The organism is Streptomyces sp. NPDC059477 (genome assembly GCF_042749375.1).
GTDB lineage: Bacteria > Actinomycetota > Actinomycetes > Streptomycetales > Streptomycetaceae > Streptomyces.
The window spans coordinates 76989-133466 of sequence record NZ_JBHYUG010000008.1 but is presented as its reverse complement, the minus strand read 5'-3'; the positions used below and the strand labels follow the sequence as shown (position 1 = coordinate 133466).

General features: G+C 70.6%; 49 protein-coding genes and 2 pseudogenes (1 of these 51 cut by a window edge). 24 read left to right on the top strand and 27 right to left on the bottom strand.

All coding sequences use genetic code 11. From position 1 onward, the window contains the following. The 7 genes from ACFXAZ_RS06665 to ACFXAZ_RS06635 form a co-directional block, all read right to left on the bottom strand. A protein-coding gene (locus ACFXAZ_RS06665) for an NADPH:quinone reductase (RefSeq protein ID WP_384586040.1) crosses the window boundary here: on the bottom strand, nt 1-811 show its 5' portion. 170 nt of this gene lie to the left of the window's left edge; only the first 811 of its 981 coding nucleotides appear in the window; the start codon lies at nt 809-811; its stop codon lies beyond the left edge, outside the window. A 317-nt stretch (nt 812-1128) separates the two neighbouring features. Continuing rightward, the gene (locus tag ACFXAZ_RS06660) at nt 1129-3300 is read right to left on the bottom strand and encodes a hypothetical protein (RefSeq protein ID WP_384585988.1); all 2172 of its coding nucleotides are present in this window, start codon (nt 3298-3300) and stop codon (nt 1129-1131) included. Between the two features lie 57 nt (nt 3301-3357). Beyond that, a complete protein-coding gene (locus ACFXAZ_RS06655; RefSeq protein ID WP_384585986.1) occupies nt 3358-4074 on the bottom strand; it encodes an SDR family NAD(P)-dependent oxidoreductase in 717 nt (238 codons plus the stop codon). A 62-nt stretch (nt 4075-4136) separates the two neighbouring features. Continuing rightward, nucleotides 4137-4637: a DoxX family protein gene (locus tag ACFXAZ_RS06650; RefSeq protein ID WP_384585984.1), complete on the bottom strand. Its 501-nt coding sequence runs from the start codon at nt 4635-4637 to the stop codon at nt 4137-4139. Between the two features lie 81 nt (nt 4638-4718). Beyond that, nucleotides 4719-6464 carry an FAD-dependent monooxygenase gene (locus tag ACFXAZ_RS06645; RefSeq protein WP_384585982.1) on the bottom strand — a complete coding sequence of 582 codons (1746 nt, stop codon included), beginning with the start codon at nt 6462-6464 and terminating at the stop codon, nt 4719-4721. 50 nt (nt 6465-6514) lie between these two features. Further along, entirely contained in the window at nt 6515-7438 is a 924-nt protein-coding gene (locus ACFXAZ_RS06640) for a dioxygenase (protein ID WP_384585980.1), read from the bottom strand. 238 nt (nt 7439-7676) lie between these two features. Further along, nucleotides 7677-8531, bottom strand: a complete 855-nt coding sequence (locus ACFXAZ_RS06635; RefSeq protein WP_384585978.1) for a fumarylacetoacetate hydrolase family protein — start codon at nt 8529-8531, stop codon at nt 7677-7679. 136 nt (nt 8532-8667) lie between these two features. On the opposite strand from ACFXAZ_RS06635, the gene ACFXAZ_RS06630 reads away from it, so the two are divergent. The 12 genes from ACFXAZ_RS06630 (at nt 8668) to ACFXAZ_RS06575 (ending at nt 20402) form a co-directional block, all read left to right on the top strand. After that, the gene (locus ACFXAZ_RS06630; protein WP_384585976.1) at nt 8668-9378 is read left to right on the top strand and encodes a GntR family transcriptional regulator; all 711 of its coding nucleotides are present in this window, start codon (nt 8668-8670) and stop codon (nt 9376-9378) included. Between the two features lie 304 nt (nt 9379-9682). Continuing rightward, nucleotides 9683-10216 carry an EF-hand domain-containing protein gene (locus ACFXAZ_RS06625; RefSeq protein WP_384585974.1) on the top strand — a complete coding sequence of 178 codons (534 nt, stop codon included), beginning with the start codon at nt 9683-9685 and terminating at the stop codon, nt 10214-10216. 96 nt (nt 10217-10312) lie between these two features. Continuing rightward, complete coding sequence (locus ACFXAZ_RS06620) at nt 10313-11956, top strand: histidine kinase (protein ID WP_384585972.1); 1644 nt, start codon at nt 10313-10315, stop codon at nt 11954-11956. Then, a complete protein-coding gene (locus ACFXAZ_RS06615) occupies nt 11943-12620 on the top strand; it encodes a response regulator (protein ID WP_384585970.1) in 678 nt (225 codons plus the stop codon). The genes ACFXAZ_RS06620 and ACFXAZ_RS06615 overlap by 14 nt, the downstream gene beginning before the upstream one ends. A gap of 304 nt (nt 12621-12924) precedes the next feature. Further along, a complete protein-coding gene (locus tag ACFXAZ_RS06610) occupies nt 12925-14331 on the top strand; it encodes an amidohydrolase family protein (protein ID WP_384585968.1) in 1407 nt (468 codons plus the stop codon). A 70-nt stretch (nt 14332-14401) separates the two neighbouring features. Then, the gene (locus ACFXAZ_RS06605) at nt 14402-15277 is read left to right on the top strand and encodes a fumarylacetoacetate hydrolase family protein (RefSeq protein ID WP_384585966.1); all 876 of its coding nucleotides are present in this window, start codon (nt 14402-14404) and stop codon (nt 15275-15277) included. Nucleotides 15278-15327: 50 nt separating this feature from the next. After that, nucleotides 15328-16413, top strand: coding sequence for a cupin domain-containing protein (locus ACFXAZ_RS06600; RefSeq protein WP_384585964.1), 1086 nt, complete (start codon nt 15328-15330; stop codon nt 16411-16413). Between the two features lie 47 nt (nt 16414-16460). Beyond that, the gene (locus ACFXAZ_RS06595) at nt 16461-16979 is read left to right on the top strand and encodes a nuclear transport factor 2 family protein (protein WP_384585962.1); all 519 of its coding nucleotides are present in this window, start codon (nt 16461-16463) and stop codon (nt 16977-16979) included. Beyond that, nucleotides 16976-17359, top strand: a complete 384-nt coding sequence (locus ACFXAZ_RS06590) for a YciI family protein (RefSeq protein ID WP_384585960.1) — start codon at nt 16976-16978, stop codon at nt 17357-17359. The genes ACFXAZ_RS06595 and ACFXAZ_RS06590 overlap by 4 nt, the downstream gene beginning before the upstream one ends. 31 nt (nt 17360-17390) lie before the next feature. After that, on the top strand, nt 17391-18284 hold the full coding sequence (locus ACFXAZ_RS06585) for an NAD(P)-dependent oxidoreductase (protein ID WP_384585958.1): 894 nt from the start codon (nt 17391-17393) through the stop codon (nt 18282-18284). A gap of 53 nt (nt 18285-18337) precedes the next feature. After that, the gene (locus ACFXAZ_RS06580; protein ID WP_384585956.1) at nt 18338-19294 is read left to right on the top strand and encodes a VOC family protein; all 957 of its coding nucleotides are present in this window, start codon (nt 18338-18340) and stop codon (nt 19292-19294) included. A gap of 166 nt (nt 19295-19460) precedes the next feature. Continuing rightward, nucleotides 19461-20402 (top strand): fumarylacetoacetate hydrolase family protein, encoded by a 942-nt coding sequence (locus tag ACFXAZ_RS06575; RefSeq protein WP_384585954.1) that lies wholly within the window; start codon nt 19461-19463, stop codon nt 20400-20402. 104 nt (nt 20403-20506) lie between these two features. Here the strand turns inward: ACFXAZ_RS06575 and ACFXAZ_RS06570 are convergent, their stop codons facing one another. Beyond that, complete coding sequence (locus ACFXAZ_RS06570; RefSeq protein WP_384585952.1) at nt 20507-22861, bottom strand: transketolase C-terminal domain-containing protein; 2355 nt, start codon at nt 22859-22861, stop codon at nt 20507-20509. A gap of 162 nt (nt 22862-23023) precedes the next feature. Here ACFXAZ_RS06570 and ACFXAZ_RS06565 point away from each other — a divergent pair, with 162 nt between their 5' ends. Both ACFXAZ_RS06565 and ACFXAZ_RS06560 read left to right on the top strand, forming a co-directional pair. Further along, nucleotides 23024-23551 carry an Lrp/AsnC family transcriptional regulator gene (locus ACFXAZ_RS06565; protein ID WP_384586038.1) on the top strand — a complete coding sequence of 176 codons (528 nt, stop codon included), beginning with the start codon at nt 23024-23026 and terminating at the stop codon, nt 23549-23551. Between the two features lie 534 nt (nt 23552-24085). Continuing rightward, a complete protein-coding gene (locus ACFXAZ_RS06560; RefSeq protein WP_384585950.1) occupies nt 24086-25390 on the top strand; it encodes a cytochrome P450 in 1305 nt (434 codons plus the stop codon). Here ACFXAZ_RS06560 and ACFXAZ_RS06555 read toward each other — a convergent pair. The 4 genes from ACFXAZ_RS06555 to speB all read right to left on the bottom strand — a co-directional run bounded on the left by ACFXAZ_RS06555 (nt 25380) and on the right by speB (nt 30104). Further along, the gene (locus tag ACFXAZ_RS06555; RefSeq protein ID WP_384585948.1) at nt 25380-26339 is read right to left on the bottom strand and encodes a carbon-nitrogen hydrolase family protein; all 960 of its coding nucleotides are present in this window, start codon (nt 26337-26339) and stop codon (nt 25380-25382) included. The genes ACFXAZ_RS06560 and ACFXAZ_RS06555 overlap by 11 nt on opposite strands. A gap of 442 nt (nt 26340-26781) precedes the next feature. Next, entirely contained in the window at nt 26782-27657 is an 876-nt protein-coding gene (locus ACFXAZ_RS06550; protein WP_384585946.1) for a nitrilase family protein, read from the bottom strand. Continuing rightward, complete coding sequence (locus tag ACFXAZ_RS06545) at nt 27654-29102, bottom strand: purine-cytosine permease family protein (protein ID WP_384585944.1); 1449 nt, start codon at nt 29100-29102, stop codon at nt 27654-27656. The genes ACFXAZ_RS06550 and ACFXAZ_RS06545 overlap by 4 nt, the downstream gene beginning before the upstream one ends. Nucleotides 29103-29111: 9 nt before the next feature. Next, nucleotides 29112-30104, bottom strand: a complete 993-nt coding sequence (gene speB / locus ACFXAZ_RS06540) for an agmatinase (RefSeq protein WP_384585942.1) — start codon at nt 30102-30104, stop codon at nt 29112-29114. Nucleotides 30105-30266: 162 nt separating this feature from the next. Here speB and ACFXAZ_RS06535 point away from each other — a divergent pair, with 162 nt between their 5' ends. Both ACFXAZ_RS06535 and ACFXAZ_RS06530 read left to right on the top strand, forming a co-directional pair. Next, entirely contained in the window at nt 30267-30851 is a 585-nt protein-coding gene (locus ACFXAZ_RS06535) for a helix-turn-helix domain-containing protein (protein ID WP_384585940.1), read from the top strand. A 180-nt stretch (nt 30852-31031) separates the two neighbouring features. Further along, nucleotides 31032-31955, top strand: coding sequence for a class I SAM-dependent methyltransferase (locus ACFXAZ_RS06530; protein WP_384585938.1), 924 nt, complete (start codon nt 31032-31034; stop codon nt 31953-31955). A 96-nt stretch (nt 31956-32051) separates the two neighbouring features. Here the strand turns inward: ACFXAZ_RS06530 and ACFXAZ_RS06525 are convergent, their stop codons facing one another. The 3 genes and pseudogenes from ACFXAZ_RS06525 to ACFXAZ_RS06515 form a co-directional block, all read right to left on the bottom strand. Beyond that, entirely contained in the window at nt 32052-33155 is a 1104-nt protein-coding gene (locus ACFXAZ_RS06525) for an NAD(P)-dependent alcohol dehydrogenase (protein WP_384586036.1), read from the bottom strand. A 2-nt stretch (nt 33156-33157) separates the two neighbouring features. Beyond that, complete coding sequence (locus ACFXAZ_RS06520) at nt 33158-34561, bottom strand: aldehyde dehydrogenase family protein (RefSeq protein ID WP_384585936.1); 1404 nt, start codon at nt 34559-34561, stop codon at nt 33158-33160. Between the two features lie 181 nt (nt 34562-34742). Beyond that, a pseudogene (locus ACFXAZ_RS06515) lies at nt 34743-35492 on the bottom strand ((5-formylfuran-3-yl)methyl phosphate synthase); the annotation flags it as partial. Between the two features lie 373 nt (nt 35493-35865). Here ACFXAZ_RS06515 and ACFXAZ_RS06510 point away from each other — a divergent pair. Further along, on the top strand, nt 35866-36081 hold the full coding sequence (locus ACFXAZ_RS06510; RefSeq protein WP_384585934.1) for a heavy-metal-associated domain-containing protein: 216 nt from the start codon (nt 35866-35868) through the stop codon (nt 36079-36081). Between the two features lie 180 nt (nt 36082-36261). Here the strand turns inward: ACFXAZ_RS06510 and ACFXAZ_RS06505 are convergent, their stop codons facing one another. The 4 genes from ACFXAZ_RS06505 to ACFXAZ_RS06490 are packed head-to-tail and all read right to left on the bottom strand — an operon-like array spanning nt 36262 to nt 40349. Beyond that, the gene (locus tag ACFXAZ_RS06505) at nt 36262-37158 is read right to left on the bottom strand and encodes a nucleoside hydrolase (RefSeq protein ID WP_384585932.1); all 897 of its coding nucleotides are present in this window, start codon (nt 37156-37158) and stop codon (nt 36262-36264) included. 58 nt (nt 37159-37216) lie between these two features. Next, nucleotides 37217-38095 (bottom strand): carbohydrate ABC transporter permease, encoded by an 879-nt coding sequence (locus ACFXAZ_RS06500; protein WP_384585930.1) that lies wholly within the window; start codon nt 38093-38095, stop codon nt 37217-37219. Next, a complete protein-coding gene (locus ACFXAZ_RS06495; RefSeq protein ID WP_384585928.1) occupies nt 38095-39057 on the bottom strand; it encodes a carbohydrate ABC transporter permease in 963 nt (320 codons plus the stop codon). Before ACFXAZ_RS06495 ends, ACFXAZ_RS06500 begins: the two co-directional genes overlap by 1 nt. Continuing rightward, a complete protein-coding gene (locus tag ACFXAZ_RS06490; RefSeq protein WP_384585926.1) occupies nt 39054-40349 on the bottom strand; it encodes an extracellular solute-binding protein in 1296 nt (431 codons plus the stop codon). The genes ACFXAZ_RS06495 and ACFXAZ_RS06490 overlap by 4 nt, the downstream gene beginning before the upstream one ends. A gap of 200 nt (nt 40350-40549) precedes the next feature. Here ACFXAZ_RS06490 and ACFXAZ_RS06485 point away from each other — a divergent pair, with 200 nt between their 5' ends. After that, nucleotides 40550-41560, top strand: coding sequence for a LacI family DNA-binding transcriptional regulator (locus ACFXAZ_RS06485; RefSeq protein WP_384585924.1), 1011 nt, complete (start codon nt 40550-40552; stop codon nt 41558-41560). Between the two features lie 46 nt (nt 41561-41606). Here the strand turns inward: ACFXAZ_RS06485 and ACFXAZ_RS06480 are convergent, their stop codons facing one another. Next, nucleotides 41607-42314 (bottom strand): hypothetical protein, encoded by a 708-nt coding sequence (locus tag ACFXAZ_RS06480; RefSeq protein WP_384585922.1) that lies wholly within the window; start codon nt 42312-42314, stop codon nt 41607-41609. 115 nt (nt 42315-42429) lie between these two features. Here ACFXAZ_RS06480 and ACFXAZ_RS06475 point away from each other — a divergent pair, with 115 nt between their 5' ends. After that, nucleotides 42430-43248 (top strand): SAM-dependent methyltransferase, encoded by an 819-nt coding sequence (locus ACFXAZ_RS06475; protein ID WP_384585920.1) that lies wholly within the window; start codon nt 42430-42432, stop codon nt 43246-43248. Between the two features lie 92 nt (nt 43249-43340). On the opposite strand, the gene ACFXAZ_RS06470 is transcribed toward ACFXAZ_RS06475, so the two are convergent. From ACFXAZ_RS06470 to ACFXAZ_RS06460, 3 genes and pseudogenes are all read right to left on the bottom strand, one after another. Beyond that, nucleotides 43341-45884, bottom strand: coding sequence for an ABC transporter permease (locus tag ACFXAZ_RS06470; RefSeq protein ID WP_384585918.1), 2544 nt, complete (start codon nt 45882-45884; stop codon nt 43341-43343). Continuing rightward, nucleotides 45881-46696, bottom strand: coding sequence for an ABC transporter ATP-binding protein (locus ACFXAZ_RS06465; RefSeq protein WP_384585916.1), 816 nt, complete (start codon nt 46694-46696; stop codon nt 45881-45883). Before ACFXAZ_RS06465 ends, ACFXAZ_RS06470 begins: the two co-directional genes overlap by 4 nt. A 61-nt stretch (nt 46697-46757) precedes the next feature. Beyond that, nucleotides 46758-46802: pseudogene (locus ACFXAZ_RS06460) on the bottom strand (hypothetical protein); the annotation flags it as partial. Nucleotides 46803-47005: 203 nt separating this feature from the next. Between ACFXAZ_RS06460 and ACFXAZ_RS06455 the strand changes: the two are divergent. The 4 genes from ACFXAZ_RS06455 (at nt 47006) to ACFXAZ_RS06440 (ending at nt 51753) form a co-directional block, all read left to right on the top strand. Beyond that, nucleotides 47006-47434 (top strand): hypothetical protein, encoded by a 429-nt coding sequence (locus ACFXAZ_RS06455; protein WP_384585914.1) that lies wholly within the window; start codon nt 47006-47008, stop codon nt 47432-47434. 63 nt (nt 47435-47497) lie between these two features. Next, nucleotides 47498-49846, top strand: a complete 2349-nt coding sequence (locus tag ACFXAZ_RS06450; protein ID WP_384585912.1) for a hypothetical protein — start codon at nt 47498-47500, stop codon at nt 49844-49846. Nucleotides 49847-49900: 54 nt separating this feature from the next. Beyond that, nucleotides 49901-50584, top strand: a complete 684-nt coding sequence (locus ACFXAZ_RS06445; RefSeq protein ID WP_384585910.1) for a hypothetical protein — start codon at nt 49901-49903, stop codon at nt 50582-50584. A gap of 464 nt (nt 50585-51048) precedes the next feature. Continuing rightward, on the top strand, nt 51049-51753 hold the full coding sequence (locus tag ACFXAZ_RS06440; protein WP_384585908.1) for a DUF1707 domain-containing protein: 705 nt from the start codon (nt 51049-51051) through the stop codon (nt 51751-51753). A 132-nt stretch (nt 51754-51885) separates the two neighbouring features. On the opposite strand, the gene ACFXAZ_RS06435 is transcribed toward ACFXAZ_RS06440, so the two are convergent. The 4 genes from ACFXAZ_RS06435 to ACFXAZ_RS06420 form a co-directional block, all read right to left on the bottom strand. After that, complete coding sequence (locus tag ACFXAZ_RS06435) at nt 51886-53082, bottom strand: alpha/beta hydrolase family protein (protein ID WP_384585906.1); 1197 nt, start codon at nt 53080-53082, stop codon at nt 51886-51888. A 155-nt stretch (nt 53083-53237) separates the two neighbouring features. Beyond that, nucleotides 53238-54158: a transporter substrate-binding domain-containing protein gene (locus ACFXAZ_RS06430; protein WP_384585905.1), complete on the bottom strand. Its 921-nt coding sequence runs from the start codon at nt 54156-54158 to the stop codon at nt 53238-53240. A gap of 19 nt (nt 54159-54177) precedes the next feature. Further along, a complete protein-coding gene (locus ACFXAZ_RS06425) occupies nt 54178-54894 on the bottom strand; it encodes a hypothetical protein (protein WP_384585903.1) in 717 nt (238 codons plus the stop codon). Further along, entirely contained in the window at nt 54891-55400 is a 510-nt protein-coding gene (locus tag ACFXAZ_RS06420) for a hypothetical protein (RefSeq protein WP_384585901.1), read from the bottom strand. Before ACFXAZ_RS06420 ends, ACFXAZ_RS06425 begins: the two co-directional genes overlap by 4 nt. Before the next feature lie 342 nt (nt 55401-55742). On the opposite strand from ACFXAZ_RS06420, the gene ACFXAZ_RS06415 reads away from it, so the two are divergent. Next, nucleotides 55743-56306 carry a snapalysin family zinc-dependent metalloprotease gene (locus ACFXAZ_RS06415; protein WP_384585899.1) on the top strand — a complete coding sequence of 188 codons (564 nt, stop codon included), beginning with the start codon at nt 55743-55745 and terminating at the stop codon, nt 56304-56306. Nucleotides 56307-56478: the final 172 nt, after the last annotated feature.

The following is a 56478-nucleotide window of genomic DNA, read 5'->3' as shown; positions in this document are numbered from 1 at the left end:
AGTCGTCGCTGCCCAGCAGCCGGAGGGTGACATTGGCGAAGAGCAGCTCCCAGAAGGGGAGCCGAGGGCGGCCGTCACGGGTGGCGTAGCAGGCGATGACCCCGTTGCCGGCGATGACGGCGGCGTCGAGGTCGGCGTTGTCGGAGAAGGCCACCTCGATGATGCGATCGACTCCGTCCGGGACGTGGGCGCGGAGGGACCCCGCGGGGTCGTCCTGATCGAGGGCGACGGTGTGGGAGACGACGGCGGGGTCCACGCGGTCGAGGTCGGCGGAGCGGGTGACGGTACCGATGACGGTGGCACCGCCCCAGCGGGCGAGCTGGGCGGCGAGGGATCCGACCGATCCGAGGACTCCCTGGACGAGGACGGTGGCGCCGTCGACCGGGCCGTCGGCGAACACCGCGCGGTGGGCGGTGATGCCGGGGATCCCCAGGCTCGCCCCGAGGTCGTCGGAGAGGTGTCCGGGCAGAGGTACGGCCAGGTCCTGGGGGACGACGGTGTACTGGGCGGCGGTGCCGAACGGCCGGTAGGACTGCGCGCCGTGCACCCACACCCGCTGCCCGATCCGGCTGCTGTCGACGCCGTCGCCGACCGCGTCCAGCACTCCGGCGGCGTCGCTGTGCGGGATCACCCGGGGAAACGGCATGGAGGTGCTCATCCAGCCGCTGCGCTTCTTGGTGTCCCCCGGGTTGACCCCGGACACCCGCACCCGGACCCGTACCTCGCCGGGGCCGGGCTCGGGGTCGGGAAGCTCCCCGACGGTGAGCACCTCGGCGGCCGGTCCCCACTGGTCGTACCACGACGCCAGCATGAAGACCTCCAGTTCACCGGCAGTGTGCATCGAGCCTATGCGCACTGCCTGCGGCGGGCTCCCCACGACGGCCGTCCGGGGGGCGGGGCGCCCGGAAGCAGGTCGCAGCGCTAGGGGTCGGTGACCTCCTCGGCGAACGGCACCGCCGGCTCGGCCGCCCCGCACCAGCCCCCGACATCAACTCGGGCGACGCTCGCGCGTGAGCGCGGGCGCCGCCCGGAGCCGCTTCGAAGGCGAGGAAAGCGAAGGAGCTTGGATTCTGAGAGTGAATGGAGAAGGAAGCCCCTTCATGGCCTCACCGCGGGCAACGCTAGCACTCAGCCAGGTATCAGGTCGCGCAGATTTCCGAGGATGATGACCTGGGAGTCCGGGTGCAGGCCCTCGGGGCGTTCGAGCCCGATGTACGTCACCGGCTCCTCGGGAATCGGGTCTCCGGCCCGCCACTGCTCGGCCGTGGTGTCGCCGGACATCAGGTCGGTCAGGTACCGCACCGTCAGAGACTCGCGCTCCACGACGGCGCGCACCACCTTCGACACCGACAGCCGGTTGTCCTCGACGCGGTTGGCCGACGAGATGCCCTTCAGGTACAGGTGCAGCCACTTCGCGCGCCACCGGCCGTCGTTCTCGCGCCGGAACACCAGGGGCAGGGCCACCCGGCCCGCTCCGCGCAGCTCCGATTTCGCCCGCACGGTGCGCGGCTCGAAGGGTCGGCCCTTCTGCTCGGCGTCGCGCAGCATGAAACCGAAGAACGACTCCTCGACCTTCTCGAAGCCCTCGCCGTGGTAGATGTTGACCTGCGGGACGATGAACGCGCCGGTCACCCGGCGCAGGGACAGGTCGATGAACTCCGTGGCCCCGTCGGGCGCCTCGGTGACATCGCCCGAGTGCACCCCTCCGATCCCTTCGAGCCTGGTGTAGGAGAGCCAGGAGTCGGTGCTGTAGTCGGCGTGGAGGAGCAGCGCGGAGAGGTCGTAGTCGGTCCGGGCCTCGGTCTCCTTCCAGTACACGAAGAAGCGCAGGTGTTCGCCGCCGACCGCCGAGAGTGAGCCCCGGGGCAGTACGCCGAGCCCGCCCGTGGTCGCCCGGCCGCTGAGCGGCAGCGCCACGTCGAGGATGTCGGCGTCGAGCAGCAGCCGGGCCGGTGCGGGGAGCCTGGCGCGTATCTCGGCGTCGAGGGCGGCGATCAGGCGGTCGCGGTCGGCGGCGGGGACGGGCGGCCGGACATCGGGGGTGACCCAGCCCCGGCCGCTGCGGTTGACGAAGACCCGGGGCCGGCCGGTGTCCCGCCGCCGGTTGCCGAGGTGCTCGCGGAGCGACAGCACGACCCGGCCGGAGACCTGGGGAGCGACCCGTACCGCGGCGGCCAGCACCGCGTCCCGCTCCCCCTGGTCCGCGGCGATGCGCAGCAGATGGTCCAGGGCGCGGAACAGCTTGCCGGGTGCGGAGGCGAGCAGCCGCACCGCGCCGGGGACGTCGGACTCGTCCAGCAGCATCGCGACCCGGCTGTCGAAGGACCGTGCCTCCTTCTCGCCCCGCGCCACCGCGAACACATCGGCGGCGTGCGGCCAGCGCGGGTACTCGTGCGGGTGGAGACGCTCACCGAGCCGCTTGAATGCCTCGCGGTGCGCGTGCACATCGGCCAGCTTGGCGGGGTTCGCCGCGACCACGGCGTCGAGACCCGCGAGCAGCGCGCGGCGGGCCGGTCGCGGCAGCGCCCTGAACCGGGTCGGCTCCCGCAGCGTCACATCACCGCCCGACAGCGCGCAGGCCAGCCGGAGCACATCGGTGACGGTGTCCAGCAGGAGGTCCGCGCCGAGGGCGAGGCGGGCCTCGTTGACGACCGCCCGGTTCTCCCGGACCGGGATCGGCTCCGGGTGAGGGCCGAGCACACACCGTCCGGCGAGGGTCCTGAGGTCGAGCAGGTGATCCCCGCCCAGCGGTGTCGTGCTGCCCGCCAGGGACAGGTACAGCTCCGTCAGTTCGGTGTCCAGGTCGCGCCCCAGGTGCAGGACCGTCACCCGGTCGCCCGCCGAGGCGATCAGCTCGTCCTGCGCCGCGAGCAGTTCCTCGTAGGTGTGCTGGTAGCGGCCGTACGCGGGCAGGCTGAGCAGGTCCAGCACGCCGTGGGCCAGCTGGGTCAGCACGTTCTCGCGCGAGGTGTCGTCACGGAGCGCCTTCGTCACACACCGCGTCCAGAACTCCTCGGTGTCCGGCACATTCGCCGGGAAGTCGATGAAGTACGCGTTGTGCCGGACATGGTCGCCCACCATCTCCCGCACCGTGCGCAGCGTCCGTGCGGCGGTGTGCACGACCGCGGCCCGCGACAGTCCCGACAGCCGCTCCAGCAACTCCGCCGACAGCTTGAACCCCACGGACGTCAGCGCCACGTCGAACTGCCGCGCGGCGGCGGCTCCGTCCCCGGCCGACCCTTTGGGAGAAGGAAGGCGGTGGGTGTGCCGGAGGACGAGCGATTCCAGAGTGTGCGCCATTCCGGGATGATGGCAGAGGTGGACGAGCGGACACACAGGGGTTTCCCGTGCGGAACCTCAGACGAGGTGCATCCCCGCGTCGACCACCACGTTCGTCGCGTTCACGCCCGGACACTCCAGCAGGAACATGACCGCCGCGGAGATGTCATCGGCGGTCGGCAGCCGCTTCGCGGGGGTGCGTTGCCGCATCGCCTCGTACCACTCGGCGCGTACACCGTCGGCGGCGTCGACCGCGGCGGTCCCGGTGACGATCCCGGGGGTGACGGCGTTCACGCGGACCGGCGGGACCTCCACCGCGAGTGAGTTGACCAGTCCGATGATGCCCGCGTTCGCCATCGAGATGGTGGTCGAGCCGGGCACCGGCCGCCACATGGACAGGCCGCTGAACATCACGACCGAGCCGTCGGGGGAGAACTTCGGCAGCGCTTCGTGTACGGCGGTGGCGTAGCCGACCGTCTTCATCAGCAGGGTGCGGGCACAGTCATCGGGCCTGAAGTCGGTGATGGTGTTGTGGTCGCGGTCCAGTGCCGCGAGCACCAGGTGATCGACGACGTCGATACCGGCGAAGAGGTCGCGGATCGAGTCCCGGTCCGCGAGTTCGCACGCGGCACCCGTGGCGAGGTCGCCGAGTTCCTGTGCGCGGGCCTTGGCCGCGGTGCCGTCCCGGCCCGTGATGGTGACGCGGGCGCCGCGTTTCACCACGGTGCGGGCGAATTCGTATCCCAGTCCTTTGGTGCCGCCGATGACGACGACATGACTGCCTGCTGAAACCATGATGGTCCTTCTGCTTTCTCCGGCGTCGGATGTGTTGGGCCTGTGAGCGGTGTTGCGGACGGTCACTGGGGTCGTGGGCGGTTGTGTCGGGCGTGGGCGACGGCGAGGAGGCCGGTGACCAGGCCCAGGGCGAGGGCCGCGGAGCCCCAGCCGGTGCCCGCCAGTTCGTCCCGGCCGAGGGCGTGGTCCAGCGACCACTGGCCCGGTCCGGTGAAGGCGAGCGCCGCCGCCATGACGCCGTAGACCAGGGGGATCTCGAAACCTCCGGCCTGTGCCCACAGGCCGTGGGAGGCGTTGACCGAGCCCGCGGCGAGCATGGTGCCCAGGGCGATGGCCGTGCCCAGCGGGAACAGCAGTCCCAGGAACAGGGACAGTGCCGCGGTCATCTCGCAGGCCGCGGCGAGAAGGACGAGGGGCTTGCCCGGGCAAAAGCCCCAGGTCTCGAAGACGGGGGCGGTTCCCTGGGGGCCGTGGCCCCCGAACCACCCGAACATCTTCTGCGCGCCATGGCCGAGGAGCAGGCCGCCGAGCAGCAGACGCAGGAGGAGCAGGCCGGTGTCCATGGTGGGTTCTCCTTGTGAGCGGTCGGCCCCGGGCGGTCGGTCCAGGGCAGAGCGGCCCGGGGCGGACAGTCGGGGGGGCGGTCAGTCCCATGCCAGTACGCGGCGCATGGCGTGGTGGACGGCGTGTACGGGGTCGTCGGTGAGGTGGTCGGATCGCCAGGCGATGTGCCGGTCCGGGCGGATCAACAGGCAGCCGTCGTCGGCCACTTCGCGCAGGCGGGCCCAGTCGCCGTAGACGTCGTCGTAGAGCTGGCCGCGGCCCACCGAGTGGGCGACGATCTCCACTCCCAGTTCCGCGGCGGCCTTTTCGGCGGCGGGCAGCCAGGGTGCTCCGCCGATGCCCGTGAGCAGGGTGAAGCGGTCGCGGCCGACGAGATCGAGGGTGGACAGCCGGGTGCCGTCGTGTTCGAGCCAGGCGTGCGGCAGACTCGCGCCGGGGTGGGTGGTGGGGCGGTGGAAGAGCTGGGGGTCCCGGGTGTGCGGCGGATGCTCGGTGCCGTCGGGGACGACCGCGCCGGAGCGGTAGTGCTGGCCCAGTTCCACACCATGGGCGTTGAAGTGGTAGTCGTTCTCCGCCAGGGCGGCGGCGACCTCGCGGCGCCGGGCCCGGCCCTCCCGTGTGGGGGCGAAGTACTCCGCGAGGGCGTCCGCGCCCTCCTCGTCGCTCTGGCCCGCGCGGACACCGAGCGCGGCGGGGATCTTCCCGGCGAGGGCGACGCTCTCCATCGCCCGGTCCACGACCTGTCTGCCGACCGGGTGCCGTTCGTCGTGGTAGGTGTCCAGCAGTCCGTCGCCGGCCCGGCCGTGTACGGCCAGGGCGATCTTCCAGGCCAGATTGTACGAATCCTGCACGGACGTATTGCTGCCCAGGCCATTGGCCGGAGGGTGGCGGTGAGCGGCGTCACCGACGAGGAACACCCGCCCGGTGCGGTACCGGGTGGCGAGGACGTGGTTCATCTGCCACTGGCTGATGTCCTTGATGCGTACCTGGATGCCGGGGTCGCCTATGGTGGCGCGGGCGCGCTCCAGCATGGCCGCCTCGCTCAGGTCGATCTGTTCCACCGCGGGGTCGTACATCACGATCAGCACCCATTCGGTCCAGGGTTTGACACAGATGTACGTGCCGGCTCCGAGCCAGAACTCCTTGCCGGGCTGAACGGTGAAGAAGAGTGTGCCGGGGCGGTGCGCCCGGTACTTGGTGAGGTCGGCCTCCAGCCAGACATTGACGGCGTGGCCCAGGCCGGTCTCGCCCTCCATGGGGACGCCGAGCCGCTCGGCGACCGTACTGCGTCCGCCGTCCGCGCCGATCGCGTACCGCGCCCTGACGCGGTACTCCTCGCCGGTGGCGCGGTCGCGGACCGTGCCGTGGACGGCGTCCGCGTCCTGGGTGATGTCCAGCAGCTCGGTGGAGAACCGGATGTCGGCGCCCTGCTCCCGTGCGGCGTCCAGGAGGATCGGCTCCAGCAGGTGCTGACCGACGTTGCCCATGGCGCAGGGACTGGCCGCTTCGTAGTCGGCCTTGCGGGCGATGCCGTCGCCCCATGCCTTCATGCGGGCGAGTTCCTGTCCGGCGAAGCTGGTGGCCCAGACGTTGTCACCCATCAGGTCGGCGGGAGTGGCGACCGCCCGGACGCGTTCCTCGACACCCAGGTCGCGGAAGACCTCCATGGCGCGCTGGTTGGTGATGTGGGCGCGGGGGGTGTGCGCGGTGCCGGGGTGGCGGGACACGGTGACGGCGTCGACGCCGGACCGGGCCAGGAGCGCGGCGGCGGTCAGACCGGCGGGTCCGGCGCCGACGACGAGTACGTCGGTCTCAAGGGTGCGCATGGGCGGTTCGGCCTCTCCTCGGGCGGCGGGCGGGGTGGGTCTCGTGGCGGTCACGGGGAGTGGTGCGCGCCGGTCATCAGCTCGGCCAGGTCGTCGGGGCGCAGGAAGGACGGGGGCGGTGGCGGGCCCCAGTTGAAGAGGCCCTTGGCTCCTTCGAGGTCCTCGGGCGTCCAGAGCTGGTCGTCGAGGATGGTGTCCATGTCGGAGTAGTACTCGGAGAAATTGCCGGCCGGGTCCTTGAGGTACCAGAAGAAGTTCGACCCGGCGTGGTGCCGGCCCAGGCCCCACACATGCCGCTCCGGATGCTCCGCCAGCATGGCGAAGGCTCCCCTGCCCACCTCGTCGATGTCCTCGACCTGCCAGGAGGTGTGGTGCAGGAAGTTCACGGGGGCGTCGAGGACCAGGTCGTTGTGTTGGTGGGTGTCGCTGCCCATGACGGCGCCGGGCCCTTTTTTTTCGTCGCTGGTCGGTACCCCGTTGCGTTCGTTGAACAACCGCTTGGTGGTTTGGTGGTGGGTCGCGCCGCCCACGACATGTCCGAGCTTGCGCGGCCGGACCTGGTGCTGCCGCAGCAGGCCGGGAGCCCGGCCCGGGCCGCGCTCGACGCGTCCGGGACCGTTGTACGGCGTCGGCGGCTCCGGGGCCTGCGCGATCCGGTCGGCGACGCGGATCACCGCGCGGAAACCGGCGATGGGTTCCTCGGCGGTCAGGGTGTCCCCCTCACGGTGCGCCGGGAGGTCGAGCCGGGTGAGGCTGCGGGCGATGCGGTCGAGGTCGTCGGAGTCGTCGACGCCGATGCTGACCTCGATCAGACGGCGGGTGGGCGCGGGCACGATCTTCAGCTGCCGGCCGCCGTCCCGGGTGGCGAACCACCCCTCGGTGTCCTGGGTCAGGCCGAAGTCGGAGTAGTAGGCCGTCGTCGCGGCGACGTCGGGAACTCCGATGACCAGTGAGTTGAGCCGGTGGAGCGGCATCGTTCCACACTCCTTGTGGATGGCTGAAGGGGGCTCGGAACATGCGCCGCGACGCTCCGGAACGGGGTGCGCGGTGTCCTGGGGGTGGGGGACCGGGTGGGGGCAGTGGGACCGGGTGGGGTGGAAAACCGGGTGGAGGCAGTGGGACCGGGTGGGGTGGGGGACCGGGTGGGGCGACTCGCCCGATCTTGTTGAATGCGCATGAATGTAACAGGTCAGACGTCCGCGGCATTCCCGGTCAACGGGCGTTCCCGGTGTCCCGCACCAGGCGGTGCCGCATCTCGCCGATGCCCTCGACATAGCTGACCAGCTCATCACCGTCGGCGAGGAAGCGCTGGGGACGGCGGCCGAGGCCCACCCCGGCCGGGGTGCCGGTGAAGATCACGTCTCCGGGCAGCAGCGGCAGCACGGCCGAGAGGCGGGCGATCAGCGCCGAGACGGGGAAGAGCAGGTCGGCGGTGCGGCCCTTCTGCATCTCCTCGCCACCGATGGCACAGCCCAGCTCCAGGTCGTCGGGGTCGTCCAGCTCATCGGGGGTGACCAGCCAAGGGCCCATGGGGCCGAACCCAGGATGCGACTTACCGAGGCTGAACTGCGGCGCCGGCCCCGAGAGCTGGAGGTCGCGCTCGGACAGATCCTGTCCGACGGTCAGTCCGGCGACGTACTCCCAGGCCCGCTCCTCGCTCACCCGCCAGGCGTGCCGTCCGACGACGACGACCAGTTCCACCTCCCAGTCGACGTTTCCGTCGGGCAGGGTGATGTCGCCGTACGGGCCGGTGATCGAGGAGGTGAACTTGGTGAACACCGGGGGGTGTTCGGGCAGGGCGAAGCCCGACTCCTGTGCGTGGTCGCGGTAGTTCAGGCCGATCGCGAGCAGCTGGCGCGGGTGGGGCGCGGGAGAGCCCAGGGTGGACTCGGTGGGCACCACATCGGCGTCCGGCCGGGCCTGCGCCGACCAGCGGCGGAATTCGTCCCAGCGCTCGTAGAGCCGTTGCGGGTCGGCGGGGAACAGTCCGCGGCTGGCCCGTTCGATGTCGGCCCAGCCGCCGTCGGTCAGCAGCGCCGACCGGCCGGACACATTGGCGATACGCATGCACACGCTCCGTGGGCGGTTCGTCCTCGGCTCGGTCGCCGGGGAACATGTTCACCGTTGTAACCCCGGAGATTCGAGAGGTCAATACACTTTCGAAAGTTTGCCGGTCATTCGATCCTCGGTTACCCTGCCGGGCATGGCGGCCACGGGCGGAAAACAGACTCTGAGCGACGACGTACGGGCCCGGCTGCGGGCGGACATCCTCAGCGGACGGCTGCTGCCGGGTACCCGGCTGAAGTTCCCGGTGCTCAGCGCGCGCTACGACGTCAGCGTGAGCGTGCTGCGGGAGGCCCTCGTACGCCTCGCCGAACAGGGCCTCGTCCGGTCCGAGCCCCACCAGGGCTTCATGGTGACCCCGCTCTCCCGGGGCACCCTCACAGAGCTGACCGAGGCGCGCGCGGAACTGGAGGTGCTCGTGCTGCGGCGCTCCGTGACCGAGGGGGATCTCGCCTGGGAGTCCGCGCTCGTCGCCGCCCACCACACACTGGAGCGCACGCCCTACACCGCCGCCGACGACGACAGCCGCGTCGACGACGACTGGTCCGCCGCCCACGCCGCCTTCCACGAGGCCCTGCTGAGCGGCTGCGGCAACCGGCGCCTCCTCCAGCTCGCCCTCGGGCTCCGCGACGAGGCCGAACTGTACCGCCGCTGGTCCCAGCCGCTGGGTGACGAGCCCGGCCGGGATCTCGGGGCCGAGCACCGCGCCCTGCTGGACGCCGCGCTCGCCCGGGATCCCCAGGCTGCTGCCGCGGCGCTGTGCGACCACATCCGGCACACGGCTCAGTTGCTGCTCGCCGTCGCGGACCGGCTCGACTCCGCGCAGGAGTCGTCGGCGCTTGCGTCGTAGGCGGGGGTCCTCGGCAGGTCGTCGGGGGCTGTCTCGACACGTCGCGGGGGTTTTCTCGACAGTCGTGGGGGGGGGCTTCTCGACACGTCGTATGGGGCTTCTCGACACGTCGGCGGGCGGGCTTCTCGCCGTCTGCGTGTCCCGCACGGGCTGCCGCACATCCGGCGCTGCCCCGCCGCGAGATGGCCATGTTTCCCACGATCGGGCTAGTTGTGACTTGTGCGCGTGTGCGTGCGGGCCGCGGGGGCAGTCACTGACGGGCCGTGAAGCGGTTGCGGCCATGAGGGAGAAAGGTGGCAGAGTCATGCGCACGGAGGCCATTCAGAGGGTCACGCTCGTCTTCTCGCTGTTCGACGCGAACGGCAACGGGGTTCTGGACGCCGAGGACTTCACGCTGATGAGCGATCGTGTCGCCGTCGCGGCGCCCCTGGCCGAGCAGGCCGCCAAGGACACGATGCGAGCGGCCTTCGAGGGGTACTGGACGGCCCTGCTCACCGGCCTCGACACCAATGGTGACGGGGTGATCAGCTTCGACGAGTTCACCGCGTGCGTGCTGTCACCCGAGCGTTTCGACGCGGCGATCACCGGATTCGCCGAGGCCCTTGTCGCACTCGGTGACGCCGACGGCGACGGACTCGTCGAACGCGGCGACTTCACCGCCCTCATGATCGCGATCGGTTTCCGGCCCTCCAACATCGACGTCCTCTTCGACGCCTTCGAACCCACCGCCGAGGACCGCATCGCGGCGGTCACCTGGCTTGAGGGGATCAAGGACTACTACGCCCCCGACAAGGCGGGCATCCCCGGTGACCTCCTGGTCACCGCGATCGGCGTCTGACACGCGGGGCCCACCCCCGCGAGCGCCGCCGGACCCGGCTCCGGACCATCGGACCTGTAGCTTTGACATGTCGCACTGCTCGTGGAGGTGCCTGCGATGGTCGATGCTCAGAGCACGGGATCCGTTCCTCCGTGCCGGGACGAAGGCGCGCCACGGGAATCCCCGGACCTGGACACCGCCGTCCTGACGACCCTGCTCGACACATCCCGCGACGGCATCGTGGTGCTGGACGGTCATCAGCGGTGCGTGTACGTCAACGACGCCGGATGCCGGATTCTCGGCGAGCCGCGTGCGGCGCTCCTGTCACGCCCCTTGCGGTTCGGCGAGCCGGACCCGGGCCCTGGGGCCGAGCCGGCCCAGGGACGTGGGCGGGTCACCACCCTTTCCGTCGCCGACGGGACTCAGCGCGAGGTGGAGTACGCGCGGGTCCCGGTCGACTCCGGGGGCCGCGCCCTGACGGCGGTGACGTTCCGGGACGTGACCGGGACCCGATGGCAGGAGCGTCGGCTCGCGGCCTTCGCGCGGACGGCGTCCAGCCTGGCCGGGGCGGGGTCGGTCCAGACCGTCCTGGACAAGGTGGCCGCCGAGGTGGTGGAGGCGAGCAGCATCGGGGCCTGCTCGATCATCCTGATCGACCCGGACACGAACCTGCTGCGCATGGTGGGAGCGGCCGGCCATGGCGACGCCTATGTGCAGCAGCTGGCCGCGACGCTCGATCTCGGCGCTCCGCTGGTCACGTTGCGGGCGTTCACCTCCCGGCGCCCCGTGGTGCAGCGAGATCTGGCGCGGATCATCGACGAGGACAGCCGGTTCGGGCCGATGACCGATCTGCGGCGGGACGCCCGCTGGGTGGCTCTGGCGGCAGCACCTCTGGTCGTGCGCGACCGGCAGTTGGGCGTGCTCACCGCGTTCTACACCGAGGGCCTGGATCCGAGCGACGCGGACGTGGAGTTCCTGACCGCGATGGCCGACCAGGCGGCGGTGGCGGTCGACAACGCGCGGCTGTTCGCCGAGCAGGAGGGCAGGGCGGCCCTGGAGGAACGGCACCGGCTGGCCCGTGAGCTGCATGACTCGGTGTCGCAGGCACTGTTCTCGATGACCCTGCACACCCGTGCCGTGCAGTTGGCGGCCGAGCGGGCGGGCCATGATCCGGGGCAGCAGGTCGCGCGCGGACTCAGCACCCTGCGCGCGCTGACCGAACAGATACTGGTCGACATGAGGGCGCTGATCTTCCAGCTCCGGCCGGGCACCCTGCACGAGGGCGGCCTGGTGGACGCGGTCAGTGAGCATGCCCGGTCGGTGGCCGCCATGGAGGAGCTGGACATCCGTGTCGAGGGTCCCGAGCGCCGTCTGCCGTTGAGTCAGGAGACGGAGACCGAGATCTTCCGGGTGATCCAGGAGGCGCTCAACAACAGCGTCCGGCATGCCCGCCCGAAGCGTGTGGAGATCCGGATCGCCGTACCTCCGCAGGACAAGGGTGCCCTGGTGGTGGAGGTGTGCGACGATGGCGCCGGGTTCGACCCCGGCACTCCGCATCCCGGACATCTGGGTCTGGAGAGCATGCGTGAACGGACCGAGCGGCTCGGAGGCCGGTTGCGCATCCGGAGTTCGCCCGCGGGGTCGGTGGTCCGGGCCTATCTGCCCGGCCTTCTCTCTCCGGCGAGGAGGCTGTGGAAGGTGGACCTCCAGGCCGGTCATCGCAGTGGTGCGGAGCAGGACGGTGGGAATGCGCGAGAGTGACCCGACGGCACCGGTCCGAGTCTTCCTCGCCGACGACCACGCGGTGGTGCGCAGCGGGATACACGCCTTCTTCGACATGCTCGACGACATCGAGGTCGTCGGAGAAGCGGCGGACGGCCAGGCCGTGCTCGACGCGTTCGAGCACCGGGCGGCACGGAGCGACCTGCCCCATGTGGTGCTGATGGATCTCGTGATGCCCGGACTCGACGGGGTGAGCGCCACACGTGAGCTGAAGCGGCTCTATCCGGCCGTCGAGGTCGTCGCGATGACCAGTTTCAGCGAGGCCGAGCGGGTGCGTGCCGCGCTGGAAGCGGGGGCGTCCGGCTATGTCCTCAAGGACGCCGTGGCGGACGAGGTGGCCGCCGCCGTGCGCACGGCGTATCGAGGCGGGTCGTATCTCGCCCCCGCGGTCGCCCGCAAGCTGACCCAGTCCATGAGCACCGCTCAGCGCAGCGTCACCGCGCTCACGGCCAGAGAGCGCGAGGTTCTCGCCCTGGTCGCGCAGGGCAAGTCCAATCGGGGCATCGCGGAGACCCTGGTGATCAGTGAGCGCACCGCCCGGACACATGTCAGCAAGGTGCTGAACAAGCTGGGTTTCGCCTCGCGCACCCAGGCGGCCCTGTGGGCGATCGAGGAAGGGCTGAGCCCCCGCGCCAGTCACTGACTGTGCTCGGCGCACGGCTCGGGAGCGCTGGGCGTTCATGTCCGGGAGCGCTGGGCGGTCATGTCCGCGGAGACCTACGTGCCCATGTCCGATGAGACCTGGGCCCTCAGGTCGGGCAGTGGGGGACCTACGTCGAATGTCGCGTTCCGAGCGGGTCGAAGAGCCGTAGCAGAGGCACATGACAAGCGGGTTAAATCTGTGACCCGGGCCACTTCGCCCACCGACCGGCTCTGTCCGGCCGAAGCGCGTCGCGCACCGGGGTGTTTCCCGCAGGCAATCCCTTGTCCACAGAATCGAGGTTGCTGTGCCGGACCGTCTCCTTCTCCGTGGCGGCCAGATCGTGTCGATGGATCCGACCGTGGGTGACCTGGTCGGTGATGTGCTCGTCGAGGACGGCAGGATCGTCGCCATCGGTCCCCGCCTGGACATCGCCGAGGGCGCCGCCGTGATCGACGCCTCGCATCACCTGGTGATTCCCGGCTTCATCGACTCCCATCGGCATCTCTTCCAGGCACTCATGCGAGGACTGGGCACCGACTGGTCGCTGTTCCAGTACTTCACGGCGATGTTCGGCATGCTGGGGCCGCGCATGACGCCGGAGCACATGGCCCTGGGCACGACGCTGGGTGCCTACGACGCCCTGGATTCCGGGGTCACCACTGTCTTCGACTACTCGCACAATCAGTCCTCGCCCGACCACACGGATGAGGCCGTGCGTGCGCTGCGGGACAGCGGTATCCGGGCGATGTTCGGCTATGGCGGGTCCATGGCCGAGCAACTGGAGATCCTTTCGCCGCCGTTCAAGAGCACCACCCTGAGCGACGAAAGGGAGATCCGGCGGGTCCGCGACCAGTACTTCGCGTCGGACTCCGGGCTGGTCACCATGGGTTTCGCGGTGCGCGGGCCGGACTCGTCGACGATGGACGTCGTACGGTCCGATTTCCGGCTGGCCCGCGAACTGGGCCTGCGGATCAACACCCATATCGGCATGGCCGTCCTCGCCCAGGACATGCGGCCCACCGTGGTCCGGCTGCACAAGGAGGGCCTGCTCGGTGACGACCTGATCTTCGGCCACTGCAACCTGCTCACCGAGGAGGAGTTCCGGCTGATGGCCGACGCGGGCGTGTCCGTCTCGGTCACGCCCGAGGACGAGTCCGCGATGGGGCACGGCTGGCCGCCCATCGGCGCGCTGCTTCGCGCGGGCATCAGACCGAACATCGGCATCGACACCTGTATGGCCGTCGGCGGCGACCCGTTCACGGCGATGCGTTTCGCGCTGGCCGTACCTCGGGGCATGGCCAACCAGCGTTCGCTGGAGAACGGGGTCAACCCCTGGCGGCTGGATCTCTCCGCCCGTGACGTCCTCGAATTCGCGACCATCGAAGGTGCCCGCGCGCTCGGGATGGACGATGTCATCGGCAGCCTGGCACCGGGCAAGCAGGCCGACATCGTCATGATCCGCACCGATCACATCTCCATGGCCCCCGTGCTCGACCCGGTCGCCTCCCTCGTGCACCACGCGGGCCGGGGAACCGTCGACACCGTCTTCGTCGCGGGCAGGGCCGTCAAGCGCGACGGCGCACTCGTCGGCGTGGATGCGCGCGACCTCGGCCGACGGGCCGCGTCCGCCGCCACCGGGCTGCTGGAGGCGGCCGGTGTCACCCCTGGCTGGGCGCCGCCCCCTCCGCCGGGAGCCGGCGGCGACCACTGACCGCCCCGCGTGTCACGCGCCGGACCGGCGCCTCGGGCCTCACCACGACACACGAAGGATCACCCTCCCCATGCGTATCGCACTCTTCGACCACTACCGCATCGGCATAGTCGACGGCACCTCGGTGGCCGACATCACCGATGTCGTGGACAGCCGGTGGCACGGTACCCCGTATGTGATCAATGAACTGATCGAGCACTTCGACGAACTGCGCGAGCCACTGCGTGCGGCGCTGGCGTCGGCGCCGACCCAGGCACTGGCCGATGTCACGCTGCTGCCGCCGCTCCCGCGTCCGGGCCAGTTGCTGGCGGCGCCGGCGAACTACCACGCCCACGTCGCCGAGATGACCACGTCGCGCTATCGGCCGACCAGCGAGCAGGCGCTCCGGTCGCCGCGTGAGGTCGGGTTCTTCGTCAAGGCCGCCGGCTCGATCTCCGGCCCGGCCGACCCGATCGAGCTGCCCGCGCTACCGGGCCGGGCCTTTCACCACGAGGTGGAACTGGGGGTGGTCATCGGCAGGACCGCTCGTGGTATCCCGGCCGAGCAGGTGGCCGACCACATCTTCGGCTACGTCATCCTGCTCGACCTGACCCTGCGCACGGAAGGCGTACGGCAGGAGGAACGGACCCTGCGCAAGTCGTTCGAGACCTTCACGCCGATCGGCCCGTTCCTCGTCACCGCTGATGAGGTGGCCGATCCAGGGAACCTCGGCCTGCGGCTGTGGGTCAATGACGAACTCCGGCAGCAGGCCAACACCCGTGACCTGATCGTGGGAATCGGCGAGCTGATCGAGCAGGCGAGCAACGTCGTGACACTGCGCCCCGGTGACCTCTACGCGACCGGAACTCCCGAAGGGGTCGGACCGATCGAGGTCGGCGATGTGGTGCGGGCCGAGATCGACGGGCTGGGCGAACTGAGCCTGCCGGTCGTCGAGCGCGGCTGGTGACCGCCGTGGCACCGGCATCGAAGACAGGGCAAGTACCCGTAGGAGAACGCATGACGCAGATCAGTGAAGCGCCGAGCGCGTCCGGCGAAGCGGTCGGGACGCGTGCCGAGCAGTACTACGCCGGCCTCGATTCGCTGCATGTCGTCCCGCTGTGGCGCAACACCGACCCGAGGCTGCTGCCGGCCGAGCCGCAGAGCAGGGCGGTGCCGTACGTCTGGCGCTACCCGGACGTCCGCGGGCAACTGATGACCGCGGGTGAGCTGATCAGCGCCGAGGACGCCGAGAGGCGTGTCCTGATGCTGATCAACCCGGGACTGGCACCCGAGGTGGAGACCGCCGACAACATCTACGCGGGCATCCAGTTGGTGCTGCCGGGCGAGATCGCGCCGATGCACAAGCACGCGGCTGCGGCGTTCCGGTTCATCATCGAGGGTTCGGGCGCCTACACGGCGGTGGACGGCGAGCGGGCACACATGCATCCGGGTGATGTCGTCCTCACCCCGTCGTGGGCCTGGCACGATCACGGCAACTTCACCGAAGAGCCGGTGGTGTGGATGGACGGGCTCGACCTGCCGCTGGTGAACAAGCTGGGGGCGAACTTCTTCGTCAACGGACCCGACCGTGTGCAGGACGAGCTGCGCCCGGCCGACTCGACGCAGCGGCTCTACGGCACCAGCAGGCTGAACCCGGCCTGGCAGACGTGGAACAAGCCGTATTCGCCGGTCGTCAACTATCCATGGAGCCAGACCGAGCAGGTGCTCAGGTCCGCGCTCGACGACTGGACCGGTTCGCCGACCGACGGGGTCATCTTCGAGTTCACCAACCCGCACACCGGTGGTTCCGTCATGCCGACGCTGGGCGCCTATGTCCAGGCGCTGCCGGCCAAGGCACACACCGAGGCGCACCGGCACACCAGTAGTGCGATCTACCACGTGGTACGGGGCCGGGGCCGGACCGTCGTCGATGGCACGGTGCTCGACTGGTCCGAGCACGACACCTTCGCGGTGCCGGGGTGGGCGGTGCACGAGCACATCAACACCGAGAACGAGCCGGCGATCCTCTTCTCCCACACCGACATCCCGGTGCTGAAGTCGCTGGGTCTGTATCAGGAGCGGACGTGTCCGCGGCAGATGTGACCGCGGCGGACGTGACCGCCATCGACGGTCATTTGAGGAGTGGTGCCATGAACCGTCAACCGCACGCCGATGATGTGCTGGACCGGGCCCGCGTGGAGGACACGGTCGCGGCCTTCGCCCTCGCGCTGGACGCCCGGAACGTGGACGCGGCGGTCGGTCTGCTGGCCGACCGCGTCGTCTGGAACTACGAGTCGGTGACCGGCCGTCCGGCCGCCGAACTCAACCGCGAGGACCTGGCCGCCCGATGGCGGGCCACCCTCCTGCACACCGATGCCTCACAGCATTTCCTGTCGCTGGCGCACATCCGTGTCGACGGTGAGCGGGCGAGCTGCGAGGTGCACGCCCGGGTGGAGGTGCGGCTGGCCAATGCCGGTGGGAGCCACTCCGGCGTCACCCATGGGACGTACACCTTCGGCCTGGCACGGTCCGGGGCTGGGTCTGAGCCCGGTTCCGGGTCGGGGGCCGGGTCCGGGTGGCGGATCGATTCGGTGACGATGGGGTTGCTGTGGAACGACGGCAATCCGCGCATCATGGAGCTGGCCGCCGAGAAGGGCGCGCGGCGATGACCGCGCCGGGTGGGGCGACGGCGTCGAGTCACACCGCCGGCTCGCTCAACAAGCAGCTTTTTGTGATCTTCTCCGAGGCCGGCCCACGGCCGGGTGAGCTGGCGGGGCACATCCCGGCGCATCTCGACTACCTCACCGGGCTGGAGAAGGGCGGCGCGCTCTTCATGTCGGGGCCGTTCCTGGACGCGTCGGGCAGCCCCGGCGACAGCGGCATGCTGATCGTTCGCGCCACGAGCACCGGCGAGGCCGCCGCTCTCGCCGCCGCCGATCCGTTCCACAGCAGCGGGGCCCGGTCGTTCCGTGTGGCGGAGTGGCAGGTTCACCAGGGACGCATTGACCTCGCCGTCGACCTCTCGGATCGCAGCTTCCTGCTGCGCTGACGGCACTCTCCAACCGTAAGAGGGCATCTCCGTGACAGCACAAGGCTCCGAACTCACCGTGGGTCTCATAGCCCCGGGCAAGATCGGTTTGCCGTTCGCGGCAAATCTCATCGCGGACGGTCACACCGTCTGGGGCTACCGCCGTGGCTCCATGGCAGATTTCGAGGCGCTCGGCGGCAAGGCGGCCGGTTCGGCCCAGGAGGTGGCCGAACGCGCTGACGTGATCTACACCTGTGTGACCTCCGCCGACGCGCTCGACGAGGTGATCGGCGGTGACCGGGGGATCCTCGCCTCCGGGCGGTCCGACCTGCTCGTGGTCGACATCGGCGCCATGGCGCTCAGCCGGAAGGAGGCCGCGCGCAGGACGCTGGAGCGGCATGGCATCACCATGCTGGACTCCCCCGTCAGCGGCACGCCGCCCATGGTGGCGGAGCGCCGGGGCGTGGTCTTCTCCAGCGGCGACGAGGCGGCGTGCGAGCGGGTGCGTCCCGCACTCGGCGCCATGGGCGAGGCTGTCTACACGGGCGCGTTCGGCTCGGGTTCCAAGACCAAGTTCATCGCCAACACGCTGGTCGCCGTGCACACCGCGGTCGCCGCCGAGGCCATCGCGCTGGCCAAGGCCGTGGGTCTGGACACCCGGCAGGTCATCGACATGATCAAGCCGTCCGCGGCGACATCGACGATGTTCAACGTACGGGCGCCCCAGATGGCCGAGGGACGGTTCCGGCCGGTGAAGGGGACCGTGGCCGGGATGGTCGAGGTGATGGACGCGATCCTGGCCACCGCGGGCGAGGCGGGCGCGACGATGCCGCTGCTGGGAGTGGCCCGCGAGATCTGCGAGGAAGCCTGCGCGCGGGGCTATGGCGAGGAGGATCTCGCCTCCATCGTCTCGGTCCTGGAGTCCGGCTCGGTCACCACCGCCTGAGCGGCCCGCCACACCCCCACCACGCACCTGGCACCCATGATTGGAGAACCACGATGTCTGTTGACACCCATGCCGCGTCGTCGCCGATCCCGCAGGCGGGCGAGCCCGTCGCGAAGCCGAAGGGCCTGGGCATTCACCGCACAGGTCACGTCGCCCTGTTCAGCCCGGACCCGGCCGCCTCCGCCGAGTTCGCGGTCAGGCACCTCGGTTTCCGGCACGCCGGTCACGACGACCACGGACGCCACTACCTCGCGGGCCACGGCCCGGACGCGTACTCGCTCGTGTACTCACCGGGCACGAGCGGTCTGGAGGCCATCTCCTACATCGTCACCGACGACGCGGCGCTTGAGGAGGCCGGGGCGGCCTTGATCCGGGCGGGCATCGCCGTCACCCGCGACGACGACATCTCGCCCTTCCATCCCGGACCCACCCTGCGCTTCACCACCCCGGCCGGCCACCCGGTCGAACTCCGGACCGGCTTCGCACCGGACGTACCGGTGGCTGCCTCGACGCGGCGTCCGGCTGTCGCGCCGGCGCCGATCGCCTCCGACCACGTCGTGGTACGCACTGCCGACATGGCCCGCGAGATCGCGTACGCGACGTCGAAACTCGGTCTGATGGAGACCTCGCGGATCGAACTGCCGGACGGTTCCCCGCTGATGGTGTTCCTGCGGGGCAGCAAGCTCTACCACTGTCTGGCACTGGCGCAGGCCGACGTCGACGGGCTGCACCACGTGCAGTTCACCGTCAAGGACGGCGCGGCCGTGCTGGAGGCGTTCGAAGCGATGAGCAAGGACGACGACGTCGAGATCCTGTGGGGTCCGGTACGCCACGGGCCCGGCCACAATGTCGCCCTCTACTTCCGCGACCACGTGGGCCACATCATGGAGTTCTCTTCGGAGGAGGAGACGATCCTTGACGACGAGAACTATTCGCCGATGCGGTGGTCGGGCGGCGACCCGAGGTCCGCGGACGAGTGGGGCACGTTCCCGCCGGAGAGCTTCAAGTAAGGGCGGGCTCGGGCACTTCGCCGGGTCGGGGGGTGCGGCTCCTGCCACAGGGGGCGCACCCCCTCCCCCGCTGTTCGGCCCACCTGCTGTCCCCATCACGCAACCCATCACCCAACCCCTCACTCACCCTGGCGGCCCGGTGCCGCCCGATCCTTCGGAGAGTTTCATGCGTCTGGTCACCTACCTTGCCCCCTCCGGTGATTCCGCCCCGGGCGTCGATCTTCCGGGCGTAGGGGTGATCGACCTGTGGCGGGTCCTGGAGGCGCACGGGGTCTCCGTACCCTCGACCGTCGCCGACGTCTTCCGCCGGGGACCGAGCTATCTGGACACCGTACGGAGTGTGCTGGCGACGGTCACGGCGGAGCCTGGACCGGCCGAGGACCGGGGATGGGTGGTCCCCCCGCCCGTCACCCTGCTCGCGCCGCTGGGTGAGCGCACGCTGATCGTGGCCGCGGGCACGAACTACGGGACACATGTGCTGGAGATGGGTGAGGAGGCACCGAAGAAGGCCACGTGGTTCGTGAAGTCCCCGAACTCGGTGATCGGCACCGGGGCACCGGTACGGATCCCCGCCCAGGCGCCGGAGATGGTCGATTTCGAGGGCGAGTTCTGCGTGGTGTTCGGTCGGAGCTGTCATGCCGTCAAGGCGGCCGAAGCCATGGACTACATCGGCGGATACACCCTCATCAACGATGTGTCGGCCCGCGACGGATTTCCCGCGATCGTCCGCGCCACCACCGCCGAGGAGGGGCGCTGGGCCTGGACCGACATGCTGCTGGGCAAGCAGTACCCGACCTTCTGCCCGATGGGGCCCGCGGTGGTCACCGCCGATGAGATCGCCGACCCCGGGAACATGACCATCACGACAACCCTGAACGGCCGGCGGATGCAGGAGGGGAACACCTCCGATCTCATCACAGGCATCCCTGAACTGATCGAGCAGCTGTCGCACTACTTCAGCTTCGAGCCGGGCGATGTACTGAGCACCGGTACCCCGGCCGGAGTCGGCATGGGCCGCAGCCCGCAGGTGTTCATGCACGCCGGGGACGAGGTGCGGGTCAGCGTCGAGGGCGTGGGCGACCTCGTGAATCACCTCGTCGGGCCTTGATGTCAATGGGTCCCGCCTGGCCGACGCCCCACCCACGAGGGCGATGGGCCGAGACGCTCCGATGTCGCCGGAGTGTCTCGGCCCGCTGTGCGTGGATGCAGGGGTCAGTCGGTGAGGTCGAGGGCCGCTGCGACGATGCTGTCGGTGTCGATGCCGTGGTAGCGGTAGACGTCCTGGATCGTGCCGGACTGGCCGAAGCGGCTCACCCCGAGCGTGGTGGCGGCGACGCGGTTGACCGTGGCGAGGAATGCCAGGGTGTGCGGGTGACCGTCCAGGACGGTCACCATCGGGGTCGCCCGCTCGGCGGGGAAGACCTGGTCGAGGATCCAGTGCGGGCCTTCGTCCAGCCCACGGCGGGCCTGGAGCGCGCGGAAGAGCAGGTCGGGGCTGGTGACGCAGATGACATCGGCCGACAGACCGAGCGCGGCCAGCCGGTCGGCGGCGGTGAGAGCCTCGGGGACGAGGGCGCCCATGGCCACGATCGTCACCGCGGGTGTGTCGTGGCGCCGCAGGGCGTAGGCGCCGGCGACCACCTGGCGGCGGCGGCGCTCACGGGCCGCCGGGTCGGTGGGCACCGCGGCGAGACTCTGGTCCACCGGGCGCGTGGACAGCCGCAGGTAGGCCGAGCTGCCGTACGGTCTGCCGAGTTGGTTCAGGGATGCGAGCAGGCACCATTCGGTGTCCAGGACGAAGGCGGGTTCGTAGCTGACGCAGCCGGGTTGTTCGATGCCGAGCGAAGGCGTGGTGATCGACTGGTGGGCGCCGCCCTCGGGGGCGAGGGTGACGCCGGAGGGAGTGCCGACCAGGATGGACTGGCCACCCGCGTACATGCCGAACGACCAGGGCTCCAGGGCCCGGTTGACGAAGGGGTCGTACATGACGCCGATCGGGAGCAGTGGCTGTCCCCAGCGGCTCCAGGTGGCGCCGAGTTCGCCGAGGAGTCCCACCAGGTTGGTCTCGGCGATCCCCAGTTCCACATGCTGGCCGGTGGGCCGCTCCCGCCAGTGCAGGATGGTCTCGGCGTCGTCGGCGAACCAGTCGGTGCGCTCCGTGGCCGACCAGATGCCCGCCTTGTTGATCCAGCCGCCCAGGTTGGTGGAGGAACTGACATCGGGGCTGACGGTGACGATACGGCTCGCGGCCCCGGGTGCCTGCCGGGTGAGGTCGAGCAGGACCCGGCCCAGGGCCTGCTGGGTGTTGCCGGTGCCGGAGGGAGTGCGCCCCATGTCGTCGGGCACGGTCGGCGGTTCGTGCGCGGGCAGTGGTGTGCGGCGCAGTCGTTCGGCCGCGCGGGCGCACAGCTCCGCCTCGGCGCTGTCGTCCGGGAAGCGGCCCCACGGGGCGTCCAGGTCGGTTCCCAGGCGGGCCGCGAGGTCCGTCATCTGGGTTTCTGTCAGCAGAGAGGAGTGGTTTTGCGGATGACCCTCGTTGGCGAGCCCGTGGCCCTTGACGGTGTAGGCGAAGATGACCGTCGGGCGGGTGTCGTCGATGCTGTCGTATGCCTCCAGCAGCGCGCCGAGGTCGTGGCCGCCCAGGTTGCGCAGGGCGGCGCGCAGTTCGTCGTCGGTGAGCTGGGCCAGCAGCCCGGCGATCGGCTCGCGGGTCGATCCGGAGCCGGGCAGGCGGTCGCGCAACTGCGCGGGGGTGCAGCGCAGCATCCGCTGGTACTCGGGGTTGCCCATGGAGTCGAGGCGCACCCGCAGGGCGTCGCCGCCCGGCCGGGTGAACAGCTCCTGCAACAGGCGCCCGTACTTGAGGCTGAGGACCTGCCAGCCGGCGGCGCCGAACATGCCGTGCAGCCGGTCGGCGGCGATCCCTGGGACGACCCGGTCCAGGGACTGGCGGTTGAGGTCGACGATCCACACGACCTCGCCGAGGCCGGCGACCATGGGGTCCTGGACCGCCTCCCAGATCGCGCCCTCGTCCAGTTCGGCGTCACCCAGCAGCGCGAACTGGCGGCCCTGGCCGACCTGGCCGCAGCGGCCGTCCACGTACCGGCGGGCGATCGCCCCCCAGAGGGTCGCCGTGGCGCCGATGCCCACCGATCCGGTGGAGTAGTCCACCGGGTCGGGGTCCTTGGAACGGCTGGGGTAGCTCTGGAGTCCACCGAAGGCCCGAAGGGTGCTCAGGTACGATTCGTCCAGCTCGCCGAGCAGGTAGTTGATCGCATGCAGTACCGGCGAAGCATGTGGCTTGACGGAGACCCTGTCATCCGCGCTCAGCCGGTGGAACCACAGGGCTGTCATGATCGAGACCATCGAGGCGCTGGACGCCTGGTGACCGCCGACCTTGAGCCCCTCGGGGTTCGGGCGCACCCGGTTCGCCTGGTCGATGATCGCCGTCGACAGCCACAGCACCCGGCGCTCCACCGCCTCAAGTGCTCGGAGTCCTTGCGGTGCTTGCCGTGCTTCCTGACCAGGACCGTCCGTGTTGGTTGACCCGGTCGACACGGTGCTCATGACCACGCCTGACCACCTCCGTACTCGTGCGCCCGCTGGGCGGGACTCCATGTCAGTACTGGGTGAGTAGACAGGCATGTTTTACGTTTGAACAAGCTGTGCTTCGTGTCTTGAGCACTCTGCTCAATGGCGGGGCACGAGGGAGGTGCTCACTTGAACAGCATGAACAGCGGAGCGGTGGTTGACTCCACCGACGCCCGGATTCTGCTGGCCCTGGCCCGCGAGCCGCGCGCCACCGTCCAGGCCCTGGCCCAGCGGCTGGGGCTGTCCCGCAACACCGTCCAGGCCCGTCTGGCCAAGCTGGAGCTGAGTGGGGCCCTCGGTTCCCGTGAGCGCTGGGTCGTGCCGGGTGCGCTGGGTTACCCACTCACCGCGTTCGTGACCCTGCGGGTCGACCAGCACCGGTTGCCCGAGGTGGCCGACGCGCTCGCTGCCATTCCCGAGGTGGTGGAGGTGTTCGGTCTCAGTGGGGACACCGACCTGCTCGCTCGTGTGGTCGCCGCCGACGCCGAGGATCTGTACCGGATCGCCGGGCAGATCCTGGCCGGCCCCGGTGTGGAGCGCACCTCCACCGCTCTGGCGATACGCGAGTTGGTGTCGCATCGCCTGACTCCGCTGCTGGAGCGGGTCTCCAGGACCGGCCGGTCCTCCGCCTCTCCACCGATGGGGCGTCAGCGACCGGCCGGGTGACCACCTGTCGTGGTGCCGGACCCCGGCCGGACGGGACGATCTACCGACCGGGGCGGGCTGACGCGCCTCGCGCCATATCCCCTTGAATGCGGCGCAGCCTGCCGCCCATCACCGGGAGACCCGTACGCTGGCACGCTCGCTGCCCCGCCCTCGCCTTCGGACCGCTGCTCGTGGGGTGTTCCGGGGAGCATGTGTCCGCGCGTGGCGGCGACTCCGCGTAGCGCGTCGTGCAGTTCGTCCACTGCCGTACGCACCGCCAGCCCGCGTATCCGGGCTCCCTCGGACTGCCAGGAGACGACCAGCTCATGTGCCTCCCCTACGGGCTCCGGTCCCGGCCAGCGAATTCGTGCGGCCACGGGTTGCGCGTACTGCCCGGATCCGGCCGGTGCAACGCCCTTTCGGGCAGCAGGAGTCGGCGAGTGAGTAGGCCGCTTCCCGTGGGGTAGTGGCCTGCTGTCGGTTGTCGAGAATGCGAAACAGCACGGTGTTCCGTCTGTTCAGTCCGCTGTCCCCCGACCGTTTCGGAGTGGTCCAATGACCGAAATCGCTGCTGGCCTCAGTGAGGGAATACCTCAGCCCCAGGATCTGGTGCTCGACCGGCCCCTCTACCGTCTGGACCCCCTCGGCGAGGATTTCGCGGTGGAAGGCAGGGCCCTTCAGTCGCTCGGCCCGCTGGTTCCCGTGGAGCTTCCGGACGGTGTGCGGGCCTGGGCGGCCACCCGGCGGCGGGTCTACGATCTGCTGTCCGTGCATCCCGACATGCGCAAGAACCCCCGGCACTGGCGCGCCTACCAGGAAGGGCTCGTGCCGGACAGCTGGCCGCTGCTCCAGCTGCTCGTCACACCGAGCATGCTCATCATGGACGGCATCGATCACGCCCGGCTGCGCAAGCCGGTGCAGGCCGCGTTCACCGCCCGTCGCGTCGAGGCGCTGCGCCCTCGTATCGAGGCCATCGTCGCCGGGCGACTGGACGCGCTCGCGGCGGAGGGGACGGGGACGGTGGTGGATCTGCGTCGGACGTTCGCCTTCGAGATCCCGGTGGTCGTGATATGCGAGCTGTACGGTGTGGATGATCCACAGATGCGACGTCAACTCGCCCTGGACACCGCGCTGTTACTGAGCAGTGCGACCCCGCCCGCCGAACGGCTGGCCGCCGAAGCCAGCATCTTCGCCACCATGGCCCAGTTGATCGCCGCCAAGCGGAAGCAACCCGGCGGTGATCTGACCACGGCCCTGATCGCCGAGTTCGACCAGGGCAGCATGTCGGAGGAAGAGCTGGCGGGGACTCTGTTCCTGGTTCTCGTCGCGGGGCATGAGACCACGCAGGACCTGCTGTGCAACGCGATCCAGCGGCTGGCCGAGCATCCCGATCAGCTGGCCCTGGTCCACCGGGGTGGCCTCACCGACCCCGATCCCTGGCAGGGCCTGGTGGAGGAGTCGCTCCGTTTCGATCCCCCCGCGTCGGTCACCATGTTCCTGTACGCCGAGCGGGACGTCGTCGTGGACGGGGTCACCATCCGCGCCGGTGACCCCGTCCTGTGCCACATCGCGGCGATCAGCCGCGACGACGAGGTCTTCACCGACCCGCACACCTTCGCCCCGGACCGGCCCGACGCCCACCAGCACCGGGCGTTCGGCCATGGCCCGCACCACTGCCTGGGCGCCCCCCTGGCCCGCCTTGAGGCGGGCATCGCGCTGCCCGCCCTGTACGAGCGGTTCACCGTCACCCCCGCGGAGCCGCTGGACGCCATCGAGCGGGTGGGGTCCCTGTCCAACAACGCCCCTGCCCGGCTGCCCGTGTATCTGACGCCGGCCGTCCGCCGGACGGTCAGGGAGTAAAGCCCACCCCGCTGCCGCGTCGGGTCCGGTCGACGGTCAGGGTGAACACGTCGGGGCGTCCGTAGTGGCCCGCCACGTCCAGGTCCAGCGCCTCCTCGTAGCGGCGGCCCAGGTCGAGGGTGGCCGTGATGAGCCGCGCCTCGCCGTGGACGGGCTCCACGATCCAGGCTCCGTCCGGGCCCACGACGCTCGAACCCCCGGTGAAGAGCCGGCCGTTCTCCGGGGCGTCGGGACCCACTCCGGCCCGGTAGGCGGCCAGCAGGTCGGCGGGGACGTCGTCGGTGGACAGCACCAGGCCCGCCGACACCACGAAGCAGCGGCCCTCCAGGGCGTACGAGCGGGCGGCGATCACATGGCTCTCGGGCATGTCGGGCCAGGCCGCCACATGGATCTCCTCGTGCTGGGCGTGCAGCGCGTGCCGGGCGAGGGGGTGGAAGTGCTCCCAGCAGACCAGTGAGCCCAGCCGTCCGGCCGGGGTGTCGACGACCCGCAGCCCCGCCCCGTCCCCGGCCGCCCATACGATGCGTTCGGTGTGGGTGGGGGTCAGCTTGCGGTGCACATTGAGGGTGCCGCCGTCCGGGCCGATGGTCACCAGCGAGTTGTACAGGGACCCGGAGGACGGCGCGGCCCGCTCGTTGAGGCCGAGCACGACGGTCACCCCGTGCTCGCGGGCCACGGCCCGGACCGGGGCGAGGGCGTCATCGCCCCCGGGGTCCAGGACGGGGCTCTGCTCCAGCAGCCGGGCGTGCCAGTGCCGTGCCTCGGCGTCCCGCCAGCCCGCCAGCCCGAACACCCACGCCGGGTAGCAGGTGAGCCAGGTCTCGGGGAAGACGACGAGGTCGGCGCCCGCCCGCGCGGCCTCGGCGACATGCGTGGTGGCGCGCCGCAGCGACTCGTCCAGATCCAGCAGAGCGGGCGGCTGCTGGACGATGGCGACGGTGGTGGTCACGGGTGGACTCCTTCTGCTGCGGGCACGGGTGAGGTGCTTACGAGCGCGGGGGCGGTGCCTACGAGCGCGGTGCCTACGGGCGCGGGGGCGGTGCTTACGAGCGCGGTGCTTACGGGCACAGGCGAGGCGCTCGTGGCGGAGCGGCTGCGAGCGGCCGGGGGGCGGACCGTGATGGGCGGCCGTTCCCCGGCCGTGCGGCGCTGCCGCCGCCCGTGCTCGCTGAGCTGTCGGCCGGCGGCGGACGGGTGCGCCGCGGGGCGCCTGCCGGTGGCCGCCGGGGGATCGTCCCCGGTGTGCCGCCGGCAGGCGTGAGGTGAGCCGTGGAGGTGCCCGAGGGTGGGGCCCGCCTCGGCATCGGCCAGGGACCGGCCGGACCCGGGGTACGGGTCCTGACCGGCGTGGGCCGGGTGGATCGGCCGGTACGAGGTGGGCGCCGGGGGTGTCATGGCCGCTCCCCCGCCGGGCGCGCGTACAGCGCGGGGCGTCGGTCCGCGTGGACGTCGTTGGTCTCGCCGATGGCCTTGTTCCGGGCCTCGGTGAGGTCGAGGGTCGCGGTGAGGATCGCTTCCTCGCCCAGGCGCAGCGCCGTCACGGGGTAGCCGTCGGCGTCGATGATCGCGCTGCCGCCGAGCCAGTCCTGGCCCCGTTCGGTGCCGGTCCGGTCGGCGACCGCGACGAACATGCGGTTGACGGAGGCGTCCGCCTGCACCCGTACGATCTCGCCCGGCCGCTCGCCCCGCGGGCGCGGGTACAGCGGCCAGTTGACCGGGCCGCACAGCAGTTCCGCGCCGTCCAGGGCCGCGAGCCGTACCCACTCCGGGAACTCCAGGTCGTAGCAGACCATGAACCCGATGCGGCCGTGCGGGGTGTCGATGACCGGCGGGGGTGTGTCGCCGGGGGTGAAGCCCCAGGTCTTCTCGCCGTTCCACAGGTGGGCCTTGCGGTAGGTGGCGCGCAGCCCGGTCGGGTCCACGAGGGCGGCGGCGTTGTAGACATGTCCGTCCTCGGCGCGTTCCGCGAAGCCGCCGACGACGACCAGGTCATGGCGGGCGGCGAGCGCCTCCCACTCCTTGATCGTGTCGCCGTCCGGCGGCTCCGCCACGGTGCGCAGTTCCGCCGCGTCGGTGAAGACATAGCCGGTGGCGGCCAGCTCCGGCAGGACCACGACCTGTGCGCCACGCTCCGCGGCCGTCCGAACCGCCTCCCGTATCCGCCGCCGGTTCCCCGTGGTGTCGCCGACCTGGGGGGCGATCTGGCAGACGGCGACGGTGACCTCGGTGCCCCGGGGGGCGGCGGGGTGGGGTGACGGGCGGTTCATCGGTCGATTCCCTCCAGTTCGGCTTCGCTCGCCGCGCGGGCGGCGGCCTCCGCCTCATGGTCCAGGTTCCGGGAGAACAGCAGGTAGAGCACGCTGGAGACGAGCAGGCCGACGACGAACGAGAAGTCCGCGCCGCCCAGTGCCTCCGCCGCGGGACCGACGTAGAAGCTGGTCGAGAAGAACGGGATCATCGCGGCGAAGCCGATGACATAGGCGGTGACGCCCCGCCACGCCCAGCGCCCGTAGATGCCCTCCGGCTTGAGGATCTCGGCGATGGCGTACTTCCCACGGCGCACGAAGTAGAAGTCGACCAGGTTCACCGCGGTCCACGGGACGAGGAAGTACAGCATCATCAGGACAAAGTTGTTGAAGCTGCCGATGTAGTCGTCCGGGATCAGCAGGGCGACCACCAGGGACACCAGGCCGACCACGACGAGCCCGATGATGCGCAGCCGCACGGTGGGGCGCACCTTGCGGAAGCCGTCCAGCGCGCTGGCGCCGGTGAGCATGGCGCCGTAGGCGTTGACTCCCATGATGGAGATCAGCGCGAGCACCGAGGCCATCACGACGATCAGGCCGAAGCCGGGGAAGAGCAGGTCGCCGACCTCGCGCAGGGCGAGGATCGGGTCGGGGTTCGGCAGGTAGCTGGCGAGGATCGCGCCGAGCGACATCAGCCACACGGCGGAGAACGCGGCGCCCGCGTACACCGCGGTGATCAGCTTGCGCGCGGGCACCTTGGCGGGGAGGTAGCGGGTGTAGTCGGAGACGTAGACCGAGTAGCTGATGTTGTATCCGGCGGCGAGGGAGAACTGCACCAGGAAGGCGGTCATGTCCCAGCCCGCCGTGGCGGCGGGTACGTCGGCGGGGGTGGGGTTGGAGCCGAAGTGGACGATCGCGACGACGGTGAGGATGGCGAAGACGACCACCAGCAGATACGTCAGCCAGCGCTGGACGAAGTGCAGCAGGTCATGGCCGACGACCGCGATGACGATGGAGACCGCGATCAGCACCGGGTACCAGAAGAGCTTGCCGTCCGGGAGCAGCAGTCCCAGGCCCTGCTCGGCGAGGACCGTGTCGAAGACGAGGAAGCCCACGTAGACGAAGACGGTCGCCGCGAACGGCACCGTGGAACCGCGGCTGCCGAACTGCGCGCGGGACTGGATCATCTGGGGCAGGCCCATCCGGGGGCCCTGGTTGGCGTGGAAGGCCATGAAGAACGTACCGGCGCCGACGCCGAGCACGATGGCCAGCACGCTGTACCAGACGCTCAGGCCCATGGAGGCGCCGACGAACCCGGCGACCATGGTCGGCAGGACGAAGTTGCCGGTGAACCAGAACGGTCCCTGGTGCCAGACCTTGCCGTGCCGTTCGGAGGCGGGCACGTAGTCGATCGAGTGCTGCTCGATCGCCGATTCGCGCTGTGTCGCAGTGTCCGAGGAGGTCATCGCCTTCCCCTAACTTTCTCGGGGCCGGTCGTCCGGCACAGGCAGGTGGTCGGGTGTCATCGCCGAGAGGATCTCGTAGGCGGTGTGGGCCGCGGCGACGGCGGTGAGCTGGGCGTGGTCGTAGGCGGGGGCCACCTCGACCACGTCGGCGCCCACCAGGTGGGTGCCGCGCAGGGCGCGGATCATCGCGAGCAGCTCGCGGCTGGTCATCCCGCCCGCCTCGGGGGTCCCGGTGCCGGGGGCGTGCGCCGGGTCGAGGACGTCGATGTCGATGGACAGGTACACGGGGCGGTCCCCGAGCCGGGCGAGCATGCGCTCGATCGCCCGGGGCAGTCCCTCGGTCTCGATCTCGGGGCTGGAGATCACGGCGAAGCCGAGGCGTTCGTCGTCCCGCAGGTCCTGGCGAGAGTACAGCGGGCCCCGGGTGCCCACGTGCAGGCTTGCGGTGAGGTCGATGAGTCCCTCCTCGGACGCGCGGCGGAAGGGGGTGCCGTGCGTGACGGGGGCACCGAAGTAGGTGTCCCAGGTGTCGAGGTGGGCGTCGAAGTGGAGCACGGCGAGCGGGCCATGCCGCCGGGCTGCGGCGCGCAGCAGCGGCAGGGCGATGGTGTGGTCGCCGCCGAGGGTGAGCAGCCGGGTGCCGTCCGTGGTCAGTGCCTCGGCGGCGGCCTCGATCTGGGCCACCGCTTCGTCGAGGCTGAACGGGTTGGCGGAGATGTCGCCCGCGTCGGCGATCTGCTGGGCGGCGAAGGGCTCCACGTCCTGCGCGGGGTTGTAGGGCCGCAGCAGCCGGGACGCCTCGCGGATGTGCGCCGGTCCGAAGCGGGCGCCGGGCCGGTAGCTCACCCCGCTGTCGAAGGGCACGCCGACGACGGCGATGTCCGCGCGCGGGACGTCCTCCAGGCGGGGCAGCCGGGCGAAGGTCGCGAGCCCTGCGTAGCGGGGGCTCAGACTCGCGTCCGGAGGGCCTACCGGGGGCGTCGGGGGTTCGACGGAGTTCATCGGGATCTCGATCTGTTCCAGGAGGGAAGTTACCTCGACAGGGAAGTTACCTATACACAACAAAGAATGCTTATTAGGCAACTTCCATTCCGGGTAGTGTTCGCTCTGAGTGACCACCCTGTCAAGGGTCGTCCGGAAGCCGAACGAGTGACGCGAGGTTCGATGAAAGCGCTGCACCCGACACCGTCCACCGATCCGGTCCGCGTCGGGGCGCGCCTGCGGGCCTCCCGCAAGGCCCAGGGCCTCACCATCGAGCAGGTCGCCGCCGCCACCGGCCTGACCAGGGGGTTCCTCAGCCGGGTCGAGCGTGACGAGACCTCACCGAGCGTCACCACCCTGGTCACCTTGTGCCAGGTGCTGTCCCTGCCGATCGGTTCGCTCTTCGAGGGCGCCGACACCGAGGTGGTCCGGCTCGGCTCGGCCCCGCGCATCAACATGGGCGGGCACGGCGTCGAGGACCGGATGGTCACACCCCGCGCCCAGTCGAAGATCCAGATCCTGCGCTCACACCTAGAGCCGGACGCCCACGGCGGCGACCAGCTGTACACGATCAACTGCGACGTGGAAGTGCTGCACGTGGTCAGCGGCGAGGTCTCCGTCCGCTTCACCGACCGCACCGAGACCCTCGCCGCCGGGGACACCCTGACCTTCTCCGGCCGCGAGCCCCACACCTGGCACAACTCCGGCCCCGGACCCGCCGAGGTCACCTGGACCTTCGTCCCGGCGCCCTGGAGCGGGTCGCACTGAGCCGGGAGCCCAGGGGCCCGGGAGGGGCTTCGGGCGCGCCCCGCTGACTGGATTCGTTCAGCGGATCCGCCAATTCCATGGAGAACAGGGGAATTTACCGCGCGGATCGGTATTTTGCGCCCGCCCGGCGGGAAGGCTGCGGCGTCCGTGATCTCTGCTCGTGACGTTCTGGGAGGACACATGGTCGGTACGGCGCACCCGGATTCCGGTGTGGAGGGCGCGGACGGGGCTGACGGAGTGGACGGGGGCGTCGGGGTGACCGCTCTGCTGGTCGCCGCGGCGCGGGCGATCGAGACCCACCGTCACGACAGTCTGGCGCAGGACAGGTACGCGGAGCACTTCGTGCTCGCCGCGCCGGCGTCGGCGGGGTGGCCGGTGCGTCCGCAGCAGGTGGTGGGCGGGGACGCGAATCCGCTGTGGGGGCGATTCGCTCGCTACTTCGGCCTGCGGACGAGGGTGCTCGACGACTATCTACTGCGGTCGGCGGGTACGGGCGCGCACCAAGTGGTGCTGCTCGGGGCCGGGTTGGACACCCGCGCGTTCCGGCTGGGCTGGCCGGACGGGTGTGTGGTGTTCGAGGTCGACCGGGCAGGCGTCCTCGCGTTCAAGCACGAGGTGCTCGGCGCGCTGTCGGCGGTCCCGAAGGCGGCGCGGGTGCCGGTCCCGGTCGATCTGCGCGCCGACTGGGTCACGGCGCTCACCGGGGCCGGTTTCGACCCGTCCGCGCCGAGTGTCTGGCTGGCCGAAGGGCTGCTGTTCTATCTGCCGCACGCCGCCGAGACCCAGCTCGTCGACAGGGTGGACCGGTTGAGCGCGGGCGGCAGTGCCCTGGCCTATGAGGTCAAGCTCGAACGGGATCTGCTGGCCTACCGTGACAGCCCCACGTACACGGCGACGAAGGAGCAGATAGGCATCGACCTGCTCGACCTCTTCGCGCTGGAGCAACGCCCCGACTCCTCCGGCGATCTGACGGACAAGGGCTGGTCCACGTCCGTCCACACACCCTTCGAGTTCACCGACCGGCACGGACGCGGCCCGCGGCCCGAGCCGAATGACGCCCTGGAGGGCAACCGGTGGGTGTTCGCGGACAAACCCCGACGGTAGGGCGTGTGTCGTGGTCGGCCCCGGTTCTCACCCGGTAGTAGGGCGTGTGCCGTGGTCAGCCCCCGCTCTCACCCGGTAGTAGGGCGTGTGCCGTGGTCAGCCCCCGCTCTCACCCGGCAGCAGGACCGGCTTGACCACGCGGCCCGCCTCGCAGTCCCGTTCGGCTTCGTCGATGTCGGCGAGGGGGTACGTACGAATCAGCTGGTCGAAGGGGAACAGGCCCGCCCGCCAGAGCCGGGTGAGCCTCGGGATGAGCAGTCCCGGCACCGCGTCGCCCTCGCACAGGTGGGAGATCCTGCGGCCCCGGTCCAGGGTTCCCACCTCCAGGGGCAACGCGGTGTGGAGCCGGGCCGCCAGTGCGAGGTGACCGGTCGGGCGCAGGGACCGTAGCGCGGCATTGATCAGCGGGACCGAGCCCGTGGTGTCCAGCGCGTACTGGGCGCCACCGTCGGTCAGTCGCTGGACGTGGTCGGGCAGGGCGGCCGTGGTGGCGTGCAGCGGGGTCGCGCCGAACCGTTCGGCGAGGGCCAGTCGTCCGGGATGGCGGTCGACGGCCACGCTCACCGCCCCGGCGGCGGTCGCCGCCATCACCGCGGCCAGCCCCACCGCTCCCGCCCCGAAGACGGCGACGGTGTCACCGGGACCGGCGGCGAAGGTGTTCAGGACGGCTCCGGCACCGGTGAGGAAGCCACAGCCGAGCGGGCCGAGGAGTTCGACGGGAAGGGCGGGATCGACCACGACGGCGTTGCGGGCCGGGACGACCGCGTACTCGGCGAAGGAGGACTGGCCGAACCACCGGGGCGCGAGCGCGCCCCCGGCCGCGTCGGTGAAGCGGGCCGCGTGTTCCTCGCGTCCGCCGAAGAGGTTGAGCGCGGCGAAGGAGTCGCAGTAGGCGGGGGACGCGCGCAGACAGCTGCGGCACTGTCCGCAGGAGTCGAAGCTCAGGACGACGTGATCGCCGACGCGGGTGCCGGTGTCCGGTCCACCGGTCCCGACCACCGTCCCGGCCCCCTCGTGGCCGAGGACCGCGGGCAGCGGTGAGCGGCCCGCCGAGCGGCGTACGGCGAGATCGGTCCGGCACAGGCCGCAGCCCGCGATCCTGACCAGCAGTTCGCCGTCCGCCGGTCCGGCCTTCAGCGTCACCTCCTCGACGCTGAACCGGGCGTCGTACGAGCGCAGTACGGCCGCGCGGAAGCGCAGGGTCATGTCTCCTCCGGGCGGTGCACGACGAACGGGCGGAGATTGCCGTACAGCCCCCATGGCCCGCCCGCGACGCCGACACCGCTCTGTTTGCTGCCCGCGAAGGGCTGGGCGAGGGAGAGTTCGGCGTGGTGGTTGATCCACGCCGTGCCGCATTCCAGCCGGTCGGCGACCGCCTCGGCCCGGTCGAGGTCGGTGCCCCACACCGAGCCGCCCAGTCCGAAACCGGTGCCGTTGGCGGCCTCCAGGGCGTCGTCGAGGCTGCGGTACGGCAGCACCGGCAGGACCGGGCCGAACTGTTCCTCCGTCACCACGGGGTTGTCGGCCGGGACGTCGGTGAGGATCGTCGGGGCGAAGAAGTAGCCCGGCCCGGCCTGCCGGTGCCCGCCTGCGGCGGCTCGGGCGCCGTCCGCGAGCGCCTGCGCCGTGCAGCGCTCGACGCGGGCCAGCTGCGGGGCGTTGTTGAGGGGGCCCAGTTGCGAGGCGGGGTCAAGGCCGGGGCCGACGACCGTGCTCTTCGCGCGCTGTGCGAGGGCCTCGACCACCTCGGAGTGCAGCGGGGCCGGGACGTAGACGCGCTTGACGGCCATGCAGACCTGGCCGCAGTTGCGGAACGCCGCCCAGAACAGCCGGTCCGCGATCCGCTCCACGTCCACGTCCTCCAGCAGGACGGCGGCGTCGTTCCCGCCCAGCTCCAGGGTGGTTCGGGCCAGCGAGTCCGCCGCGCTGCGGGCCACGGCCCGCCCGGTGGGGATCGATCCGGTGAACGTCACATGCCGGATCCCCGGATGCGCCGCGAGGCGGGCGCCCAGCGGCTCACGACCGGTGACGACCGTCAGTACGTCCTCGGGGAGGGCGGCGGACACCACGGAGGCGAGCAGCCGGGTGGCCAGTGGCGTGAACGGCGACGGCTTGAGCACCACCGTGTTGCCCGCCGCGAGCGCGGGCGCGAACTTCGCCGACGCGAGCTGGAGCGGGAAGTTCCACGGGACGATCGCGGCGACGGGCCCGAGCGGACGCCAGCGGATCTCGCTGCGCACGGGCCGGCCGTCCGCGATCGGCTGGACCCCGGGGTCCAGTTCGGCGAAGTAGCGCATCCGGGCCGCCGTGCGGGCGACCTCCGCGTACGACTCGGCGAGCGGTTTGCCCTGCTCACGGGTGAGCAGGGGCGCGAGGTCGTTGCCGGCCGCCTCCACCGCGTCGGCCGCCGCGAGCAGGGCCGTGGTACGGGCGGCCCGCTCGGTACGCCAGCCCCGCCAGGCCGCGTGAGCGCGGGCGACGACCGTGTCCAATACGTCGGGCCGCTGGTCGGGAGCCTGATCGAAGGGTTCACCTGTCGCGGGATCGAGGACGGCGAGGCGCGGTCCGTGAGCTTCCGGCGTACGACGGGCTCGGCTCGTCGGCATGCCGGGGTCAGCCTGCGGGAGTAGCGGCGGGGGTGACAGCGGGAGCGGCGGCGGGAGGGGCACCCGGAGCCGCGGCGGCAGGAGCAGCCGGAGCGAGGGCGGAAGGCACCGTAGGAGCAGCGGCGGGAGACGCGGCCGACGCGACGGCGGGCGGCACCACAGGAGCAGCGGCCGAAGGCGCGGCCGACGCGACGGCGGCCACCGACTCCCGGGCATGCCGCTCCATCTCCGCCCGGAACGCGGCCACCAGGTGCGGCCGGATCCGTCCGGCGTTGCGGTCGCCGCCCTCGCAAACAGCGCCGCGCACCCCCACGATGTCGGTGCCGATGCGGGTGAGTGCGCCGAGGTCGTCCCGCTTGACGCTGCCCGCGAGGGCGGCGAGCAGGCCGGACGCGTGGGCCAGCCGGACGAACTCGCCGCAGACGTCCGGCGGAACGTGGTCGAACAGCCGGGTCCCGTCCTTGATCGCCGTGTCGAGCATGGCCGCGTCGGCGCCGGAGCGACGGGCGATGTCGGGCAGGGCCAGCGGGCCGACACAGCCGATCCGGTGGGCGTCTGCGTAGCCGGAGGCGACCACGAGCGCGTCCTGCCGGTAGTCCTTCACCGCCCGTACGACCCCGCTCATCACCTCGATGGCCTGCTCGGGCGTCGTACAGCCGTACAGGCCGACCTTGATGTAGGTGGCGCCGGAGACGGCCGCGCCGAGCGCCGCCTGAGCCACCGTGCCCGGCTTGTAGGGCACGTCCCCGACGGTGGCGGACACCGGTATGCCGGCCGGGACGGCGTCCCGGATCTCCCGGATCACCCACGGGAAATTCGCACCGAGGGAGCCCTCGTCGGGCTTCTTGACGTCGACGATGTCGAGGTGCTCCGCCGCCTTCGCGCACTCCAGAGCCTCCGCCACGCTGTCCGGCGAGATGAGAAGCAACAAGATGGACTCCTTCCGCCCCGCCCCCACCCGGCCATGGCACAGGTGTGCGGTGACGCCTGGTTCCTTTGCGGTCGGCTCATCTTCACCGCGCCGCCTCGGCCATCGGTAGGGCGCGAGAGGGCCGCTCGGGGGGTTGTCCGCCCGGAGTGTGCGCCGTGAGCGCCGGGGCGTGGGGACCAGCCTGGTCGCCGGGGGACACGGTTCGGTGTCGGGTCTCCCCGGTCCCCGGGGCACCAGTCGGCTCGGCACAGGACCGGTTCCCCCGCGTACTCCGGTCGGAGTCACCCGAAGGAGTGAGGAACTCCCCGTTCCGGCCGACCGACTTCTCTGTCACCAGAACATCCAGCACATCTCACGGCACAGGAGTCGACCCATGGCACAGCGGCAGTACACCGTCACCGGAATGACCTGCGAGCACTGCGCGGCGGGCATCACCCAGGAGGTCACGCGGGTGCCGGGCGTGCGTGACGTCGTGATCGACGTGGCCGCGAAGTCGGTGACCGTACGCGGTACGGGACTCGATGACGGCCTGCTGCGGGCCGCGATCACCGGGGCCGGATTCGGTATCAGCGCCCCTGTTCCCGCCTGACCGGCCGGTTTCTCGGGCGGTCAGGGAGGACGGCCGTACACCCGGCCCGCTCGACCCCGTGACGAGGTCGCGCGGGCTGGGGTCCGCCAGGTGGCGATCCATGTCCGGGCGGCGGCAATGTCAGCCACGGTCAGCTGTCACCAGCGGACGTCAGCAGGCATCGGGGGGCATCGGGGGGCATCAACCACCGGCCGCCGCCCGCACGATACGTCCCACGATCTCCTCCGCGACCGCATCGAAGTCGGCGTCGGTGACCAGGTCGACGGGGCCGTGCGGGTCCGGGTGGAAGTGGGTGACTCCGTCGTCGGTGACCTCCACGGACCCGCGCCGGGTCTCGTACAGATCGGGCCGCAGCAGGGACAGTACGGTGATCGGGTCGTGCGGGACGCTCCAGCCCTCGCCGGTGAAGCCGGTCCAGCCGTCGATCTCGCGGGCCAGCGCGGCGCCGAAGCCGCCGGCCGCCCGGATGGCCTCGATGCCGTCGGGGCCGATGCGCAGCCGCCGGGTGATGTCGAGGCCCGTGACGACGGTCCGGACGCCGGAGGTGAACACCGTCCGGGCGGCGGTGACATCGCTGAGGATGTTGTGCTCGGGGCCGGGGCGGGGCCCGGAGCCGGTGGCGAAGTCCCCGCCCATGACGTACAGGCGCTTCACGGCCGGAGCGAAGGACGGGTCGGCGAGCGCCAGCGCGATGTTGGTGAGCGGCGCGATGGCGATCACGTCCAGGGTGCCGGGCCGGGCGAGCACCGACTCGACGAGGAACCGGTCCGCGCCGACGGTGTCGGGTACGGGTTCGGTCTCCAGGTCGGGAAAGGACCGGCCCTCGTGCCCGGCCCACCACACGTCCCGCCCGGACAGCGGTTCGCGCGCCCCGGGGACCACGAGGAGGTCATGGCCGGCCAGGGCGCCGAGCCGGCGGGCGAGCCGGGCGCGCAGCAGGGTGTCGCCGTACGCCGTGGTCACCCCGTGCAGGCGGGCCTCGGGTGAGCCGAGCAGTACACCGAGCGCGAGCGCGTCGTCGACATCGCTGCCGATGTCGGTGTCGAGGATCAGGTCGTGCGGGTGACCGTTGAACATGCGTTTCCTTCTGTGCGGGGCGGACGAGCCGCCTATGTCGATGAATGTGGTGCGGGCGCTACTTCAGCCCGCTGGTCGCGATCGACCGGGTGAAGTGGCGCTGGAGCCGCAGCAGGATCACCAGGGGGATGACGATGAGGACGACGGATGCGGCGAAGATCTGTCCGTGGTCGACGACGAGCTGTCCCTGGAGATTGCCCAGCGCGATCGGGCCGAGCTGTTTGTCGGGTTCGGTGCCGATCAGCAGGGGCCACATGAACGACTGCCACTGGAACAGGAAGAGCATCAGCCCCGCGCCGATCAGCGCCGGGCGGGACAGCGGCAGATGGATCCGCCGGAAGACGCCCCACCAGCCGAGGCCGTCGATCCGTGCGGCTTCGACCAGTTCCCGGGGGATGGCGAGGAAGAACTGGCGCAGCAGGAAGATCGCCAGTCCGTTGCCGATGCCGGGCAGGATCAGTCCGGCGTAGGTGTTCTGGAGATCCCAGGCGCGGAAGAGGGACGACAGGGGGATGGCCACCGCGTCGAACGGGATCATGAAGCTGAGCAGGACGACGGCGAACAGTACGCCGCGCCCGGGGAACTCGAAGACCGCGAAGGCGAAGGCGGCTGCCGCCGAGATCAGGAGTCCGACGACGACGGTGACGGCGGCGACGAACACCGAGTTGAGCACGGCCCGGCCGAATCCGTCGTCGAGCAGGGCGGTGTAGTTCGCGAAGGTGAGGTCGGTGGGTACGAAGGAGCGCCAGGAGAGTTCACTGAGCTGAGCGAGTACCTGATCGCCGGGGCGCAGGGAACCGGCCAGCACCCACCACAGGGGCAGGGCGAACAGCAGTCCGATGACCAGACCGGCGCTGGAGGGCAGCAGTCGCCGCAGCGACGGCCGGCGGGTGCCGGACCGGTCCTCGGAGGAGCCTGGAGAAGTGGGCAGGGTCATCACTGCTCTCCGTCCTTGCCCTGCATCAGCCGGTACTGCACGGCGACGACGGCGAGGGTGAGCACGACCAGCACCACCACCTCGGCCTGGGCGTAGTTGATGTCACCGACGCTGTAGGCGCGGCGGAAGACGTCGTACATCATCAGGTTCGTGGAGCCCTCGGGGCCGCCTCCGGTGAGGAGTTGGACGGGGGCGAATACCAGGAAGTTGGCGACCGTGTCGGCGACCAGGACGAAGGCCAGCGGGCGGCGCAGCAGGGGCAGGGTCACATGCCAGAACCGCTGCCAGGTGTTCGTCCCGTCGACGGCGGCGGCGTCGTAGTACTCGGCGGGAATGTCCTGGAGTCCGGCGACGAGGAACATCATCCAGTAGCCGACGCCGACCCAGCTCATCAGCACGATCAGGGCGTACAGGGCCTGGTCCGGGCTGGTCAGGAAGGGCTGCGGGGGCAGTCCGAGGACGCCGAGCAGGGCGTTGACCGGGCCGTCGGGGCGGTAGAGGACACCGAAGACGACGGCGGACACGGCGGGGGGTACGGCGACGGGGGCGAAGACCAGGGAGCGCAGCCAGCGTGATCCGGTGAAGCGCCGGCTGAACAGCATGGCGAGGGCGAGCGCGAGGGCGACCTGGAGGGGGTTGATGACCAGGCTGAACAGCAGGGTCACCCGGACGCTCTGCCAGAACTGGGGGTCGGCGAAGAGGTCACCGTAGTTGGCGAGGCCCACGAAGCCGGTGGTGCCGGAGATGAGGCTGTGGTGGCGCAGGCTGTCGCCGACGGCGAGCAGGGCGGGCAGCAGCCGCAGCAGGGCGAGGGCGACAAGGGCGGGCGCGAGGAAGTACAGGGCGATCCGGGCCTGCGAGCGCCGCCGGGGCGGGGCGGGGCGGGACGAGGAGTCGCGGGGCGTGGGGTCGGCGGACGTGCGGGCCTTGCGCATGGGGTCCGCCTGGGCGGGTCGGTTCATTGCAGTCGCTCCCAGGTGCGGACGAGTTCGTCGGCGGCGCGATCCAGTCGCCCCGCGGCGTCCGAGCCGTTGCGGATGTCGGAGAACGCCGAGGTCATGACGGTTTCGAACTGGGTGTAGCCGATGCTGCGGGGCCTGCTGACGGCGGTGTTGGCGAGTTCGTACGCCATGATGTCGGCGGCCCCGCGGGTGGCGTCGGTGGCGTCGGCCCGGAGGTCTTCGGTGTACCGGGCGAAGGCGGCGCGGTTGGCGGGGATGAGCGGTGAGGCGGCGATGGTGGCGAGATTGCCGTCGGTGGTGAGCGAGGCGTATTCGATGAAGCGCTGGGCGCCGCTCTGCTGAGGGCTGTACGGGTTGATCCCCCAGGACCAGGAGTCGGTCGGGGTGACCGCCCGTCCGGCGGCGAAGCGGGGCTGGGGCGCGGTGCGCCAGGTCAGGTTCTCGATGGTGGCGAAGGCGCCCAGGTTCCAGGGGCCGCCGACGAAGAACGGGGCGCGTCCGCCGGTGAAGATCGGGGCCATCTCGGGCGAGGTGACGCCCCGGGGCGAGAGGCCGTCCGCGAAGAGCTGCCGGTACCAGGTCATGGCCTCGATCCAGCCGGGTGTGGTGATAGCCGGGGTGAGCATGTCCGGGCCGGTGATGCCGGATCCGCCGCCGAGGGACTCCACGAGGGGCTGGAGGCCGTAGTAGGCGTCGATCTGCTCGATCAGCAGGGCGTAGTCGGCGTCCGTACGGTCCATGACCTGCCGGCCCGCGTCGAGGATGCGTTCCCAGGTCCAGCGCCCGGCGGGGTCGGCGGCGGGGTGCTCGACGCCGGCGGCCGTGAGCAGGTCGGCGTTGTAGAAGAGGTACTGGGTCGAGGTCCAGATCGGCAGACAGCGCAGCCGGTCGTCCCAGGAGCTGACGGCGTGCTGCTCCTCGGTGACCGCCTCGCGTGCCTGGGCGGCGATCGGGGTCAGGTCGGTGAGGAAGCCGCGGGCGGTGAGGGCGGGGACCCGGGGCTGGTCGACGCAGTACACGTCGATGGCGGTGTCCTTCGCGGACAGCCGCAGTTGGAGCACGTCGTTGAGCTGGGCCCAGGGTACGGGGGTGTAGTCGACGCGCAGCTCGGGGTGGGCGCGTTCGAAGGCGTCGATGACCGGCCGGAAGGTGTCGGGCGTCTCGGGCCCGAGGAACCGTACGGCGGTCCGGCCGTCGTCGGCGGAGCCGTTGCCGCACCCGGCGAGCACCGCGCCGGCCGTGGCACCGAGGGCGCCGCGCAGCACGTTTCTCCGGCTGGGGAGACCGTTCATGGCTGGTGCTTCGAGACGAGGGTCACGGACTGGATCATGGGTGGGATCATGGGCGCTTCCAAATCGTTTTACATCTAGTCATGGCGTTCTACCTGGCCTTTTGGCCTCCATGGCGGAGGACAATACAAAACGATTTACTCTTTGGGTAGAGTGCAGCCGGACCGGGTACGGCAAGGTGCCCGTCGGCCAGGGAGGCAAATGTGCGGAACACGGGGCGCGTCAAGATCATTGACGTGGCGAGCGCGGCGGGGGTCAGCGTGACCACTGTCTCCCATGTGATCACCGGCCGGCGCCAGGTCGCACCCGCCACCCGCGCCCGGGTCGAGGACGTCATACGACGTCTCGGCTACCAGGTGGACGCCACCGCCCGGGGACTGCGCACCCAGCGCACCACCACCCTGGCCCTGCTGGTGCCCGACATCACCAATCCGTTCAACACGGAGGTGGCCGCCGGGATGCAGGAGGTGGCTCTGGCCCATGGCTATCTGACCGTGGTGTGCGAGGCTCCGATGAACGGCCCCCTGCTGTCCGAGGTGCTCCAGCAGTTGACGGCCCGTCGGGTCGACGGCATCGTGCTGGGCCGTTACGGCGCGACGCGGCGCGACCTGGACCGTGTCACGGCCACCGGGACCCGCCTGGTCCGCTTCGGCCGCCGGCTCTCCGAGGGCCCCGGCGATGTCGTACGCGCCGACGAGACCGAGGGCGCCCGCACGCTGGTCGAGCACCTGGTCCGCTCCCGGGGCTGCCGCCGCGTCGGCTTCATCGGCGGCGCACCGGGCATCGAGCCGGGCGGCGAGCGGTACGCGGGCTACCGGCAGGCCCTGCTGGACGCCGGGCTCGAAGTGCCCGAGGATCTGGTGGCCTGGACGGACTTCACCCGCGAGGGCGGCCGGACCGGCGCCGCCCGGCTGCTCTCCGCCGACGTGCCCCCGCAGGCGCTGGTGTGCGCCAACGACCTGATCGCCATCGGCGCCCTCGACATCGCCCGCGAGCGGGGCCTACGGGTGCCCCACGACTTGGCGATCACCGGTTACGACGACATCGATGCCGCCTCCCTCGTCTCCCCCGCGCTCACCACGGTCTTCAACCCCGGCCGCGACATGGGCCGCGCGGCGGCCCGACTGCTCCTGGAACGCCTGGAGGACGGCGAGGAGGGGGCCGCGCGGGAGGTGATCCTGGCTCAGCGGCTGGTCGCCCGCGAGTCGGCCTGATCGTGGGACTTCGACATCACCGTCGGGCCCGGTACCAACCCGCCGGTCAGTGCGCCCGATCCCCGCACTCCGCCGGGAACAGGACGGAACCCGGCGGCACTTCACCCGGCTGCCGGGCGATCACCCGCAGGCACGCTTCGGGGGAGCCGTCCACGGGCGGGTACAGCAGAGTGAGTTCACTCAGCGGAGTGCCGGCATCAGCGCGATGCGTCTCCGCCAGGTGCACGCCGTCGGGAAGACGGCCGGCCAAGATGCCGAAGGCCGCCGTGTCGCTGCCGTCGGCGACGCACTCGCGGACCTCGAAACGCCAGTGCACGGCCGCGTCGGCCAGCAAAGACCTGCCCCTCCTGCCCAGCCCGGCAAGGAAATCGGTGCGAGCCCGCAACCGGTGGGCGATGGCACAGCACAGCGGAACCGCGGAGCCGTCAGGAACCACCACTCGCGTGTACCCGGCATGCGGGTGGCACGACAGAGCCTCGTCGATCAGCCCCAGCGCGGTGGCCCCCGCCGCCGGGTGACCCAGCTCGGCGATGTCCAGCAGCAGCGGCACCGCGACCACGGCCGCCGGGAACACCGCGCCGCTGTGGCCGTGAACAATTCCACCCCCGCCGAGCCAGGAGCCCGCCTGCGCCGCCTGTAGCAGATTCGCCGCCTCGGCCAGGGCGCGCAGACCCTGGACGGCACGATCCGGTTCGTACCAGTCGGGGTGCCCCGGTACGGAACCCCAGTCCACCGCGTCGATCTCGTCCAGCACAGCGGCATCCTCGCACGAGGCCGCCGACCCGGCTGTCCCGGACGGAGTCGCCGTCGCCAACTCCGGCCGCTAGGTTGCTCTTTGACCTTTCCTCGACCCGACCGGAGGGCAACGCATGACGGAGATCTCGGCTGCCTCGATCGCAGCGCGCAAGCGCATCAAGACCGACCAGCCGCACACGGCCCGGATCTGGAACTACTGGCTGGGCGGCAAGGACAACTACGCGGTCGACCAGGCCGCCGGGGACCAGATCCGCGAGCTGCATCCCGGGATCGGCGACTACGCCCTGGCCGACCGGCTGCTCCTCGGTCGGGCCGTGGGGCATCTCGCGGGTGACTGCGGGATCCGGCAGTTCCTCGACATCGGCACCGGCCTGCCCACCGCCGACAACACGCACGAGGTCGCCCAGCGCGTCGCACCCGAGTCCCGCATCGTCTACGTCGACAACGACCCCATCGTGCTGGCCCACGCCAAGGCCCTGCTCACCAGCACGCCGGAGGGACACACGGCCTACCTCGACGAGGATCTGCGCAACGTCGACGCGGTGCTGGAGCAGGCGGCGAAGACGCTGGACCTCGGCAAGCCCGTGGCGCTGATGCTGCTCGGCGTCGTCATCTTCATCGAGGACGACGAGGAGGCGTACGGCATTGTGCGGCGGCTCATGGACGCGCTCCCCGCGGGCAGCCACCTCGTCCTCACCCACACCATCACCCGGCCCGACATGCCGGACGTCGACTCGGCGGTGGCCTTCTGGAACGAGCACGGCACACCCAAGCTGACTCAGCGCACCCCGGCCGCCATCACCAGGTTCTTCGACGGGCTGGACCTCCTTGAGCCGGGCGTGGTGTCCTGCAACCGCTGGCGCCCGTACGACAGCAAGGCCGAACTGCCCGCCGAGGTGGCCATGTTCGGCGGAGTCGGACGCAAGTCCTGACCCCCCTTCGCTGTTTCGGCCGGTTGCGCAAGCCCCTCCCGGACCTCCACCACTCGGACCGAGCCCCGTTCGGCAGCGCGCCGCAGACGTCGTCAGCCCTCCCGGTCCCGGAGCACCGCTCGCGCCGGGAGGGTGACCGCGAGCAGGGCGAGGCCCACCGCGGCGGCGACGAAGGACCCGTACACCAGCGGGGGTACGTACGGGGACTCGCCGGTGAGGCCGCGCGTCATCGGGGTCAGCGTGGCCGCGGCGATGGCCGTGCCCAGGACGACGCCTGCCACCGCCACCAGCAGGCCCTCCCAGCGCAGCATGTCCATCACCTGGCGCCTGGTGGCGCCGACCAGGCGGAGCATGCCGAGTTCGCGGCGGCGGTCGAGGACGGTCATCACGAGGGTGTTGGCGGCGGCGACGGCGGCGAATCCGCCCAGGACGCCGGCCATGGTGTAGTTGGCCCAGGCGTTGAGCGCACGGTCGGTGGACTGCTCCACCGCGTAGCCCGACGCATCGGCGACCTCGCCCAGCGCGGCCAGGGCCTGCGCGTCTCCGCCCCGTACCAGCAGTGTGCTGTCGAAGCCCGACGTGACATGGGGGGCGAGGGAGGCGCGGTCCATGGTCACGGCGGCGAGGCCGAGCCCGCGGCCGTACACGGCGACGACCTCGGGGCTGGCCCTGGTGCCGTCCGGGAGGTACATGGGCAGCTTGTCGCCGACCGTGACCTTCGCCGACGTGGCGAGGGTCCTGTCGATGGCGACGCGGCCCTTTCCGACCTGTTCCAGGCTGCCGGTGCGCACATCGAGATCCTGTACCTTCGCGAGCTGCGCGCCGGTACCGGAGATGCCCTGGGTCGCCGCGCCCTGGAGCCACCGGTCGCCGCCCGATCCGACGGGCACGAGCACCTGCGCGTCGAGCAGGCCCACGGCCACGTCGACGCCGGGCGCGCGGGCGGCCCGGTCGACGGCCCCGGCGGGCAGCCCGGCGGGATGCGTGATGACATGGTCGGCGGTGACGCCGGCGCGCAGTTGCTCCGCGGCGACATGGCTCTCGCTGGTGTGCAGGAAGGCGAGCGTCGACGCGAAGGCCATGGCCAGCACGATCGGGGTGATCGCGGACGCCAGTCGGCGGGCGTTCGTACGGGAGTTGGCGGCGGCGAGCCCGGCCGCGGCGCCACCGCCGCGCAGCGGAAGCCCGAACAGCGCCGCGCACAACCGCGCCACCAGCGGGCCGAGCAGCGCGACGGCGAGCATGAACAGCATGACGACGCCCAGGGCGGCGTTGGCCGCGTCCTCCCCGGCCGAACGGGCGGCGACGACGCTGAGGAACCCGCCGCCGACCAGGGCGCCCAGGCCCAGCACGGTACGGATCACGCCCGGCCGCAACCGCTCCACCGACGCCTCGGTGAGCGCCTGCCCCGGCTTGATCTTCGCGCCGCGGCGCCCGGCCGCCCAGCCTGCGGTGAGCGCGGTCAGCAGCCCCGTACCGACGGCGACGACCAGCGGAATCCAGGAGACGTGCAGGTCCACGGCTTCGGGGATCGCCCCGCGATCCTTCAGCTGCCCGAACCACCAGTGCGCGAGCCCGATCCCGGGCAGACAGCCCACCAGTCCGGCGAGCGGCGCGACGAGCAGTGCCTCGGCGGCGACCGCGCGGCGGATCTGCCGCGGTGTGGCGCCGACGGCACGCAGCAGCGCGAACTCCCTGGCACGCTGGGCGACGGACAGCGCGACCGTGCCGGACGCGGTGAAGACGGCGACCACGGCGGCGATCCCGCCGAAGGAACCGCCGAGCCCGGTGAGTATCTCCTTGGCGTACCCGAGCCCGCGGTCCTCCAGGGCACCGCGGTCGTCGCCGGTGTGCACCTGGGCGCCGGAGCCGGCGAGCGCCTTCTCCACGGCGGCGGCGAGCGCGTCGGTGTCCACCCCGTCCTTCGCGAGTACGGCGATGGCGTCGGCCTTGCCCGGATGCCCGGCGAGCGTGGCGGACTGGGCGTCGGCGAACCAGGCTGTGGCGCCCTCGGCAGCCGTGTCGCCGGACCCGGCCCTCGCCAGCCCGGAGACGCGGAAGTCGCCCCGCCCGATGGCGGTTTCGAGCGCGACGATGTCACCCACGCCTGTCTGCGCGGCCCGTGCGGCGGCGGCGTCGAGCACGACCTCGCCGGTACGGGGCGCGGTCCCGGCGGTGAGCGCGGTGCCGGTGAAGGCGTGCGATCCCCAGCCGTGGCCCGTCAGCGCGGCGTCGCCCTGGCGCACCGGGAACGTGAAGTCCGCCACGGCCGCTTCCGCGCCGGGCGCACGGGCCGCCCTGTCGGCCAGCGCGGCGTCCACGCGTGCCGTGTCCGGCATTGGGTTCACCGACTCGTAGCGGCTGTCGCCGCTGCCCACGACGAGGCGGGCGTACTGGTCCGCCGCCGCGACGACCGGCGCCTTCGCGTACCGCCCCGGGGGCACCGACGCGCGGGCACCCGTTTCCAGGAGGATGCCGCAGGCCGAGACGATCAGCGCCGCCATGATCAGCGCGACGAAGGTGCCGGCGAACGAGGCGGGCTTGAAGCGCACGGCGGCGCGGGCGAGGCCGTTGGGGGCGAAGCGGGTGGGGACGATGCCGTTGGGGGCGTTGCCGTCGGGGGCGTTGCTCCTCACGCCGCGGTCCCCGCCATCGCGCTCGTACGGGCGGTGAGGTCGGCCATGCGTGCCGTGATCTGCTCCGCCGAGCCGTGGTCGAGGCCGCCCGCGAAGACTCCGTCCGCGAGGAACAGGACGCGGTCGGCCCAGACAGCGGCGGCGGGGTCGTGGGTGACCATGACGACGGTGGCGCCGAGGGTGTCCACCGCGTGCCGGAGCAGGCCGAGGATCTCGGCGGCGGTGCCGGTGTCGAGTGCGCCGGTGGGCTCGTCGGCGAAGATGACGTCCGGGCCGGTGGCCAGGGCGCGGGCGATGGCGACGCGCTGCTGCTGGCCGCCGGACAGCTCACCTGGCCGGCGCTTCGCCTTGTCGGCGAGGCCGACCTGGGCGAGCACCGCGTGCGCCCGGCGGCGGTCCTGACGCTGCCCGGCGAGACGTATCGGGAGCAGTACGTTCTGCTCCACGGTGAGGGAGGGCAGCAGGTTGAAGGCCTGGAAGACAAAGCCGAGGCGGCTGCGGCGCAGCTCGGTGAGCTGATTCTCGCCCAGGCCGGTGATCTCCGTACCCCCGAGGCGCACGGAGCCGGCCGACGGCCGGTCGAGACCGGCGGCGCACTGGAGGAACGTGGACTTGCCGGAGCCGGACGGTCCCATGACGGCCGTGAACGTACCGCGAGGCAGGGCGAGATCGATGCCGGCGAGGGCGTGCACGACGTTGGCACCACGGCCGTACCGCCGCCGGACGCCGCGCAGCTCCACGGCGAGACCGGGCGTGCCCTGGGCCTCCGGCCGGTCGTCCGTCTTCCGCCGTCTGCCGCCGCGCAACCTCATGTCCGTCCTCTCGTGATCTCTTCGAGCCGGTGCTCGTCGAGCTGATGTTCTTGGAGCCGAGGTTCTTCGAGCCGAGGTTCTTCGAGCCGAGGTTCTTCGAACCGATGATTCGAAGCTACGGATCACGGTCATGGCGGACCATGGCGGCTGCTGGCGGATCGGGGGTGGGGATAACCCGAGGCCCGCCATCGGCTTGGGCGCCTTGACGGCAGTGAAGGCGAAGCCGTTACCGTACGCAGGTCCGTCACGGTACGCAGGACCGTGGCCGCGTTCACCGGATGGCGCGGCGGGTGAGAAATTGGGGGATTCATGTCGTTCGAAGAGGAATGGGCCGAACTCCGTGCGGCTGCGGAACAGCGCGGTGCCATGCGGCTCAATGGTGTTCCGGCCGAGGGTGGCGGTGGCGGCGGGGCGCCCGATCTGGTGGTCAACCGGGACGACCTCGGCCGTATCGGGAGCGACGCCTATGAACTGCGCGGGCGGTTGTCCAAGGACGGGGACCATGCCCGCCCCACCACCTTCGACGCGGCGATCGCATTGACCAACGGCGAGTTCGTCAGCGGTTCCGCGCTGCTCAAGGTGCACGACCGCTGGAACACCCATATGAAGACGCTGCTCGATGCCTGTGCGCGGATCTCGAATCACCTGGACTACACGAAGGCTCAACATTCCAAGGACGATGTGAAGATCCAGGGCGAAGTGACCGCGGTCTCCAAGCTCACGGAATACTTGCGGTAGGAAACAGCGGCACTGAGTGTGTTCAAGGCATACGTGAGGTAGCGGGGTCGGGGGAACGGCGACATGCTGAAGTACGAGGACATCATCGACGCCCCGGTGGGCAAGCTGAAGGCTGCCGCCGATGACTGGACCGAGATGACGGCCAAGCTGGAGAAGCTGGCGCGGGACGCCACCGACGGGATGAAGACCCGGGCGGACCAGGCGAGGTGGGAGGGCGTCAACGCGGGCGTCACCAAGGAGTTCATCGCCAAGACGGCCAAGGAGTTCGCGGACGCCGCCGCCGAGGCCAAGGGCGTGAAAATGATCCTTGAGGAAGCCCACATGGCCATCAAGAAGGCCCAGGACGACCTGGTGAACATCCGCGACCACGAGGGGCCGGCGGCCAATATCCATGTGGACGCCAAGGGCAAGGTCACGGCCCGGGAGTCGGTGACGGAGCTGCCCGCGAACCAGCGTGCCCACGACCCGGACTACCCGGATCTGGTGCGCCGGGAGAACGACAACATCGCCGCCTGGCAGCGGAAGATAGACCTCATCGTCGACAACTGCGACGACACGGACGTTGCCTTCAAGAACTCCCTGGAAGCCAACGTCACCGACCGCAAGGACTTCAGCGCCCCGACGTACACGAAGCTGGACGAGGAAGAGGCCGCGCGGGCCGCCGCCCTGGCCGCCAAGGGCCGCGACCTCACCCACACCGAACTCCAGTCCCTCAACGAGTTGCTCAAGGACAACGGTTCATCGGCGACGTTCGCGAAGGGCTTCTACGAGAAGCTCGGCCCCGAGAAGTCCCTCGCCTTCTTCGGTCAGCTCTCCACCGACATCTCCGAGGGCTTCAAGGTCGACCCGCAGAGACTCAAGGACGTCCAGGAACTCCAGCGGAATCTGGGGCTGAACCTGGCGACCGCCTCCCACGACAAGGCGTTCACCGCCGAGTGGGGCCCGGAGTTGCGCAAACTGGGCACGGAACGCATCCCGCTGAGCAAGTACGATGCCAATGGGCCCTTCGGATATCAGCTGCTCGGCGGCATCATGCGGTACGGGAACTACGACGCGAAGTTCCTCAACCCGATCGCCGAGCATGTCGCACAGCTCCACCAGAAGAACCCGGTCATGTTCGCCGAGAACAAGTTGGCGAACAGTGCCAACAAGAACCCGTTCAATCCCTCCGGTGTCAATGGCGCGGGCTATGACCCGATGACCTCCATGCTGGAGGCCCTGGGCAACAGCCCGGAAGCTGCCAAGCGCTTCTTCACCGATCCGCCGACCGCGTACAAGGAGGACGGCACGGTCGACAAGGGCGCGACAGCCGACCTCGGGAAGGCCGACGGCACCCCGATCGACAACTACCTCGACTTCTTCGCGACAGAGAAGTGGGATCTCTTCGGCGACATCAACTCACACGACGAGAAGGAACTCGAAGGCGCCCTCAACCACATGCCCGACGCCCTGGGCAAGGCCCTGGAGGCCGCGACCCTCGGCTATCCCGCCGGACAGCCGGACACCTCGGTGGTCCGGGACGCGGACAACGCCGCGGTCATGCAGCAGGTCATGGAGAAGTACGGGTCGGACGCGGGCCTGCTCAAGCACCAGGAGGCATTGTCCGACAGTCTCGGCACGATGGGTGCCGGGTATGTCGATGACATCAACTGGGCCTTGGAGAAGAACCACCCGGGAAGCGTCTTTGCACCGGGCGACAACGCCGACGGGCGCATCAACTTCGCGAGCACCGAGGCCGGCGACGGACGCAGCGTCGTCCGTGGCTTCCTCAGCTCCCTCGGCCAGCACTCCGACGCCTACGCCACGCTCTCGATCGCCGAGCAGATCTACACCCGCAGCGTTCTGGAGGAACACGCCGTCCGCGCGGACGGCTCGGTCGATATCGGCACAGCCAGGTCCGCTGTACGCGTCGGCGCCGAGGTACAGGGCATGCTCGACCAATCACGTGCCGACCAGATCGAGGCCACGAATCTCAAGACCCACGAGGACTACGAGAAGGCGGTCGAGAAGCGCTCCGGCTGGATCCAGTTCGGGGCAGGCGTCGGTGTGGCGGCGGGCGTTGCCTTCCTGCCGGTGACCGCAGCCGTGGGCACGGCCGCGGTCCTCGTCCCGCTCGCGACGGACACCGCCGGCGGCGTACTGGAACAGGGCATCAGCCAGTTCGTGGGAGACATGTCGCAAAGCTCGATCGACAAGAACAAGGAAAAGATCGACGAACTCAGCGACGCGGAGATGCGTGCGGTCTTCTCGGCGGGTGAGAAACGGGCCCAGGCCCCGATGGAGGACTTCATCGACCATCACCTGAGGCTGCGGGACTCCCAGGCCCAAGACCTCCAGGAATCCATGCTGCTCGGCTACTCCACCGGCAACAGCCGCGAGAACCAGCAGGGCAACGCACCGGAACCGGGCTGAGATCAACCCCGACCGACCGATACCGACAACGCACAGGGACGCAGAGGAACGCTCATGGTGACCATCCTTATGAAGACACGCGGGGTGCTGTGCACCGCCGTGGCCGGTTCACTGGCACTCGCGGTCACAGGATGCGCCGGAGGGGATGACGGGAGCGAAGTGGAGCAGGAGCCCACCGTGTCGGCCGAACGTCTCTGCGGTGGAACGGCCGTGTCCCCTGCCGCGGCCGAGGCCCTCGAAGTCATCATGGGCGTCGACCAGTTCGAAGCCTCAGCCAAGGAGTACACCATCCCGCTCGCCGTCGAGGCCTTGAGGCTCAAGGGCAAGACCGAGGGCACCGGAACGGAGGACATCTGCCGGATCTACACGCCCATTGACGCTCTCACCGAGCCGCTGCGTGTGAGGTGGTGGCTGTCGGACAGTACGGCGACCAAGGACGACGACGTCGCCTCGAAGTTCACCGCGCTCCCGATGGGCAATCTGGCCGGTACCTCAACCGACGAAGCCTTCGTCGCCTTCGACTGCCATGACAACAACAGCCCGCTCACCTCCGTCCCCTACCACATCGACATCTTCGTCGAGACCACGGACCTGCCCGTCGAACCCGAGGGCGACCCCCAAGCGCTCGAAGACGCCTTCGCCACCCTCGCCCACACCTTCGCGGTGGCCATCTCGAAGGAACTGCGCTGCACCGACAACGGCGGGCTGAAGGCCCAGCCGTCACTGACCCCGGCGTAGCCACAGCACACGGGCTCACGATGTCGAGGAAGACAATCCAGCGCGGGTGCACCCTTCTGCCAGGCGACCGAGGCTCAGCAGGGCTTCGGCGAGCGTGACTTGGGTGAGGGCGGTGGCGCGGCGGCGGGCAGGGTTCCCGGGGGTGTTCTGGCGTGGGCGCCGCCGTGCTGCTGCTCGGCCAGGTCGGCGAAGACCGCCGTCCTGGCCCGAAGCGCACTGCCGGTCCAGGCCGGCCGGTCCAGCCCCTCAGATGCCCGCAGTCGCGGTGGGAACTGGCTTCCGGGGTGTGGCTGTTGTCGCGATCGGGGAACGGCATCATGGGCGCCCCATGCCGTGATCCGACGCTCACCGTCACCTCTCCGGGATGGGGCCGACCCGGACTTCGTGTCGCGATATAGCGTTAGTCTTGAGTCGCGCCGCTCCCTGCGTCGCGCGGAGACGTTCGACAGGACCAGGACGGAAGCATGTCGGGAGACATTTCACCCACCGGGAAGCACTCCAGCTCCGGCTCGGACCCCAGCTACGGCCCCGGCCCCGGGTCGTCGCCCGAGCTGCGAGCCTCTCATGCGGACCGGGACCGTGTGGTGGATGTGCTGCGCATCGCGGCGGGGGACGGTCTGCTGACGGCGGACGAACTGGACGAGCGCCTGGAAGTCGCCCTGTCGGCGCGGACGCTCAGCGAACTGGCCCCGCTCACCGCCGACCTGCCCCCCGTGCCGGCCGCGGCCGGCGCGACCGGGGCGGAGGTCAAGGACGTCGTCAAGATCGAGCAGGCTTTCAGCGGCGCGATCGTGCGGGTGGGGCGCTGGGTGGTGCCGCGCCAGCTCACGCTGGCGGTGGCCTTCTGCAACGTGACACTCGACTTCACCGACGCCGTCATCACGCACGACACCTTGCGGATCGACGTGGGTATGACGGGGAAGACCCTGACGCTGATCACCAGGCCGGGCATCCTGGTCGATACAGATGGTCTGCAACTGCTGCACACCAGGGTCAAGCACCGTCAGCCTTCGGCGCATCTTGATACGCCGGTGACTCTGCGAGTGGAGTTGGTCGGTCAGAAGACCCACGGCCGCGTGGTGGTACGGCCCCGGCGCCGGACCTTCGGGCAGTGGCTGCTGCGCAGGCCCGCGTCCCCTTCCGCGGGCGATTGCCCCTTTCACGAGTGAGTTCGACTGGTCGAAGCGGACAACCCGTCAGGCAGCACATGGCTGCCCGAGGGCCGTAGCGCGCCCCGCGAGACTTCATCAGGCGACATGGACAGGTTGAGTCCCTCACACGGTCGCCGCCCGGCTCGCGCCTCAGGGATTGTGGAACTTCACCTCGGGGTTGGCGGCGGTCGGCCCCGACAGCACCGGCTGCGACCTGCCCCGCAGATGCTGGTCGAAGAAGGCGGCGACATAGGTACGGGTGATGGCGACGGCCCGATCCGCGGGCAGCGGCGACTGCGGCAGCCCGAAGTGCCAGGAGATCAGCGGCCCGTCGGAGAACGTGAAGTGGTCCGACCCGGCGACCGTGACCCAGCGCTTCCAGCCGTCCAGGGTGGGCCACATCCGGTCCCACGTGGTGTCGAGACCGCCGGGCCGATGGATGTCGTCGTCGGTGCCGAGCATCATGAACGGCCGTCCGTCGAGACCCTCGGCGGGCAGATCCTCCCAGAAGCTGCCGTCCATGTTGATGCCCGCGTCCACCCGCCGGTCACCGGCCATCGCCGTGGCCGCGCTCGCCCCGCCAATGGAATGGCCGGCCATTCCGACACGCTTCTTGTCGATGATGCCCGCGTGCCGCCAGGCCGGTTTGTCTCCGGTCAGCCGGTCCAGCACGTAGGACACATCCTCGGCGCGCGTCGCGGTCACGACGGCGCCTTTTGACCCGTCGGCCTCCAGCGCCTCGCAGGCGACACACGTCAGCGTCCGTCCACCGGGCACAGAGATGCCGAAGGATTCGTAGGCATGGTCGAGCGAGGCGACGACGTACCCCCGGCTCGCGAGGTCCTCCGCGAGGTTGGTCAGGGTGAAGCGGGACACGCTGAAGCCCGGGGAGAGGAGGATCAGGGGGTACTTCCCCTTCGCGGGACGGGCATCGACCCGGCCATAGGTCCGGGTGGCGCTCAGTACGTCCGCGGGCACGAGCGCGTCGATGCCCTGTCCCTCTGCCAGCAGCCGCGCCTCCTCGACCGTGGAGTAGCGCGCCGTACGGCCGTCGCCCGACCGGGCTGCCGGATAGTGGACGGTGACCATCAGTTCCCGGCCGTCGGCGGTCGGCACCCAGGGGTCGGTGCGGGAACGGTCGGTGAGATGCAACGTCGTCCGACCGACGGAGTGCGGGCCGGTGGGGCGCGGCAGTTGGAGGATGCCGGCCGGGACGGCATCCGTCGTCCCTTGTAAGGTGGCCGCCGGCCGTGCCGGAGCGGCCGTGGCGGCTCCGGCGAACGGCAGCGCGAGGGCAAGGGCGGCAGTGAGCGCGGCGGCGGTGACCACGCGGGTGATGTTTGCCATGGGGAAACGCTAGGTGAGTGCCGGTCCGGGGGCGTCAGACTTCAGTCGTATGTCGCGTACGCCTGTGGGCGGGCGGGGCGGGGCGGCTCGCGGTTCTCGGGGTTGTCCATGTCCGCCGGCCTCACCCGGGAAGGCGCACACCCCGCCCGGTGAGTTCAGGGACTCGGGCTGTCCCTGCACGATCTGGAGTCGATGGCCGCCGCGCTGGGCCGGTACTGGGTCTGCCAGTCGGTCTCGTTCTCCGGGATCAGTCTCAGGGTCTCCTTGATGTCCGCGAGCCAGTCGCTGCTGTCGACGTACCTCTTCACGATCTCGCGCAGTCGTTCACAGTCCTCGCGGTATCCCTTGGGCATGCCGATGCCGTAGTACTGCGGCGGGCCGACCGTCTGGCCCGGCAGTACCCTCAGTCCCTCGTCGGCGTAGTGGTCGGCGAAGCCGTAGAGGATCAGCTGGTCCGTGGACACCGCGTCGGACCGGCCCTCCCGCAGCTCGTCGAAGCAGTCGGAGGCGTCACCTAGTACGTCGAGGTCGATGTCCTCGTACGCCGGACGGGCCAGCACCTGCTCGGACGTGGTGCCCTTCCAGGTGCACACGCTCCGCCCGTCCAGGTCCTCGACGGTATGGATGTCCCCGCCGTCCTTCCCCACGATGAAGCCCTGGTACGTGATGGCGTACGGGCCGACGAAGTCGATCTCCGCCATCCGCTCCTCGGTGATGGAGAACGTGGCGATCACCAGATCAGCCTCCCTCGTGGTGATCGCCGTGACGCGCTCTTCGGACGGGACGTCTATCGGGCGGCTCGGATCTTTGAGTCCCAGTTCGTCCAGGATCCGCGTGCCCAGCAGATAATCAAAGCCCGAGTAGTTGTAGTCGGGTTTGTACGACGTGCCGGGCTGGTCGTTCTTGTGTGCGATGGTGATCCGGCTCCGGCCGAGGAACGTCGGATCCGGATCGCCGCAAGCGGCTGCCGAGGTACCGACCAGGACGACGGCGAGGGCGATGGCCAGAGCGCGGCCCCGCGCCGTCGCCCGCACTCTCACTGAGTCCGTACCGGCGCCGACCGTGGATCCACTCATCTCTTCTTCCCCCTGTTCGTCAGCCATGAAGAAGCGCCCGGTCCACGGAGAAATCCATCAGGCAGCCCCGCAGGGTGTGCACGGTCACGGTGAGGGAGCGCTGGCCGCTCCAGTTCCGGCCGAGCTTCAGCTCGGCGGTGGCGCCGGGCGCGAGGGAGCCGTTCTGGCTCGCGGTGGTCTCGCCGGTGAGCCCGATGTCGAAGGTGGTGTCCGGCAGGCACGACTGGGCCCCGGTCGCGCCTTCCTCGACCTTCATGGTCAGGCGCAGGTTCTCCCGCGCGGTCTCGCTGTGTACGACCACGGTGACCTCGGCCCCGTCGCCGACGGGAGTGCTCGGCCTGACGGTGGTGCTGCCCGTGACATCCACTTCGCCGTACAGGCGCAGTTGCTGCATCAGCGCCAGCCCGATCACCGCGAGGCCGACGCAGGCCCATGAGATACCGGCCCGCAGCCCGCGATGCCATCCGATGCCGTAGAGCGCCCGCCAGAAGGTGGCGGCCAGTGGAAGGAGGAACAGCGTGTACGCCGGGACGAACTGGGTCAGGGGCCCGTCCGGCTGCCGCAGCAGCGCGACGGTGCCGAGGAGGAAGACGAGGCCGCAGGGAATCCAGTTCCACCCGCTCCACTTCTCGACGCCCGTGAAGAGGGAGAGAAACACATTTCCGGCCACTTTGGCGATGCTCAGCGAGCCGCTTCCCTCGCTGCTCGCTCTGTTGTCCTCCCGTGGGAATGTCATCTTCCGTCGCCCTCGCCCTGGTCCCCGGCCCGGTATCCGCCATGCACATCGCCGGTGACCTGGCCGATCGCGATGGCTCCCGGCCCTGTGGCGTGGGCGGTGTTGGTGAAGGTTCCCGGCCGCGTCAGTTCGGCGGTATGCCTGATGTGTCCGAGGAGGGACTCCTGGCTCAGACCGCCCCCGGGGTCAAGCAGCCAGTGGCCGATCGCGGTCTCCAGAGCGGTCCGGTCGGCCGGTTCGAGCCTGCTGACAAGCCCGGCGAACTCCGCGTCCGCCGCGCCCTCCCCCGCCTCCACCGCGTCCCCCTCGCCCGGGCCCTCCTCCGCCCCGCCCGCCTCGCCGCCCCTCTCGCGCCCCAGCGCGCGCATGAGGAACCCGCGCCCCTGCTCCACCGCGCTGTCGGCGACCCTGGTCTGCGCCGAGTCCAGCACGGCCTGCCCCATGGAGGACGCGGTCAGCGCGAGGTAAGGGGTGAGCTGAGCAGCCAGAGACATGAACTCCGTCATATGGGCATCCTTCGTCGCTGTGGGGGGCGGCGCTGGTGTGACCAACTCTGTTACAGGAAACGGGAGTTACCCACAACCGGGGCTATGTAATCAGCCCCGGCTCACTCCGTGACCCAGTGTTGGCCGGTGCGCGCTCCGCCCGACGGGACGGCTCGGGGTCGCCCTCCCCTGCCCCAGATGTCTCAGACTCGACGCCTGTCGCCCACGGGGCGCGATCCAGGACCGTCGCCGCCTGTTCCGATGCGGCCGGCGGCTCTATGCTCCGTGCACAGAACTGTCATGGACACGCCGTCATTGCTCCACCTCACCCCCCACCGAATATGCAGAGCGAGGGACTGGAACATGCTTCGACGTACGTTCGCCGGCGTCCTGGTCGGCGCCGCACTGGCGATGCCGATCACGGCGCTCACGGCCGCTCCGGCCACCGCGGCGGCTGCCGCGGTCACGCTCACCTATGACGACAGTCTGGCCGCGGAGTTCAAGCCCCAGGTCGCGCAGGCCGTCAGCGTCTGGAACACCTCCGTCAGCAATGTCCAGCTCGTGAAGGCAACGGCAGGCCAGCGGGTCAATATCCGGATCACCGCGGACGACGGCTGGCCGCGAGCCAACCTCGGGCCGGTCCGTCCCACCGGCACGGTCACGGTGTGGGTCGGCCGCGAGGGGGTCGACGCGGGCTACAACGCGGTCCGGATCGTCACCCATGAACTGGGGCACAGTCTGGGGCTGCCGGACGTCAAGCCCGGCCCGTGCTCGTCGCTGATGTCCGGCTCGACCGGCGGCGTGAGCTGCAACAGCGTCACCCCGAACGCCAGCGAGGCGGCCAGGGTCGAGCAGAGCTACGCGGGAGCCCTGGCGGCCACGGAGCGCGCTGGAAGTGGCGTGGTGGTGACAGACGCCGCGTTCTGATCGAGTGGCCGGTCATCCAGTTGCCGGAGGTCTGGCGGGCGGTGATCCGGCGGTAATGATCCGCTGGCCGGGGGGGGGGGGGGTAGAGCGCGCCCCCCCCCAGACCCAGGCGCGCGCACACCCCGCCCCGCCCCCCCCGCGGGCCGGCGCAAATCATCGGCGGGCGGGGCGC

Bases quoted from the DNA above. Each gene is read 5' to 3' on its own strand.
- ACFXAZ_RS06660 (WP_384585988.1), bottom strand. From the start codon at position 3,300: ATGGCGCACACTCTGGAATCGCTCGTCCTCCGGCACACCCACCGCCTT.
- ACFXAZ_RS06655 (WP_384585986.1), bottom strand. From the start codon at position 4,074: ATGGTTTCAGCAGGCAGTCATGTCGTCGTCATCGGCGGCACCAAAGGA.
- ACFXAZ_RS06650 (WP_384585984.1), bottom strand. From the start codon at position 4,637: ATGGACACCGGCCTGCTCCTCCTGCGTCTGCTGCTCGGCGGCCTGCTC.
- ACFXAZ_RS06645 (WP_384585982.1), bottom strand. From the start codon at position 6,464: ATGCGCACCCTTGAGACCGACGTACTCGTCGTCGGCGCCGGACCCGCC.
- ACFXAZ_RS06640 (WP_384585980.1), bottom strand. From the start codon at position 7,438: ATGCCGCTCCACCGGCTCAACTCACTGGTCATCGGAGTTCCCGACGTC.
- ACFXAZ_RS06635 (WP_384585978.1), bottom strand. From the start codon at position 8,531: ATGCGTATCGCCAATGTGTCCGGCCGGTCGGCGCTGCTGACCGACGGC.
- ACFXAZ_RS06630 (WP_384585976.1), top strand. From the start codon at position 8,668: ATGGCGGCCACGGGCGGAAAACAGACTCTGAGCGACGACGTACGGGCC.
- ACFXAZ_RS06625 (WP_384585974.1), top strand. From the start codon at position 9,683: ATGCGCACGGAGGCCATTCAGAGGGTCACGCTCGTCTTCTCGCTGTTC.
- ACFXAZ_RS06620 (WP_384585972.1), top strand. From the start codon at position 10,313: ATGGTCGATGCTCAGAGCACGGGATCCGTTCCTCCGTGCCGGGACGAA.
- ACFXAZ_RS06615 (WP_384585970.1), top strand. From the start codon at position 11,943: ATGCGCGAGAGTGACCCGACGGCACCGGTCCGAGTCTTCCTCGCCGAC.
- ACFXAZ_RS06605 (WP_384585966.1), top strand. From the start codon at position 14,402: ATGCGTATCGCACTCTTCGACCACTACCGCATCGGCATAGTCGACGGC.
- ACFXAZ_RS06600 (WP_384585964.1), top strand. From the start codon at position 15,328: ATGACGCAGATCAGTGAAGCGCCGAGCGCGTCCGGCGAAGCGGTCGGG.
- ACFXAZ_RS06595 (WP_384585962.1), top strand. From the start codon at position 16,461: ATGAACCGTCAACCGCACGCCGATGATGTGCTGGACCGGGCCCGCGTG.
- ACFXAZ_RS06590 (WP_384585960.1), top strand. From the start codon at position 16,976: ATGACCGCGCCGGGTGGGGCGACGGCGTCGAGTCACACCGCCGGCTCG.
- ACFXAZ_RS06580 (WP_384585956.1), top strand. From the start codon at position 18,338: ATGTCTGTTGACACCCATGCCGCGTCGTCGCCGATCCCGCAGGCGGGC.
- ACFXAZ_RS06575 (WP_384585954.1), top strand. From the start codon at position 19,461: ATGCGTCTGGTCACCTACCTTGCCCCCTCCGGTGATTCCGCCCCGGGC.
- ACFXAZ_RS06570 (WP_384585952.1), bottom strand. From the start codon at position 22,861: ATGAGCACCGTGTCGACCGGGTCAACCAACACGGACGGTCCTGGTCAG.
- ACFXAZ_RS06565 (WP_384586038.1), top strand. From the start codon at position 23,024: ATGAACAGCGGAGCGGTGGTTGACTCCACCGACGCCCGGATTCTGCTG.
- ACFXAZ_RS06560 (WP_384585950.1), top strand. From the start codon at position 24,086: ATGACCGAAATCGCTGCTGGCCTCAGTGAGGGAATACCTCAGCCCCAG.
- ACFXAZ_RS06550 (WP_384585946.1), bottom strand. From the start codon at position 27,657: ATGAACCGCCCGTCACCCCACCCCGCCGCCCCCCGGGGCACCGAGGTC.
- ACFXAZ_RS06545 (WP_384585944.1), bottom strand. From the start codon at position 29,102: ATGACCTCCTCGGACACTGCGACACAGCGCGAATCGGCGATCGAGCAG.
- speB (WP_384585942.1), bottom strand. From the start codon at position 30,104: ATGAACTCCGTCGAACCCCCGACGCCCCCGGTAGGCCCTCCGGACGCG.
- ACFXAZ_RS06535 (WP_384585940.1), top strand. From the start codon at position 30,267: ATGAAAGCGCTGCACCCGACACCGTCCACCGATCCGGTCCGCGTCGGG.
- ACFXAZ_RS06530 (WP_384585938.1), top strand. From the start codon at position 31,032: ATGGTCGGTACGGCGCACCCGGATTCCGGTGTGGAGGGCGCGGACGGG.
- ACFXAZ_RS06520 (WP_384585936.1), bottom strand. From the start codon at position 34,561: ATGCCGACGAGCCGAGCCCGTCGTACGCCGGAAGCTCACGGACCGCGC.
- ACFXAZ_RS06510 (WP_384585934.1), top strand. From the start codon at position 35,866: ATGGCACAGCGGCAGTACACCGTCACCGGAATGACCTGCGAGCACTGC.
- ACFXAZ_RS06505 (WP_384585932.1), bottom strand. From the start codon at position 37,158: ATGTTCAACGGTCACCCGCACGACCTGATCCTCGACACCGACATCGGC.
- ACFXAZ_RS06500 (WP_384585930.1), bottom strand. From the start codon at position 38,095: ATGACCCTGCCCACTTCTCCAGGCTCCTCCGAGGACCGGTCCGGCACC.
- ACFXAZ_RS06495 (WP_384585928.1), bottom strand. From the start codon at position 39,057: ATGAACCGACCCGCCCAGGCGGACCCCATGCGCAAGGCCCGCACGTCC.
- ACFXAZ_RS06490 (WP_384585926.1), bottom strand. From the start codon at position 40,349: ATGAACGGTCTCCCCAGCCGGAGAAACGTGCTGCGCGGCGCCCTCGGT.
- ACFXAZ_RS06475 (WP_384585920.1), top strand. From the start codon at position 42,430: ATGACGGAGATCTCGGCTGCCTCGATCGCAGCGCGCAAGCGCATCAAG.
- ACFXAZ_RS06465 (WP_384585916.1), bottom strand. From the start codon at position 46,696: ATGAGGTTGCGCGGCGGCAGACGGCGGAAGACGGACGACCGGCCGGAG.
- ACFXAZ_RS06455 (WP_384585914.1), top strand. From the start codon at position 47,006: ATGTCGTTCGAAGAGGAATGGGCCGAACTCCGTGCGGCTGCGGAACAG.
- ACFXAZ_RS06450 (WP_384585912.1), top strand. From the start codon at position 47,498: ATGCTGAAGTACGAGGACATCATCGACGCCCCGGTGGGCAAGCTGAAG.
- ACFXAZ_RS06445 (WP_384585910.1), top strand. From the start codon at position 49,901: ATGGTGACCATCCTTATGAAGACACGCGGGGTGCTGTGCACCGCCGTG.
- ACFXAZ_RS06440 (WP_384585908.1), top strand. From the start codon at position 51,049: ATGTCGGGAGACATTTCACCCACCGGGAAGCACTCCAGCTCCGGCTCG.
- ACFXAZ_RS06435 (WP_384585906.1), bottom strand. From the start codon at position 53,082: ATGGCAAACATCACCCGCGTGGTCACCGCCGCCGCGCTCACTGCCGCC.
- ACFXAZ_RS06430 (WP_384585905.1), bottom strand. From the start codon at position 54,158: ATGAGTGGATCCACGGTCGGCGCCGGTACGGACTCAGTGAGAGTGCGG.
- ACFXAZ_RS06425 (WP_384585903.1), bottom strand. From the start codon at position 54,894: ATGACATTCCCACGGGAGGACAACAGAGCGAGCAGCGAGGGAAGCGGC.
- ACFXAZ_RS06420 (WP_384585901.1), bottom strand. From the start codon at position 55,400: ATGACGGAGTTCATGTCTCTGGCTGCTCAGCTCACCCCTTACCTCGCG.
- ACFXAZ_RS06415 (WP_384585899.1), top strand. From the start codon at position 55,743: ATGCTTCGACGTACGTTCGCCGGCGTCCTGGTCGGCGCCGCACTGGCG.